The sequence below is a fragment of the Neomicrococcus aestuarii genome (genome assembly GCF_014201135.1).
In the GTDB taxonomy this organism is placed as follows: Bacteria; Actinomycetota; Actinomycetes; order Actinomycetales; family Micrococcaceae; genus Neomicrococcus; species Neomicrococcus aestuarii.
In genome coordinates this window covers 576715-634385 of the sequence record NZ_JACHDR010000001.1, presented here as the reverse complement: position 1 = coordinate 634385, position 57671 = coordinate 576715, and the positions used below count along the sequence as shown (strand labels likewise).

The window sequence follows — 57671 nt, the reverse complement described above, 5'->3', positions numbered from 1 at the left end:
AGCTCTTGCTGCTCTGGAAGCGTGCGAGCGTCAATGAGAGCTTCCGCCGTTCCAGGAATCACGTTGTGCTTGTAACCGGCCGTGAGAACCGTGGGATTAGACGTGTTTTGCAAGGTGGCCCCCACAAATCGCGCCACGGTTCCAATCTGGTCCAAGAGCTCTTGTGGATTCTCTTCATTGAAGGCAACGCCCGTGAGTTCAGAAACGCCCTCTAGGAAAGCGCGGGTGGTCTTGGTGTAGTCCAGTGGCCATTCGTGCGCACCGATGCGAGAAACCGCAGCGGCAAGTTTCGTGACCGCATTGTCATCATTGACTTGCGAACCGTGGCCTGCTCGCCCGCCTGCCGTGAGCTTGAGCCAAGCGATGCCCTTTTCGGCGGTTTGGAGCAAGTAAGCTCGCTGACCGTTGATGTCCGCGGAGAATCCGCCCACTTCGCTAATGGCTTCTGTGGCACCTTCAAAGAGATGCGCATGCTCGTTGACCATGAAGCTGGCACCATATTCACCGCCGGCTTCCTCATCCGCGAAGAACGCCAAGATGAGGTCACGCCGAGGCTTTTCACCGTTGCGGGCCATGTGACGGACCGAGGCAAGGATCATGGCGTCCATGTCCTTCATGTCCACGGCACCGCGGCCCCAGACCATGTTGTCCTTGACCTCAGCCGCGAAGGGGTCAACGCTCCAATCGTCAGCGATGGCCGGCACCACGTCTAGGTGACCGTGGACCACCAAGGCTGGAAGCGACGAATCCGTACCTTCAAAACGTGCCACCAAGGAGGCTCGTCCTGGAGCCGATTCTTCGATCACACACTCAAAGCCAACTTCGGACAACAGTTCGGCGACGTACTCTGCTGCTGCCCGCTCCCCCTTGGCGTTATTTCCACCAAAATTCGTGGTGTCATGGCGAATAAGCTGTCGACAAATATCAACTACTTCTTCATCAGCAATCGAATAGTCAGTGTGGTTCTCGGCCATGGGGCGCTCCTTCGACTAAGCAAGATGAAATCAACCCTAGCGAGCTTTTTTTTCCACGCGGCTCTATTCGCGAGTTGGACTCAAATCAGTGACCTTCGGCACAAGAATTTCCCGCCCGCGAAACCGCTCCGTATGCTCTGATATCCGAAAATGCGCAAAATTTAGGGATTTTTCTTCGTTGACGTGAGCGGGAAGCGGAACATTCGTGCAGCTCTGCAGCCCGAAACCATGGAATCGACATTCCCCCGAATTGGAAACGTGTTCAAAGCTGTGTTAGAGTTTTACTCGCTGCTTTCGAGCTGAGAGGTTCAGAAAACTGAGCTGAAAGTTCGGAAAATCATCACCTGCGCGGGTGGCGGAATAGGCAGACGCGCTAGCTTGAGGTGCTAGTCCACGTATAGTGGGTGGGGGTTCAAGTCCCCCCTCGCGCACAAAGTGAAAACCCTTGGTTCTGGAAAATAAATTCGGAACCAAGGGTTTTCTCGTATGTTCATCGAGAAATATTCTGATTTTCCGTAACTGCGAATAGCAGTCGAACCCCTTACTCAATGAGTCGCCCTGACTGTTACCTCAGTCGCTAGGCAGACCACCAACTTATGTTTGCTGAGTTGTTACATGAAGTTCACTAAAACGCTACTTTTTGACTAACTTCAGGCCTATGCTTATGAGGTCAATGTGAGTTCTGCCATCAGGCGGATCAAAACATTCGCATGACCGGGAATTCAGCCGAATTCATGGGGACCGGACCAGTAGGGACGCACAGCAAATGTTGGAGCACGTCGCCGTCGAAGAAGCGACCACCGCACCTAAATTTCAACGTACTCGCGGCATGATTGCAGCCGGCGTTATCGCCATTGGAGCTCTTGCTGTCCCGACCGTTGCACTAACCACTCAATCTTTACTTTTCGACGCGCGCGAACGTGAAGTAACGCAGAACCTGTCTGAGGTAAAGGTCGAACTCGCTCAGGTCAGCCCTGTAATTGCCCCTGTAGTCAAGAGCGGGGTGGATAACAGCACCCTGAATCCGTTGGTTAGCCAGGTTTCGCTCAAGAGCGCCGCTACCGAAGTCAATTCGGATGGTTCCGCAGCCGACGGTGAGAGCGTCAAAGAAGCCGCATCCGTTGCCGTGGATTTGACGGTCGAGGACGAAGACAATGTTGGCGAAGAGCGTTTTCAGCACCCCGTCGCGTCCATCAATCTGACGAGCGTCTTCGGCTGGCGCAACAACCCCACGGGCACCGGCGTTCAGCTTCACATTGGGCAGGATTATGGAGTCTCCTGCGGTTCACCTGTCACGGCAGCAGCTGACGGCACGGTGATCCAGTCCGCTTGGGCGGGACACTCCGGAAATCGCATCACACTCCAGCACCCTGACGATTTCCGCACCGCCTACAGTCACAACACCAAACTCTTGGTGGAAGTTGGCACCAAGGTGAAACGGGGCGACGTCATCGCGCTGGCTGGAACCACTGGTAACTCCACCGGTTGCCACGTGCATTTCGAAGTTCAACGTGCCGGCAAGTGGGTGAACCCTGCGTTGTTCTTGCCCAAGGTGCCCGGTCAGCCTGAGTCCCTTGAGACCCCCGAGAGTATTGCCATGGGCGCCGCCTACAACCGCTTGGGTGGTTACGGGCACGAAGCCATGGTGGTCACCACCCCACGCGATGACGTGCTTGCCGCCAGCTCAACCGTCGGAAAGACGGTCAAGAAGAGCGCCACCGCACCACAGAAAGAGACCCCGGTCCGCAAGACTGCGTCGTCGTCCTTGCCAGTTAAGTCACCGGAGCAGGACCCTCCTACGGAGCTTTCCCCCACGCCTGCACCAACGTCCCAAGCACCTGTAGTGCCCGAGCCGACGCCGCTCCCGACAACTGGACCGAAACCAACTGAGGAACCGAAGCCGGCGGCAGAGCCCACGCCAACAGTGGAGCCGAGCCCGACGGCAGAACCCAGCCCAACGGTAGAACCGAGCCCCACCCCCGAGCCGACGCCGGAACCTACTGTTGAACCCAGCCCGGAGCCAACGCCAGAGCCTTCTGCCACTCCAGTGCCTGAGCCTTCGCCCACACCGACGCCGGCACCAACTCCTGAACCGTCACCCTCGACTACCCCGATCCCGACTCCAAGCCCGACGCCAGGCCCAAGTGAAACGCCGGATCCTTCGGCGTCGCCCACCCCTGCTCCTAGCGAAGAGCCGGTGGTCTCCCCCGCTGACGTCCTTGATCCGGCCGTTTTCGCACAACAGTGTCTGGTTCTTGAGACCGCATCAGAGGCGGATCGAGTGCTCTTGCACGAACAATTCTCCGAAGAGTATGCACTCACTTTCAGCTTGGAAGCGTTCCTCCGGGCGTGCGGCCTCGCTTCATGATGACTTCGTGTAGGTCCGGAAAGTTCGGTAGCAGGAGCGCGTTCGTCTGTTCGCAAAGACGTCAACAGGCCTGCGCCTGCGATAGTGTCTTAGCGTGAATGATTCCGGTGAGTTGCAGAAGCTACGCATCGCGATGGTCTCGTTGCATACCTCGCCGCTGGATCAGCCTGGTCGTGGCGACGCTGGCGGGCTGAACGTGTATGTTCGCCAGTTGGCGTCAGCTTTGAGCCGAGCCGGTCATCATGTGGAGGTTTTTACTCGTGGCGAGGGTTCTTCGGATTTCTTGAGCCCGCTGATCCCGGTGCATTATTTGCCGGCCGGGCCGCCTGGTCCGCTGGTGAAAGAGCAATTGCCGCAGCACCTTGACGAGTTCGGGCACGCATTGTGCAAGGCCACAACGGATCAGTTCGACGTCATTCATACCCATTACTGGATGTCGGCGGAGGCCGCGCTGAGTTGTCGTGCTGATTTCCGAATCCCCATTGTCCACACCATGCACACCATGGGCCGGGTCAAGTTGCACGAGTACCCGGAAGCGCGCGAGCTGGCGGAACGGGTCGATGCTGAGGACAATATTGTGGGCTTGGCGGCCCGGCTGACCGCTAATACGCCTGCCGAACGCGATGAGCTGGTGCGATTCTATCAAGCGCCACTGTCAAAAATCGATGTCATTGCGCCGGGCGTGAATCTGGAGATCTTCCACCCTGATGGGAACCGTGCTACCTGGCCGTTGCCCAAGGTTCCTGGTGCGCTCAAAGTGCTTTTTGCGGGTCGAATTCAGGAGTTCAAGGGCCCTCAAGTGCTGTTCAACGCGCTGAGAATTGCGCGTACGGAGCACCCGGAGCTACCGATTCAGGCTGTTTTCATTGGGGATATTAGCGGCCAGGATCACTTAAACCTTCCGCATTTGGTGGAGCGGTATGGGATGCACGACGACGTAGCGCTGCTCCCAGCCCAACCACCTGAGCGCTTAGCGGATTGGTTCCGTGCCGCTGATGTGGTGGCGGTGCCGTCCTTCTCCGAATCCTTTGGCTTGGTTGCCATGGAAGCTCAAGCGTGCGGCACCCCCGTGCTGGCACACGCGTCTGGCGGCCTGGCGCACACTGTTTTGGACGCCCAGACCGGTGCGCTCCTTCAAGATTTGGATCCGCACCGGTGGGCAACCAAGTTAGTAGAGCTGGCTCGTGACGGTGTTCCCGAAGCTTGGTCTGCTCAAGCTGCTGCTCATGCACGCGACTTCAGCTGGGAACGAACCGCCACGAACGCGGTAGCTAGCTACCGGCGAGCAATCCAGCCAACAAAGTGACGTCGTTGCTTCTTTGAGTTCCAGCCGGAGAACTCCGACTTTCCTGGCTCATCACTTGCCGCGTGGGACTCGAAGGAAACCTTTGCGGGAAGGAACACTGGCTGCTCGAATGTGATCGACCACTGGTACGCCTCAAAATGAGGGGCAGTAGCCGCAAGCGCACGTCCGGCCGAGTACATTCCGTGGGCAATAGCCCCCTTCATTCCAGCCACCTTCGCTGATGCTGAGCTGAGGTGGATGGGGTTGAAGTCCCCCGAAACGGCGGCGTATTCACGGCCCGTTTCAGCGCCGAGCGACCACAGTGCTGTTGCTCGTTGAGAAGCGAGATCGATCTCTTCACGCTCGGGCCGCTCCGGGTTCCCCAACAAGAACTGACCCTTGACCAAATAAGTGGAGACTCCGCGCCACACAACGTCCTCCCCCACCGCAATCTCTGCGACAGCGTTGAACTGTATGCCCGCGAAGTGCGCACGTGGATTTTCCGTCCACGCAGTGACCGTGAGCTCCTCATCGGGGCGGACGGTCCGGCGGTGGTCAACCTCGTTGGCCAAGTGGACCAAGCCCATCAGCGGAAGGGGGAACTCTGGCTGACTCATGGCGTGAAGTGCCACCGGGAACGTCTGAGCATGCAAGAAGACGGAGGGAAGTTCGTCGCGAACCGTGTCTTTCATGACCCGCTGGTACTTGACCAACGCTTCACGATCCACGCGATGGTTCTGCACCGTGAACTTCTCTTCCGGAAGAACTACTCCGGCCGATTCAGCGCTCACCGGGGGCTTGACCACTGGTGTCCGGTTCAACGGGTTCTTAGGAACGAAGGCTTTAACCAGCGCACCTTTCAAAGATCCTCCGATTCCCTGCGCCGCCGCCTGGGCGTACAGCTTAGGAACGGACGGCATCGTGGAAAGAATCGCCATGGCCTAGGCTCCAATCAGGCTCTGGCCACACACGCGAAGCGTCTGGCCGTTGATTCCGTTGGCTGCTGGGGACGCCAAGAAGGAGACCGCCTCGGCGACGTCCAACGGCAGTCCGCCCTGCATGAGCGATGGCAAGAGCAATCGACCCACAGCACGGGTGGCCACCGGAATTTTGGCGGTCATTTCCGTCTCAATGAAGCCAGGAGCCACAGCGTTCATTCCGCCGCCTCGCGCTTCAAGCGCTGGAGACGTGGACGCAACTACGCCCATGACGCCAGCTTTGGAAGCCGCGTAGTTCGTCTGGCCACGGTTGCCCGCGATGCCGGAGGTCGAAGCAAGCGTCACGACGCGCAATCCCGGCAAATCTGCCGCCAAGAACGCCTCGTTCATACGCAGTTGTGATTCGAGATTGACCGCGATCACGGAGTCCCACTTGGCCTGGTCCATGTTGGCCAGCAGTTTGTCACGAGTAATACCGGCGTTGTGCACCACGATGTCCAAGGAACCGTGACGCCCGCGAGCATGATCAAGAATCACCTGACCAGCATCGGCACGAGTGATATCAAGCTGCAGCGCTGTTCCACCGAGCTCATTAGCGACCTTCGTCAAGGCATCGCCAGCGGCAGGAACATCGACAACCACCACGGTGGCACCGTCGCGCTTCAGCACGCGCGCAATGGCCGCGCCAATTCCGCGAGCCGCACCCGTGACCACCGCAACTTTGCCTGCGAGAGGCGAGGCTGCGCCGTCGTACTGGGCAGTGCGAACATCCGGCACCTCGCTGTCCGTGGTGCTCACGCTCAAGAACTGGCCGTCAACGTAAGCGCTCTTGCCGGAAAGGAAGAAGCGCAACGCGCCAAGCAGTGAAGCGTTGAAACCATCCACGCCGTCGCCCAAGAACAAACCGTTGGCGGTGGCGCCGCCACGCAGTTCCCGAGCTACCGAGCGCACCAAGCCCTCGATGCCTCGACGCACTGCGGCAACCGCTGGTGCATCCTGGCTGGCCGCCTGCTTCGACAGCGAGATGACGCGTGCGCCGCGAGCCAGCGACTTCACAGCGCGGCCCAATTCAAGGGCCGGCGCGCTCAGTTCTGACGGGGCCTCAAAGGAATCAGCGACCAGAAGAACCGCACCGAACCGAACACCGTCAGTGAAGTGACGACGAACATCCAGTCCCCAGCCGAGCAGAACATCTGCAAGCTGCTGAGCCGTAGCGCCTGCGCCGAGCAAGAGCACGGGTCCTGGCGCGATCGGCTCGCCCTCAACGTAGCGGCGAAGCGTGGGAGGCTGCGGCAAACCAAGCTGCTTAGCAAGCACCTTGCCGAAGCCGGACCCTACAAGATCCATATATGCATCTGCCATTTAGCGTGCCTCCAAAATTGCCACAACGCCCTGACCGCCGGCTGCGCATACAGAGATGAGTCCGCGGCCGCTGCCCTTTTCGTGAAGCATCTTTGCGAGGGTCGCCACCAGACGGCCGCCGGTTGCGGCGAACGGGTGACCGGCTGCGAGAGACGATCCGTTGACGTTGAGCTTGCTGCGATCGATCGAACCCAGCGCGCCGTCAAGGCCCAGCTTGTTGCGGCAGAAGTCTTCGTCTTCCCACGCGGCAAGCGTGGAGAGCACGGTGCCTGCGAACGCTTCGTGGATCTCGTAGTAGTCAAAGTCCTGCAGCGTCAGTCCCTGGCGGGCGAGCATGCGAGGAACGGCGTACGCCGGTGCCATCAGCAAGCCTTCTTCACCGCTGACGAAGTCAACGGCACCAGCTTCGAAGTCCACGAAGTCCGCAAGAATAGGCAAGCCCTTGGACTGAGCCCATTCTTCGGAACCCAACAACACCACGGATGCACCGTCAGTGAGTGGGGTGGAGTTACCGGCCGTCATGGTGGCCTGATCGCCGAGGCTCTTGCCGAACACTGGCTTGAGGGTGGCGAGCTTCTCGACGCTCGAGCCCGCACGCATGTTGTTGTCCTTGCTCAGTCCCGCATACGGGGTGATGAGGTCATCGAAGAAGTTGCGGTCATAGGCAGCGGCGAGGTTGTTGTGGCTCGCTGCAGCCAGTTGGTCCTGAGCTTCGCGGGTGATCTTCCATTGAGCAGTGGTCAGGGCCTGGTGCTCGCCCATGGAAAGTCCCGTGCGGGGCTCGTTGGTACCTGGTGCCACTGGGGCAAGGTCTTTCGGGCGGACCTTAGAGAAAGCGGCAAGCTTTTGTGGAATGCTCTTCGCACGGGTGACCTCAAGAAGGGCGTGACGCACTCCGTCAGAGAACACGATCGGCGCGTCAGAAATCGAATCAACACCGCCACCAATGGCGGAATCCAACTGGCCGAGCTTGATCTTGTTCGCGAGAGAGCCGATGGCTTCCATGCCGGTGGCGCAGGCCATCTGAACGTCTACAGCTGGGGTGCCCTTAGAAAGCGCGGTGCCCAAAGCGGCTTCGCGAGTGAGGTTGAAGTCTTTCGAGTGCTTGATCACGGCGCCGGCCGAAACCTGACCGATGCGCTCCCCCTGCAAGCCGAAGCGTGCAACGAGGCCGTCGAGGGCTGCGGTGAGGAGATCCTGATTGGAGGCGTTGGCGTAGGCACCGTGTGCACGGGCGAACGGAACACGGTTTCCACCGATGACGACGGCGCGGCGTGCGGTTTGGGCGGATGCTGGGGTCTGGTTCTGCTCGGTCATGAGTACCCTTTCGGCAATGAAGGCCTGAACGGCTGACAACGGGTGCGGGAGCGATTCCCCCGAATCCAACGTATCAAGTTCAGTATGATGTGAGTAACTGAAACCAAGCGTACCTGATACGCTAAGTATCGTGAACTCCGCCACAGTATCTTCGTCCCAGCCCCCGTCCTCCGTGGATGGTCGCGCTTCACGCTGGGACCAGCACCGCACGGTGCGCCGCCTTGAACTCATTGCCAGCGCGCGCAAAGCCGTCCACCGGCTGGGTCCCTCCGCTTCCATGGAAGAGATCGCAGCTGCGTCCCACACCAGTAAGTCGGTGTTCTACCGATACTTCGGTGACAAAGACGGTCTGCGTCACTCAATGGGCGAAGTGGTCATCAATCAACTTCGCGAAGCAGTCATCAGCGCCGGTGAGTCCAAAGCCAGCCCTGAGGAAGCGCTCTTCAGCATGGTGCATGCGTACCTGGCTCAAGCCGAACGCTCACCCAATACGTATGAGTTCGTGACCGCCCACCTCGAAACCTCGGACTCCCGCGCTCTAGCGCACTTCTTCTCCGAGCTCACCGTGATGATGCACGAGCGCATGGCCGATTACGTCCACGCGAACCGCGCCGATGGCGCCTCCGCCGATTCCCTCGCCTATTGGCCCGAAGGTGCGTTGGGAATGATTCGCTCTGTCGGCGAATCCTGGCTGCGCCAATCACCCCATGATCCTGCCCGCCCGTCGGCAGAACTTCTTGCACGCCGAGTCTCTGACTGGCTGCTCTACGGCATTTCCTCCATTACCAAAGCAACTCGAAAGGTCTCCCGATGACTGTGACGAACGAATCCACCATCCCCGTCCCAGACGTGGCCCACGGATCAATCAACAAAGAACTCCTCGGCGAACTCCAGCTCGGCAAGTGGGCAGACGTCCGCAAGACGGCTCGCGCACTCGCGGCTAAGCCTGAACTTCACAAGGCCGAGGGCGCCTCGATGAATGATCAGCGCTCCCGGGTCTTCGAACAGCTCGGCATTCTGGTGGATTCCAATGCTGTTCACCGTGCCTTCCCGGCACAGTTCGGTGGCGAGGACAACCACGGCGGCAACATCGCCGGCTTCGAAGAGCTCGTGATCGCGGACCCTTCCTTGCAGATCAAGGCCGGCGTCCAGTGGGGCCTCTTTGGTTCGGCCGTCTTGCACCTCGGAACCCAGAGCCACCACGAGCGCTGGCTCCCAGGCATCATGAGCTTGGAAATCCCGGGCGCTTTCGCCATGACGGAGACCGGCCATGGTTCTGACGTAGCGAGCATCGCTACCACCGCAACATATGACGAGGAAACCCAAGAGTTCGTCCTCCACACTCCACACCGCGCAGCGTGGAAGGACTACCTAGGCAATGCTGCCGTGCACGGTAAAGCAGCAACCCTCTTCGCTCAGCTCATCACTAAGGGCGTCAACCACGGCGTCCATGCATTTTACGTAGATATCCGCGACCAAGAAGGAAACTTCCTCCCCGGAATCGGGGGCGAGGATGACGGCCTCAAAGGTGGCCTGAACGGCATCGATAACGGCCGCCTCCACTTCACTCAGGTCCGCATCCCGCGCGATCACCTCTTGAACCGCTACGGAAATGTGGACGAGGACGGCACGTACTCCTCCCCCATTGAGTCTCCAGGACGCCGCTTCTTCACGATGCTCGGAACTCTTGTTCAGGGCCGCGTTTCCTTGGACGGCGCCGCTGTTACGGCCTCCAAGATGGGCTTGAAGATCGCCATCACGTACGCCAACCAGCGCCGCCAGTTCAACGCGAGCTCGGACACGCATGAGGAAGTCCTCATGGACTACCAGCGTCACCAACGCCGTTTGATCCCGCGCCTCGCCCAGACGGTCGCCGCGGGCTTTGCCCACGAAGTACTGCTTGAGAAGTTTGATGAAGTCTTCTCCGGCGCGCATGACACGGACGAGGATCGCCAAGACCTCGAAACCCTTGCCGCCGCGCTGAAGCCACTAAGCACGTGGGGCGCGCTGGACATTCTGCAGGAGTGCCGCGAGGCGTGCGGTGGTGCCGGATTCTTGGGAGAGAACCGCATCACTAGCCTGCGCCAAGACTTGGACATCTACGTCACTTTCGAAGGTGACAACAACGTCCTCCTCCAGTTGGTCGCCAAGCGATTGCTCAGCGATTACGCGGCCGAGTTCCGTCACCTCGATGCCGGCGTGCTCGCTCGCTTCATGGTGCGCCGCGCCGAAAGCCTGGTGTTCAACCGCTCTGGTCTTCGTCAGTTGGGTCAGACCGTGGTGGATTCGGGCTCGGAAAAGCGCTCCGCGAACTACCTCAAGGAAGAGCGCACGCAGCGTGAACTGCTGACGCTTCGAGTTCAGGACATGATCGCAGGCGTTGCCGATGACATGCGAGCTGCCGCGAAGCTGCCACAGGCAGAAGCCGCCGCGGTGTTCAACGCTCATCAGGACGAGCTCATTGCCGCGGCTCGCTCCCACGCCGAACTCTTGCAGTGGGAAGCCTTCACCAAGGCCATCGCGGGGATTGAGGATGACACCACTCGTCAGGTTATGACGTGGTTGCGCGACGTCTTCGGTCTCACCCTGATCGAGAAGAACCTTTCGTGGTACCTCATGAATGGCCGCCTCTCGATGCAGCGAGCACGTACCCTCTCGCCGTACATCAACCGCTTGCTGGGCCGACTGCGTCCACACGTGCAGGACATTGTGGACTCGTGGGGCTTCACGGATGATCACTTGCGTGCCTCGATCGCCACCGGTGCCGAAGAGACCCGCCAGGAGCAAGCCGCCGAATACGCACGAAAACTTCGCGCATCCGCGGACGCTCCCATTGAGGAAAAGGTCCTTTTGAACCGTCGCCGCGCTGAACGCAAGGCGTCGGAAAAGGGCGGGGTCAAGTCCTAATATCTAGGCCTTAAGAACTAAGAATTACGACGCCGCAGCGTGGGCTCTGTGCCTCGCTGCGGCATCGTATTTTCTTGCGTTAAGCAGTAAGTATCGCGCTTGCGCCTGCTTACTTGCTTTCTGAAGTGCGAGCCGCAAAGCGTTCTTGCGCGGCGCGGTAGACCTCGATGGTCTTATCCGAGATGGCATCCCAGCTGAAGGCTTCGATGGCGCGCTGTCGACCGGCCTGTCCCATCGCGGCGGCACGCTCTGGATCCTCGAGTGCCTTGTTGAGGGCAGCAGCGAACGTGGAGACGAACTCCTCTTCATTCAAAGGAGTGCCCGTACCGTCCTGAACCTGCTCGAGTGGCACCAAGTAGCCGGTCTCACCGTCCACCACGACCTCCGGAATGCCGCCCGTAGCCGAAGCGACCACGGCTGTTCCACAGGACATGGCTTCCAAGTTCACGATGCCCAGAGGCTCGTAAATGGACGGGCACGCAAAAACGGTGGCGTTGGTGAGGATCTGGATGAGCTCGTGGCGTGGCATCATCTTCTCGATGACCACCACACCCTCGCGCGTTTCCTTGAGCTCTGTAATGAGCGAGTTGACGTGCGCTGCGAGCTCTGGCGTGTCTGCCGCACCGGCACACAGAACCAACTGAACCTCTGGTGGCAAGTGGCGGGCTGCCTGCAAGAGATACGGCACGCCCTTTTGGCGGGTAATGCGACCGACGAAAACTACGGAGGGTTTCTGTGGATCAATGCCGTAGCTTTCCACGACATCCGTGGCGGTATCTGGCTGCCACGTGTCCGTATCTACGCCGTTGTGAACCACGTGAATCTTGGACGCATCCACGGTGGGGTACGCCCGTTCAATGTCACGGCGCATTCCGTCAGACACCGCAATGATGGCGTCCGCTGCGTGATACGCGGTGGACTCCACCCAGGAGGAGAGCGCGTATCCGCCACCGAGCTGTTCAGCCTTCCACGGGCGCAACGGCTCTAGCGAGTGCGCGGAAATGACGTGAGGGACGTGGTGCAAAAGGCTACCGAGGTGACCAGCAAAGTTCGCGTACCAGGTGTGCGAATGAATAACATCCGCTCCTGCGAAATCCTGGAGCATGAGCAAATCCGTGGCCATCGTCTGAACAGCAGCGTTCGCGGCATCAAACTCAGACGGGGCCGCATAGCTGGAAACGATGGCGCCGTGATAATCCTCGGGACGAGGTTCGCCGAAGGCGCGGACTCGAAGATCTAGCTTGGGGGCAAGGACTCGTGAAAGCTCCGCCACGTGGACACCCGCGCCGCCATAAATGGTGGGAGGGAATTCTTTGGTAACAATGTCAGTTCGCACGTTTCCAACGTAGTCGGTTGATGAAACATGTCATAGTGTAAAAGTACAAAGTTAACCCGCTGATTGTTGGCTTGAAACGGCGCATTGAAGCGCCGAATGCACTACGAGGGGATCAAAATGTCCGGCCGTAAAGTACTAGCAATCGTTCTCGCTGGCGGTGAAGGCAAGCGCCTCATGCCTCTCACTGCGGACCGCGCAAAGCCCGCGGTTCCCTTCGCAGGAAACTACCGTCTGATTGATTTTGCCCTTTCCAACGTCGTGAACTCGGGCTTCCTCAAAGTCGTTGTCCTCACCCAATACAAATCCCACTCTCTGGACCGCCACATCTCCGAGACCTGGCGCATGTCCACCCTGCTGGGCAACTACGTCGCCTCCGTGCCGGCCCAGCAGCGCCTCGGCAAGGACTGGTTCTTGGGCTCGGCTAACGCCATCTACCAGTCGCTCAACCTCATTCACGATGCCCGCCCGGACTACGTCGTGGTGGTGGGCGCCGATCACGTTTACCGCATGGACTTCTCTGACATGGTGCGTGAGCACATCGAGTCCGGATTCAGCGCCTCCGTCGCCGCTGTGCGCCAACCACTGCGGCTCGTGAATCAGTTCGGTGTGGTGGAGACGGATCCTGAAAACCCACGCCGGATCGCGCAGTTCGTGGAAAAGCCGGAGACCACCGCACCGCTCGCCGATGATCCTGAGTCTTTCTTGGCTTCCATGGGCAACTACGTCTTCAACGCTGACGCACTGGTAGCGGCACTTCACGAAGACAACCAGCGCGAAGACACGAAGCATGACATGGGCGGTGACATCATCCCGTTCTTCGTCGAGAAGGGCGATTGCGGTGTCTACGATTTCTCGGCGCACCCAGTTCCGGGTGAAGCTCCCACCAACCAGCGCTATTGGCGCGACGTAGGTACCCTGGACTCCTACTACGACGCCCACATGGACCTGATTGCGCCCATCCCGGAGTTCAACCTCTACAACAGCGAATGGCCGCTCTACACGCGTCAGCACAACTCGCCACCGGTCAAGCTCGTCCGTGGCGAAGATGGCAGCCAGGGTGAATCCCATAATTCGATCCTGTCTCAGGGTGTGGTGATTTCTGGTGGACACGTCGAGAACTCGGTGCTGTCCGTCGATGTCACCGTTCGCCAAGGAGCACACGTGGATGGATCCGTCCTTTTGGACAATGTGTACGTGGGCGAAGGCGCACGCATTCGCAAGTCCATCATCGACAAGAACGTAGTGGTTCCTCCGGGAGCGAGCATCGGTTTCGACGCCGACGCCGACCGCGCCCGTGGCTTCACGGTCACTGACTCCGGGCTCACCGTGCTGAGCAAAGACCAGCTCATCCTCCCCTAGCGGACCAGATCGCCCTCCCGACGGCATGAGTGCGGCATAGCACCATTGGCCGGTGGATAGTTTGCGGCTATCCACCGGTAAAATTGGTGCGCTATGCAATTCACCTTCACTGACGACGACTTCAACGACGTCCCCTTTAATCGCACCGAGCTCGAGGCGTGCCTCAAAGTTCTCTCGGAGATCCACACGCTAGAGAACGACGACGAACGCTTCATCGCGGTGCGCCGGGGAACCTCCAGCATGTTCAAGGACGTGAAGAAACACCGCCGTCGTGAGGCTCGGGAAGCGATTCTGGCCGCCGATCGCGAGACCATGGAACGCACGGCAACGGGTGCCGCTGACCGTCTAGATGACGAGACTCACGGCCGCGACCTGCACAGCTCCGTACCGGACGATGTCGCCGAAAAGGGCGCCACGGTGGGCCACTACATTCAGCCGCGCGGCTGCTACATCTGCAAGAAGGACTATGTGGAGGTTGATGCCTTCCATCACGCGCTCTGCCCCGAGTGTGCCGCCTCCAACCGATCACGCCGTAAAGACCACGCCGACCTCCGAGGCAAGAAAGCTGTCCTGACGGGTGGCCGAGCGAAAATCGGTATGCACATTGCCTTGCGCCTCTTACGCGACGGCGCACACCTAACCATCACCACGCGATTCCCTAAAGATGCCGCACGCCGATTCGCTTCTCTCGAAGACTCAAAGGAATGGCTGCACCGCTTACGGATCGTGGGCATCGACCTTCGCGATCCCGGCGCAGTAACCACCTTTGCTCAGCGCATCGCTGCCGAAGGTCCTCTGGACATCGTGATCAACAATGCCGCCCAAACGGTACGCCGGACCGCCGGTTCCTACTCCCAGTTGCTTGCTGGCGAAGAGACTCCGCTCTCCCCCGCACTCGATCCAGCCAACGGCGGCCCGGAAATCTGGGGTGCTGAAGCACCACCGCAAGAGCATCCTCGATCGCTCGCGGCCGCTTTCCACCTTGGTGCACCAGCGCTACCGCAGGCTAGCGGCGGGAGCCTCGCTGCGTCGTCGTACTCGCTAGAAAATCCTGAAGACCGGGCCAGCGCGGACCGTGCGCAGCGTGTCGCTGAACTGGCAATGACCGCGGGGGCCGCCTCAATGGACCGGATTGCCGCCGGAACCGCAATCGACGCCGGCGGCCTCATCCCGGATATCGTGACCCAAAATTCGTGGACGCAAGTGCTCGGCGAAGTGGATGCGCTCGAAATGCTCGAAGTGCAGCTGTGCAACGTCACGGCGCCCTTCTTGCTGAACTCCATCCTTCGCCCAGCGCTGGCCGCATCACCAGCCCGGCGCAAGTACATCGTGAACGTCTCCGCCATGGAAGGTCAGTTCTCCCGTCGTTACAAGGGCGCCGGGCATCCTCATACCAACATGGCCAAGGCAGCACTGAACATGATGACGCGAACAGCTGCCGAGGAGTTCTTCGAGACGGACCGAATCCTGATGACGGCCGTGGATACCGGATGGATCACTGACGAACGACCCCACGACGCCAAGCTTCGCAAAGCGGATGAAGGATGGCACGCGCCGCTGGATCTGATCGACGGTGCGGCACGCGTCTATCACCCGATTGTGGACGGCGAACGCGGCATTGACCTCTACGGTTGCTTCATCAAGGATTACGTTCCATCGCCGTGGTAAATCCGTGAACGGTTCACCCAACCGTCGCGACTCTGCACCGTCAGAAACGCAGAAAAGCCGAACCCGTTCTCTATTGAGAGGGTTCGGCTTTTCGCTTGCCAGATCCGATGAGGCTAGGCCACGCGTGTGACCATCACAGACACCGTCAGCGCCGAGTGACGACCGCCGGTCTGAATGCCCTTCAACGGCGTCACGTCGCGGTAGTCGCGACCGCGAGCCACAGAAACGTGCATGTCAGAAGCGGCCTTGTGGTTGGTTGGATCCCACGAACGCCACTCGCCATCAAACCATTCCAACCACGCGTGAGACTGGCCCACTACCTCTTCGCCAATCCCCGCATCCGGGCTGGGATGAATGTAGCCGGACACGTAACGTGCCGGGATGCCCAGAGAACGCAAGGCACCGATACCCACGTGCGCCAAGTCCTGACACACGCCACGACGCTCTTGCCAGGCACCCTCAGCGTTCGTGTGAACACCGGTGACGCCCGGGACGTACTCCATGTTTTCGCGCAAGAACTGCATGACAGCGTGCGCGGCCTCGTGAGGCGTGGGCAAGTCGCGGAAGCCCGAAACCATCTTCCGAACGTCCGGCCCAGGATCGCTCAAACGAGACTGCGGCAAGTAATCCGCTTGGGCGTCCACAATGTCTTCGGCCGCAAGCTCTTCCCAAGACAACGTCTCTTCAGGGACCACAGCACGTTCCACGCGGTGCACTTCAACCGTAGCCGTGGCATCGACCTCTAGGAAGTCGTGCGCACCGGAAAGATCGAACGCGGTGACGCGCGCTCCCCAATAATCCCGGTAGTTGCTCACTACTGCGATATGCGGGCTGACCTTGATGTTGCTCTCGAGCACCACTTGATGGTTATCCGTCAAAGGGCTCATGCGTGCCTCGTTGTAGGACAGCGAGACGCGGCCGTCATAGTCATAACGAGTACGGTGACGAATGCGTAAGCGGGTCATGCTTTCTCTCCAACCCAAGCGTTATCGGCAATGTGCGAGAAGTATCGGCGAGTCACAGCATCGCTGGCCTGCGCAACGGCACGCTGCACACGCTCCATGTGTTCTGGCAATTCATCCAGGATGTTCTCCGAGTGATGGAATTCCAAGAACGAACGAGCCTGGCCCACAATACGGCGGGCATCGTTATCAAAGCCCACACGCTGCACGCTTGGATCCAACTTGATCAGGCAGTCCTCCGCCAATGAGAAGGAGGAAACAATCGAGCGTGGGAACCAGCGGTCCAGCAACAAGAACTCCGCGGCACTCTTCTCACCAAAGGCCACGCCCTGCGTCCGCAAGAAGGACTCGTAGGCGCCAGCCGAACGCAGCATGGTGACCCAGGAGAGTCCACTGGACTGGGTATCCACTGCGGCAAGCATGCGCGCTGTCATGTCAGCTGTTTCTAGAGCACGGCCCAGCTGCAAGAACTGCCAGGAATCGTCCTTGCTCATGGTGGAATCGCTGAAGCCGCGCATCATGGCGGTACGTTCGAGGACCCAATGGCAGAAGCGGAATGCGCCCACCACGTCCTTGCGCTGCTGATTCAAACCGTAATACGTGGTGTTCAGCGTTTCCCAGAGGTTGGAAGATACGGTCTCGCGGGCACGGCGTGCGTTCTCTCGAGCCTGCACCAGAGCACCTGCGATGGACGCGCCGCTCTTGCGGTCGTACGCCATGTACTGGAGCAGGTCCTGCAAGCCGTACTCTTCATCGCTGGGCCATGATCCCATGATGGTCAGCATCTCTTGCGAGGCTTCACGCTGCTGCGACTGCGGCAACTGGTTGAGGCGTTCCAAATGTACGTCGAGGATACGAGCGGTTCCATCCGCTCGCTCGATGTATCGGCCAATCCAAAAGAGAGATTCGGCAATACGGCTCAGCATCCTGGGACCTCCTGAATCTCTTGTTGTTGCTGTTGTTCTTCTTGCAGCTGGTTACGGGCGCCACGGCCACCACTTTCAAGCGGCCACACCTTGGTTCGTTCGCGACGGTTGGCCGCACGGGTATCGGCGTCTTCAGTGGAAGCGGTCTTGACACCGTCAAGTACCCAGGTGTCCTTGGAACCGCCACCCTGAGAGGAGTTCACAATGAGTGATCCCTCTTGAAGAGCCACACGGGTCAGGCCGCCCGGGAGCACCCAGACGTCGTCGCCATCATTGACAGCGAACGGACGCAGGTCCACGTGGCGTGGTCCAAAACGTTCATCCGCCACGGTGGGCACCGTGGAGAGCTGGAGTACGGGCTGGGCAATCCATCCGCGCGGATCGTTGATCACGCGTTCACGCAGAGCATCGAGCTCTTCTTTGGACGCTTGAGGGCCAATCACAATGCCCTTACCGCCGGAGCCATCAACCGGTTTAACCACGAGCTCGTCGAGGCGGTCGAGGGCTTCCTCGCGCGCTTCCTTCTCTTCGAGGCGGAAGGTGTCCACGTTAGGGACAATCGGCTCTTCGTTCATGTAGTACCTGATGAGGTCTGGAACGTAAGAGTAGATGAGCTTGTCGTCGGCAACACCGTTGCCCACCGCGTTGGCGATGGTGACGTTGCCGGCGCGTGCCGCGTTCACAATGCCTGGGCAGCCCAGGACGGAATCGGCACGGAACTGTTGGGGGTCAACAAATTCGTCGTCGATGCGCTTGTAGATGACGTCCACGCGCTGCTCACCGGAGGTGGTGCGCATGTAGACGCGGTTACCGCGGCAAACCAAGTCGCGGCCTTCCACGAGCTCGACGCCCATGAAGCCGGCCAGGAGAGTGTGCTCAAAGTAAGCACTGTTGAAGACGCCTGGCGTCAACACCACTACGGTGGGATCCTCGATGCCACCCGGAGCGGTTTTGCGCAGCGCCTGGAGGAGCCGGCGCGGGTATTCCTCCACGGAGCGAATGTTCTGTTGCACGAAGGCCTCAGGGAGGCCCTTCTGCATTGCGCGGCGGTTTTCCAGCACGTAGGAAACGCCGGAGGGAACGCGGACGTTATCTTCAAGGACACGGAACGTGCCTTCTTGATCTCGCACTACGTCAATACCCGAGATGTGTACGCGCACGCCGCCGGCGGGACGGAATCCAGCGACTTCGCGGTGGAAGTGCGCGGAGGACGTGATGAGCTTGCGCGGCACCACACCGTCTGCCACTACTTTCATGCGGTCATAGACGTCGTCCAAGAAGAGCTCGAGCGCCTTCACACGCTGCGCGACGCCTCGTTCCAGAACATCCCAGTCGGTGGCGGGGATGATGCGGGGAACGAGATCCAGTGGGAAGGGCCGTTCTTCGCCTGCGAAGTCGAACGTGACACCGCGGTCCAAGAAGGTGCGCGCCATGGAGTCTGCGCGAGCGGCGACGTCATCTGGGCCGAGTTCACGAAGAGCTGCAGCCACGTGCGAATAGGCGGGGCGAACGGAATGATCGCGATCAAACATTTCGTCCCACGCCGCGGACCGCCCTTGAGCGGCCGGATATCCTTCGAAAAGATCTGCCATTCCCTTACCTTGTCATGAAGTCGCGCAGCAAGAAAAACTCAACCACTCCGTGGCAAGCTACTCACCATGCGTGAAATTTTGCCCGGGCTGATAGCCGCGGCCATTGGAGTGACGTGCGCATTCCTTGTTCATCAGGTGGTTCCTGTGATCCCAACGATGACGTGGTGCGTCCTCGTGGGAATGCTTGCCTCCAATGTTATTGCTTTCGTTCCTTATTTCGCTCGGTGGCGCGCTTCTTTGCGCCCGGGAATGTCTTTTGCCGGTAAGCGTTTGATGCGACTGGGTATTGCATTTCTTGGTTTTCAGCTTGTTTTCGCGGACGTTTTGGCCCTCGGAGTAGTCTCCGTCCTGTCAATTTTGGCTCTCGTCATTTTGGCTTTCGGGATGACATATGGAATCGCTAAGGCATTTCGATTGCCTGGTGATGAGCCATTCTTGCTGGCGAGCGGCTTTGCGGTCTGCGGCGCCAGCGCTATTGGGGCGGTTTCTCAAGCACGCGGAACGGAGAAGGATGCGCCGTTGCCCGTGGCGCTTGTGACGTTATGCGGGACCTTGGCGATCTTTGTGCTCCCGCTGCTGAACGGTTTCGTGGGATTGTCTGCTCAGGAGTTCGGTTGGTGGGTGGGTGCCTCCGTTCATGATGTGGGCCAGGTTGTGGCTGCGGGCGCTACCGCCGGGGCGGTTGCCTTGAGTATGGCGGTGCTTGTGAAGTTGGTTCGAGTGCTGACATTGGCTCCGATCGCCACGTTGGCTTCACTTCCAGGACGACGACGCAGCTCGGTTTCCGGAGGAGCCTCCGGTTCCAGCGCCACTGGTGATACTCGCAATGGCAAGCGTCCGCCGCTGGTGCCATTGTTCATCGTGGGATTCCTGTTGGCTTTCGCGCTGCGCTCCTTGGGCGTGGTTCCACCTGAGTTGTTGCCCGTGCTGCAGATGGCGCAGGAAGTCCTCTTAGGAAGCGCCCTGGTGGGTCTGGGTTTTGGGATTGATCTTCCTTCCCTTGCGCGCACTGGCGGTCGAAGTGCTCTCGCTGCGCTAATTTCTTGGGCCGCGTTGATGCTGGTGTCTTTAGGCGCTGTGCGGTTGGCCTTTCCGGCTTAGCCCAGAGGCGACTGTTACTATCGCCACGTGAATAATGAGAATCTGACCCGTGATGAAGCCGCCCTCAGAAGCCAACTAGTCAGCGTCGAAAGCTATGACGTTTCTCTGGACCTTTCTCAAGCGGCCGATCCAGCGGTAGAGACCTGCCCTTCCATCACTACGCTGGTTTTCTCATGCCATCAGCCAGGTGCAAGCACCTTCTTGGATTTCATTCACGGTGGCATTGACTCTGTCATCATCAATGGCCGCTCCTTTGCCGAAAAGGAGCTGGACGGAATTGTCGAGGGTTCCCGCATCCAGTTGACGGATTTGTTGGACCACAACAAAGTGACCGTCACAGGTCACGCTGTCTTCAGCACCTCCGGCGAGGGTCTACACCGCTTTGTGGACCCTACGGATCAGCAGACCTACCTGTACACGCAGTATGAACCAGCTGATGCACGCCGGGTGTTCGCCAATTTTGAACAGCCAGATCTCAAAGCATCCTTCACTTTTCACGTACGTGCCCCGCAAGAGTGGCACGTGGCTTCCAACGAGGCTCTGACGTCCGTCGATGAACACCAGGACGGGACGTCTACCCGTCACTTTGCCGCTACCAAGCGCATGTCCACTTACATCACCACCGTCTTGGCTGGCCCCTACTACGTGGTCACGGATGAATGGCGCGGAGTTACCCAGGACGGAACCGAGCTCACCGTCCCGTTGAACATCACGGCCCGTCAGTCCCTGGCGCAGCACGTAGATCACGAAGAGATTTTCACGATCACCAAGCAGGGCTTGGATTACTATCACCAGAAGTTCACGGTGGCTTATCCGTGGGGGAAGTACGATTCCGCGTTTGTTCCCGAGTACAACCTCGGCGCCATGGAAAACCCTGGTTTGGTGACTTTCACGGAGCAGTACATCTTTGAATCTCACGCCACTGAGGCTCAGCATGAAGGGCGCGCGGGGACCATCTTGCACGAGATGGCGCATATGTGGTTCGGCGACCTCGTGACTATGAAGTGGTGGGACGATCTGTGGCTCAAGGAGTCGTTCGCAGATTATTTGGGCACTCTGGCCACGGATAAAGCAACGGATTTCCGAACGGCGTGGGTTAGCTTTGCGAACCGCCGTAAGGGTTGGGCGTATGTGCAGGATCAGTTCCCCACCACGCACCCCATCGTCTCTGACATCACGGATCTTGAAGCCGCTGATCAGAACTTTGACGGAATCACCTACGCCAAGGGCGCGTCTGTGCTCAAGCAGCTTGCTGCCTACGTCGGTGAAGACGCCTTCTTTGACGCCGCAAATACCTACTTCGCCAAACATGCTTTCGGGAATGCCACGCTGCCGGACTTCCTCGAAGCTCTCGCCACGGCGTCCGGCCGGGATATGGATGGCTGGACCGAAGCTTGGTTGAAAACTAGCGGACCGTCGACTTTGAGCGTGGAACTGGACGAGGATGAAAACGGTCTAGTGACGCGAGCAGTCCTGCGTCAAAAGGCAACAGATCCCACCACTGGTCAGCAAGTTCTTCGCCCGCATGTGGTGAAGGTCGGTATTTTTGATGCTTCCACTGATGGTGCCGGTTGGCTCGAGCTCACGCGCTCTATCGATGCCCGTCTTGAAGGCGAGACTGTTGAGCTGCCGGACCTTGTGGGATCACCTCGCCCAGCGCTAGTGCTTCCTAACCATGAAGACCTGACCTACGCATTGATAGAGCTTGACGAACAATCACAAGATTCGTTTATCAGCAACGGCATCAACGATGGCCTGGCGCGCGCCACGTTGTGGGCGAGCCTGTGGAACCAAGTGCGTAGCGGACGCCTGGATCCGGTCACGTTCATCCGTTCCGTCGCCCGTCACGGGGCGATGGTTCCAGAAGCCGGCATCCTGAGCGGAATCACCCTCAACGCCGTCTACGCGCTCGAGAATTATGTCTCGGCCGATCGCGCCCCCGAAGTGGCCGCGTTGTTCGTTGACGCGGCCTGGGAAATCACTCAACGCACCACCGGGGACCTTCGTCGCATCTGGGCACGAACCTTCGCACGAGCCGCGAAGTCAGCCTCGGAAGCATCTGAGAACGTGATCTACCGCCTCGAGCTTATGGCTGGGGCGGAGAAGGACTTTGCCCCTGGCGAACGTTCGGATGCCGAGCTTCGGTGGCTCGCCCTCATAGCCCTCAGCGTGTTGGGCGCAGCAGACATCACCGACTTTGAGCAAGAGATTGCCAGGGAAGACTCTGCCAAGGCCCGCGTGAGCCGCACGCACGCTCTGGCGGCTGTTCCGGATCCCACCTCCAAGACCACTGCGTGGACTCAAGCCCTCTCCGTCATGGACGGCGCGGGCGTGAAGCTGTCCAACGATCATCTCAGTGCAGTCGCAGCCGGCTTCGCGGAAGGGTCCTGGCAACTTCGTCAGCCGTTCTATCAGTCCTTCTGGCCCCGCCTTGAAGAGGTCTGGCAGAGCATGACCCAGTCCAACGCCACACGAGTCATTGAGGGGCTCTTCCCCCACGGTGTGGAGGGCGATCAGCAGCCTGCCATCGATGCCACCGCGTGGCTGTCAGAACATCCGGACGCACCAGCGGCGCTTCGCCGCGTGGTGATTGAGGAACTGGATATGTTGCAACGCGAGCTCACCGGACAAAGCTTCACTGGCTAGAGCATTCGTCTGCCCTACGGCAAGCGGTAGGTCCACTCCGTGGTTCCAAACTTCGTTGCCACGAGCTCCTCGGCGGCAGCGAGTGAGGACTCCCCCACCTCCGCAGGCGTTGCGTCGTAGCGCTCGGTGAAGGTCTGCATCATGACGTCGATGATCGCCGCGCGGGACAAACCGGTCTGCCGTTTCAAAGGATCTACGCGCTTTTTGGCGCTCTTAATTCCCTTGTCGGAGATCTTTTCTTTCGAGACTGTAAGGACCTCGGACATCTTGTCCGCGTCGATGTCATAGCTCATCGTGACGTGGTGCAATAGCGCACCTGTAGCCAAGCGCTTCTGAGCGGCTCCACCGATCTTGCCTTGTGGCGTCGCAATGTCATTGAGAGGCTTATAGAAGGCTTCGATACCTACTCGTTCGAGGGCTTCCATGACCCACGCGTCCAGGTACGGATAGGAGTCGGCGAAGGACTTGCCATCTACCAGAGACGGCGGGACATAGAGCGAGTAGGTGATGCAGTTTCCGGCCTCCATGAACATGGCACCGCCGCCGGATATGCGGCGAATAATGTGGATGCCGTGTTCCTGGGCAGCGTTCGGATCGACTTCGTTATGGACGGCCTGGAAAGAGCCAATCACCACGGCTGGGGCGTCCCAGTCCCAAAATCGCAGTGTCGGCGGACGGGTTCCCGCTGCGACTTCGCGCGTCAGCACTTCATCGAGTGCAACATTGAGTTCCGGTGAAAGGACGGTGGGCGGGATGACCTGCCACTCGTGGTCGCTCCATTGCGTCGCGTGTCCAGTGGCGCGACGTACGCTCATCGCCACGGAATGTGCGTCGAATCCAATCATGTGCGCCTCCGCGGGGAGTGCGGATTGGATTGCGTCACGGATGGTCGAGTGATCTGCGTTGATGCTCAACCCTACGAGGGAGCGGTTCAGATCTTCGAGCGCAGAATCTGGCTCAAGAAAAAAGTCGCCGTTGATGCTCGCAGTCGAAATCACACCGGATATCGACTCGAGATCAACGACGACTAATTTGCCTCCTGGAACCTTGAATCCACCGTGGTGTTTTTGAGGTTCTTGCGAAGAGGCGTTTGAAGTCATTACCTCAGTATATTTACTTCTTGCCGAAGCCCTTGAAGCGCTGGTTGAAGCGCTCCACTCGACCTGCGGTGTCCATGATGCGCTGCTTACCGGTGTAGAACGGGTGCGATGCAGCGGAGATTTCCACGTCAACGAGTGGGTAGGTGTTTCCGTCTTCCCATTCGATGGTGCGGTCAGTCGAAACCGTCGAGCGGGTGAGGAACTTTTCGCCAGAGGCAAGGTCGTGGAAAACAACCGGGCCGTACTGCGGGTGAATGTCAGCCTTCATTTATAAACCTTTGCGTCAAGGACACTGGATTTTGCCAGTGACCGTTGGGGACGTGCTGGCTTTGCGAGTGCAGAGCCAGCTAATAATCTTACACGAAAACAGCCCGTATCGCGCATCCAGTGGCTAGGCGGTTCCCCGGTATCTCAGTTCCCACATTGCGACGGACGACGCCGCAGCTACATTGAGCGAATCAACGCCGGCTCGCATGGGGATTTGGAGGGCAACGTCCGCCAGTTTCAGGGTGGATTCTGACACGCCCGCGCCTTCGGTTCCGAGGACGAGCGCGAGTTTGTCGAGCGAGCCAGCGTTGAACGAATCAATGTCGATTGAATCCGCGGTCAGTTCCATCGCGGCGACTGTGAACCCGGAGGTTTTGAGCTGGGTCAGCGCCTTATCCAGAGGGCCAGTTCTGGCCCACGGAATTTGGAAGACCCCTCCCATGCTCACGCGGATGGAGCGCCGGTACAGTGGATCGGCGCAAGGCTCACTGAAGAGGATTCCATCCACGCCGAACCTTGCGGCGGGCCGGAAGATTGCACCTAAATTATGTAGTGTCACATAGTGTTCAAGGCTGCGAAACGCGTAGGATCCCATCGTTTCGACGGTCCCGACCAGGTGCTGGCTAGCTTGAAAAAACCCTGCAACCCCAATGTATTTACGCAAATTGCCAGCCCGATCATTGCTTCTGAAGTGTTCAATTGACACTCTTCATGCGAAGGTCTAGAAGTGCGGGAAAGTATCCACCGTCAGTTTCCATCTGGGTACAGCGATGGGAGGGTTTGTCGAACGGAGAAACGATCATGGCGCTCATTGGCTTTCTGCGTCGGACGGATGATCCGGCGACTATCGCTCGCCTGTGAGAGGCGTTACAGTCGATCTGGGATCGGCTGTTCGAAGTGCCTACCAATCGACAACTAGTAATCGAAAATCGCCCAGCTCTGCAGGCTGCACGACAAGCCATGAGTCCAGGTGACTCACTAGTCGTCGCAAGAGTCCGCGACCTAGCCTGGGACACTATTGACGGGCTCTTGGTTCTTATCGACATTCTAGATTGCGGCATTCCATTCATCGTGCCTATGGAATGGTTGCAGGTGGAAACGCGGATCCACCTGCAACCTTCGCTCTCGCTAGAGTAATCGCCGCTACCAGAACTCAGCTGACGCCCCTACGACTTCAGCATGGAATCAAGGCGTCGCACCCAACCGGGATAGCTGGTCGCCGACGATCCACGTTGACCGACAACTACGTGCAGAGATCCTAGCCGGCAGGACGCGTGGGCTGTCGCTCCGCACCGTTGCCACCACAGTCGGTGTCTATTTGGAGACGGTGCATTCCGTCTTATCTGCATCATTCAGACGTATTGGGCCATCTGACATTCACTACTTAGTCGCCCCAGAATGGAAGGTTCGGTCACAATCCCCAACGAATGGTTATCGACTGCAATTTAACGATATCTATGTTTATCGGTAGTTGCACGGATGCAATTTCCTAAGTCTATTGACTTGAGGCTTGTCGCTTCGGTCGACAGAGCAAAGAAGGGTTCTCAATTCATGCTTATTGAACGCAAAATCGACTTCAACTATAATTATTGGTTCAAATGCGAAAAATGCCGGAAGCGCAATTGCCTTTTAGCCGCGGAATATCATAACCAGACCACGACTGACAGCCCCAAGTGCAAGTACTGCCAGAACGATCTCAATGCAAACCGTTCGGACATTCGGCTTCGAGATGAAGATGATCCAGCTCTAACGGACAGTCAAGTGCTGGATTCAATTTGGTATCACACGTCGACGGAGTCCGAATGGCCCAAATCTGAGTACTCCCTTCCGCCTGAAGAGGGGGCGCACATTAGAGAAAGGGCATTCAAGAACGAGCCTGAGAAAACTTCGAAATACATTGATTTCCATGAAAATCAGGCACTTCATATCGGAACGTACGAGGCAGCCCTGGAGTCAATGCTACGTAGAATGCGAGAAAAGGACGATCGCGACAAGGAATTCTTTCTTTACCGGGTGAAGCTCCGAAAAGAAATCAATATCGCCCCTGAATTGCTACACGATCATCGTGACAAGGTTGGACAGGTGCTGGTCGAAACTCTAAGGGACGGGGGTTATCAAGTATCTCGATACATTAACGTCCACGAATCTCCGGGAAGCATCTCATTAGCCCTAATGCGGGAAGCGATCGAGTCTACTCAAAGAATATCCATAAGGGCACTTGAGAGTATGGTTGAAGTGGATGATTCAATTTTGCAATGTGTGTTGGATGAACGCCATAAAGCTCAGGAATTCAGCCCCAGCCGCAAGTCGGCTTCAGCACTACTGGATGAAATGTTGTGGAGACGTTCCGCTCGTGACGGTAACCAATTTGCCGAAATCCCATCAGTCGTTCATGTCCAGTTAATCAAGATGGCGAAGGAGCTCGCCACGGTCTATCTCCAAGACGTTTCAATTACTGTCTCGGAGAATTTCCTTTCCGCGCTTGGGACACCAGACGCCGCTGGAGACAAGAAATCATATGAGTGTTGGCTTATTCGCTACGTTAATCTCGCTAAACTATTCACGAATCCAGAAAGAACACTTGAATCCTTTAGCTCCGAACAATGGAAATCGGTTCTTCCTCAATAGTTCCGACTCGAATACCCGCAACACTTAATTAGTCACCAGATACTCTCCGGAACTGAAAGAAGTTCCCAAAGTAGGCTGCGGACGTTCCTGCGCTTGAGTGGAGAGTCCGATCCGATCCCAGTACTTCACAGTCGCTTCGCTCTCCACGAACTCTTCGATAGCCAGGATATCGAGATGGTGGAAATGATCTGACTGACCGTATCGAGAGAAAGTTTCAAAAATCAAGGGCAAGAGGCTGCTTTCACTGAGCCAGGTAGCAAGGCTCGTCCATAGCCGATACTTGTTGCTTTCGGCAGTCCCTCCTGAATGCCTGTTGCCAAGCTCTTTTGGAGTCCGCTCAAATCACATGTCCCAGACTTTTAAGCTTCTTCTGGGGATGGCAGCTGCCATTAAGGCGAGCGAGTGACTAACGGAAGTGTTGCACCCAAGCGTCTACGAGACCAATGAGCTAAAAGATTAGCTATATGCGTTTGAGGGTGTGCTGATCTGAACACTCACCCGTTCAACGGAAACTTCTTCCACGCTAATTGGTGTTGCCAGCTCGGGGTCAAAAAGTGCGATATTAACACCCTTGTCGCTACTGACAGAGCTCCGATACATGACGCCGTGGAAGCCACACGTCTTCACGTATTCGCATAGGTACTGTGTAGGAATGTACTCATAAGGTGCCCCTCGGGGGTGAACTGGGCGGGTGAGTTCGTCACCGAGCCTTTCTAGGAGTGGCAGATCCGCTCGAAGTTTGATCATTTGACTTTCATCGCCGAACAAGGGCGAAATCAGACTTCGCGGATCCCTAAGATCGGCCAGTTTCAGATCGGGCTTCCCTAACTGAAACTCTGCCACACATGCTAGCTCTCCAGTGTGCGGCCTTAGCTCGGCCACCGCAGTTGCTCGAGTAGAACCAAGGTAGAGGTATGGAATACCGGCAGGGTTCGCGCGACCATGTCCTGCAAGGTGAGGTGGTGGTGCACCCATTTCGTCGACCTGGTAGGGCGCGTCGCCCCCCAGTAGGCGAGCCCTAAACCATTTCAGATCGCTGAGAGTGGAAGGTGACGCAATCAGTTGGCTTAGAAGCTCCTTGATTCGGTCCATGTCCATGGGTTCGGCCAGGAACCACCGGTTCACGTGCATCATCTCATCGCGCAAGTCTTCCCAGCGTTTGAGGTTGCCCCCACCAACGTGCTCAATTGGAACGAACAGCCTGCGGACAAGCTCCCCATCGTCGAGCACGTCAGCGAGCAAGTCTTTGGCTTCTGCCGGACGAAGTCCTGAGTCCCGAAAAAATCCCCATTCCTCGTCTAGGAGTTGCACGATTGGTTTGCCCTCGTCGACTTCCTCATATGTCGCCATGAGGGTCGAGAACCACTGGCCGAGTCGCTCCGGCTCCACACATTGGACATTCAATGCGCCACAATAGTCGCAGGTTTGGTCAATAGGGTCACATTGAGCGACGAGTTCTTCACGAATCAGGCGGTCGCTAAAGCAATTTGCGCAACATCGCCGGCTAGCCATTTGCCTGAAAGTCCGCGAGTGTCTCGAGATGATGCTTAATTGACAATTTCTTTACGAAACCAAGGCCTGGGAAGTGCCCTCGGTCATGAAGATCGCGGAACTCTTTCACCGCCGATGTGTTGAGAACTTTGGACCCCTCACGGTCTACTTCCCTGATCAGCTTGTCGAGCGCCTGTGCAAACTTACCCGCTGGGTCGACCGGGGTGTCGTTCGAGTCGGAAACAAAGTGGTAGACGAACATCGCGTCGTCTTGCTCAGAGTCAATAAAAGTCAGATGGATCGCCACGGCATAAGCTGGGCCACCGCCCTCGGTGTAATGGTCCCCAATGGTCAGAAAATCTCCATAACCATCACCGCCCAGTTCCTCAAAGGTGACGTGAAGGTCCGAAAAGCGGTCGATGGGACCATAATCAGCGTTCTTCTTGCGCTCGAATCCGTCTTCCACCAAAATTCGTCGTCCGCCCCTGAATGGCCGCCGGTAAAGGATGTTGCGAGCATCAAGGAAAACGTGAGTGAAGTCCCCGGAGGGTAGCTTGGCAGCCAGACCCTTCCCGTCCGTAAAGCCTGCATGAACAAAGGTTAGGGACCGGCCTTCGTAAGGAGCGATTTTCGCTAGCGCCTCCTCCAGGCCCATTTCGCTGGTCAATAGTATGGCGGGGGCAATCGCATCATTGTCGGCATATTTCTCTCGAAGGTCGGCTGCGAGATGATCACCTCCGTTCCTGTGGTCGCCGTGTCGCGGATTAATTATGACCGCAGCCGTGGCCCCTTCCTCAACGAGTTCCTTGAGCGCTCGTTGGAGGCCGCTTAGCGTCTGACGCACAGGTTCAATGATCGGAGTAAAGCCTGCGTCTGCGATCACCTTCGCTGACTCGCGGATCGCTAAGAGCTCAAACTGCTTGCCCCGAAAGAAAGGGTAATACATCGGATCCTAACTCCAAGCTAATACGGACGCGAGCGGTTGCCACGTCGCCGTGCTCAGGTTCCGAGTCGCGGCAGGGGATGGGTCTGTCGACAGGACTGCTACAGCAAGATGAACGGGAAGCCGCTTTACTACCGGCTCGAGTCCGGCGCATGAGCGCGTGGATTTGAGGACGCGCACCACACTCGAATGGACGCTTGTTGCTTCCAGGCCAGCGAAGATTTCACGTAGCATGCCCCATCGCAAGGTGTTAGGGACGTCTGGGTACGAGATGTCAAGAAGCGAGAGTACTTGTGCTGCCTCGTCAATTCGAAGAGTCTCGAGCAGCGACACTGGTGATGTGCGTTCAGGTCGGTCAACAGCTTTACGTACGGTTTGAAGCCGATAACGCGACGAGAGTGTAAGAACACCAACATCTTCGGGAGCTAACTGCAGGACTGCTTCCACCTGATTTGGACTCGTTACGACGTTGACTGACGCAAAAACAGAACAATAGTCCGCGAGCTGTTGCGGCAATCGTCGAAAAGAGTCGCGTTCGGACTTGATCTCGTAAGCCGTGGAGGTGCCGTTGAGCACTACGACATCAGCCTTTGAACGTCCGGCCCTAACCTCATTTAAGACCGTAGCCGTTCGCAGACTATGCCTGCCGAGAACTATTTTCTGTGTGACTGCTGTCCGATAAACGTAATCATCACGGTTACCCATCCTGCTCAGCGTCGCGAATGCCAGTTCAAAGGCGTCCGCGAGCGTCGCATCCAGAGGGAGGGACTCTGGCAGACTTGTTTCCCGCAGCAATCGCGCAAGAAGGGGGGAGGTTCCGGATTTTCCGAGCTCCCGCATAACGGCGGGCGAAAACATCCGAGATAACGTCGCTAGCTCCTGCTTAGTGGAGGTTCTCATAGTTTCCTCCGTGCAAGTTGGTCCCCCGTCGAATCAATCATAGCCAGGAGAACTCTTGACTCGCACATTGACGGACGGCGGTTCGCAAAAGGCAATAGGTAATGGGCTTCATTGTTCGATTGGACTCAGCCCAGAATTCAGCGTTAGCCGCCAGTGACGCTACCGCGTCATGTAGAACGCCACGGCTGATGAGGCTGCAACGTTGAGTGAATCTACGCCATTCATCATGGGAATGGTCACGCGCGCATCAAGCAAGCGATCAGTCTCAGTCGTTAGTCCGTCACCTTCTGTTCCAAAGATCAATGCAAGCTTCGAGGAGCGCTTAGCGATGAGCTGATCCAGCGTGATGGAGTCTTCACCCAAGGACATGCCGGCTAGGAAAAATCCCGCCTCTTTGAGCTTCTCCAGCCCTTCCGGCCATTCCTGGACTCGTGCCCATGGGATCTGAAACACCGTTCCCATCGAGACACGAATAGAGCGTCGATAAAGCGGGTCGGCGCATTGTGGTGAAATCAGCACCGCACCAACACCAATAGCCGCCGCGTTCCGGAAGATCGCACCGACATTCGTGTGATCGGTCAGCCCCTCCAAAATCGCAACTCGCTTAGCCCCGGTCAGGATGTCAGCAACATCGGCAATTGCCGGCCGGTTCATAGCGGCGAGTGCGCCTCGGTGCAAGTGGAATCCGGCGATCTCTGCCAGGATCTCCGGTGAGCCCATCAGGACGGGAACCTCTGGGAAACGAGCGATTTCCTCCGATAGTTTGGGGAGCCATTTCTCGGTGAGGAAAAAACTTCGCGGGGTGTGCCCGGCCGCAATAGCGCGCTTGACGACGTTGGTGGACTCCGCGATGTAGATCCCCTGCTCGGGGTCGCGTTTTTGGCGAAGCGCGGCATCGGAAAGCGCCACATAGTCGGCAACGCGCGGATCGTCGGCATTTTCAAGATGGACCACATTGGGTGGCAAGAACGAAGTAGTCAAGGTGCGGGTCTAGCCGTTGATGAGCTTGAAGATCATGTTGATAAAGGCCACGGTGCCCAGAATGACGATCACGAGTCGCAAGATATTTGGCGAAAGCTTCCTGCCGATCTTGGCTCCCACAAAACCGCCGATCAGACTGCCGACCGCGATCAGCAGGACGGCCTCCCAGTGGATTCGCTCCCAGGCGAACAGCAAATAGGAGATAGCGGCGACTAGATTCACCACGAGGGACAGGATCACCTTGATGGCATTGGACTGCTGCAGGCTGGCGTGCAGGAAGACTCCGAAGATTCCCATCAGGATGACGCCCTGAGCGGCGGTGAAGTATCCGCCGTAGATTCCCGTCAAGAACACCAAGACATACAACAGGACGGGTAGTTTTTGCTTGTCCGCGTCAGCGGGATCTGAGTTGCGCTCCCCCGCACGCTGGCGCGCCCAGGCGGACAATGCCGGCTGGAAGATCACCAAAAGCACGGCGAGCAAGATCAGAACGGGCGCCACGTAACCAAACACGGTTTCGGGCAAATGCAACAGCAGGTAGGCGCCCAAGAGGCCGCCCACGAGGGACACAGGCAACAGCTTCAGCAGGACCGTCTTCACGGAGGCCGCTTCGCGGCGATATCCCCACGCACCGGAGAAGCCACCGGCAACAAGGCCCATGGCGTTGGAAACTACGGCGTTGACCGGCGCGTAGCCAAGCGCCACGAGAATGGGGAAGGTCACGAGGGAGCCGGAGCCCACGATCGTGTTGATGGTTCCCGCCCAGAGGCCTCCGAGCAGGATGATGAGTTCGCGCCAAAAATCCATTACTGGGCGGCGACCGCCATGAATCGTCCCTCAGTCTGCATGAGGCGGAGCTTCGCGTCGAAGGTGGTGGACAGGTTCTCTTCCGTCATCACCTCGGCAAGCGGTCCGGCGGCTACCTTTTCGCCATCGCGAATCAGGAGGGCGTGCGTGAATCCGGGTGGGATTTCTTCGAGGTGGTGCGTCACGAGCACCAAAGTAGGCGCGGCACCATCTTGGGCCAGCGTGGTCAGTCGCTTAACGAGGTCTTCACGGCCTGCGAGGTCCAACCCGGCACCCGGCTCATCCAACAGCAACAGTTCAGGATCCGTCATGAGCGCGCGAGCGATCTGTACGCGCTTACGCTCGCCTTCGGACAGCGAGGCGAACTTGCGGTTGATCATGGTGGACATGCCCCACTCGTGCAAGAGCTGGAACGCGCGACGCTCATCGAGCTTCTCGTATTCTTCACGCCAGCGTCCGGTCATGCCGTAGGCAGCCGTCAGCACCACGTCGAGTACCTTCTCATCGCCACGGATGTGGTTGAGCAGAGCCGCCGAGCTCAAGCCGATCAGCGGGCGAAGCTCGAAGACATCCACCTTGCCCAGCTGCTCTTCAAACACGGAAACCGTGCCCCGGGTGGGGTGCATGCGCGTGGAAGCCAGCTGAAGGAGCGTGGTCTTTCCGGCGCCGTTAGGGCCTAGAACTACCCAACGTTCACCTTCGTCTACTTCCCACGAAAACTTCTTCAAAATCTCTTTGTGGCCACGGACCACATCAACGTCTACGAACTCAAGCACTTGCACCATGTTCAAAACAGTAGGCTAGAGAGCACCGTTACCGCGAAATTTTGTGGAGCGGGTCATAAATCTTTCTTGCCTGTTGCGCGCACTGGAGAATACTTTCATGAGCCAAAATCACTTGTCCGAGTCCTCAGCCCTCCCCCAGTCCGTGGTTGCCTGGAAGATTTCCGAGTCTGGTGAAATTTCCGGATCCCGCTGGGATTACGACGCCGCCGCTCACGACGAGCAGATCGCTGCGGCTCTCGCTCCGTTCGGGGTTGGCGAAGATTCCGTGGGCGCCGGCTCAGGCTCGCATTACGACGGCTTCGCTAAGGTTCCCACGAGCCTTCTGGCTGCAGAGAAGGTGCTGGTAGTCACGGACGTTGACTCCACGCTGATTGAACAAGAAGTGATTGAAATGCTGGCCTCCCACGCTGGCAAAGAAGCAGAGGTTGCGGCTGTCACGGAAGCCGCAATGCGCGGTGAACTTGATTTTGCGCAAAGCTTGCGTGAACGCGTCGCAACGCTCGCCGGACTTCCGGAAAGCATCATCGCTGAGGTGGTGGAACGCGTGGAGTTCACACCCGGCGCCTTCCAACTGGCGCAAGCGCTGCACTTGCAGAACAACAAGCTGGTGGCGGTGTCCGGTGGATTCAACCAGGTGTTGGCACCGTTGGCCGAAAAGATTGGTTTGGACGCCTTTGCCGCGAACGAGCTCGAGATCGTGGACGGTCACCTCACTGGTCGTGTGGTCGGCGAAATCGTGGACCGTGCCGCTAAAGCCCGCTACGTGAAGCAATGGGCCGAAGAGTTCGGCGTACCGCTTTCCGCAACCATCGCCGTCGGCGACGGGGCCAACGATATTGACATGCTCGAAACTGCCGGCATTGGTGTGGCCTTCTGCGCTAAGCCCGCACTCGAAGCGGTAGCCAGCGTCGTCGTACGCCAGCGCCGCCTCGACATCTTGCCGTTGTTGTGGGGAATCTAGCCAAGCCGCCACCATCTGTGAGCCTCACAGAAAATAACAGTGCGGTCTCGATTTCGCGACGCTCCGGCGTGCAACGTTTCTAGGGCGCAGAAAGTCCTATTCTTGGAGCAACAGGGCTCAGAGCCGTTTCCTCTACATGGATTGTTAACACCAGCATGACTGCAAAGAACACGTCAGATTCCACTTCGTCCGCGAGCAAGGGCTCCGCGAAGTCGAAGAAGAAGGCCTGGATCATCTCGAGCGCCGCCGTGGTGCTCGTAGCCTGTGGTTATGGTGGCGCGGCGTATGCGCTCCAAGATCAAGTTCCACGCGATGCCCAGGTTGAAGGCGTCGAAGTTGGCGGATTGTCCTATGCGGCTGCGCTCTCGGCGCTCAAGGAGTCGTTTGGGGACGAGCTCCAAGAAAAGGTCATGGTGGTTTCCGGAGACGATCGCGTCGCTCTGACACCTGAAAAAGCGGGACTGGGCTTGGACTACGAAGGAACCCTCGACGGATTAACCGGATTCACTTTGGACCCAGTGGCTCTGTACCAACGGGTGTTCGGCGGCACCAACATACCGCTGAAGACCTCCGCAGATACTGCGGTCCTGGGCAACGCGCTTGAAACCGCTGCGGAAACCTTGAATCGTGATCCGAAAGAGGGCAAGCTCTCCTTCTCCAACGGAAAAGTTGTCTTCGACGAGCCAACCGACGGCGTCTCCGTAGATCTCGAGAAAACCGAAGAGGCAGTGGCGAGCGAGTGGCGCAACGAATCACGCGAAGTTGAGGCCGTCACTGAGACTGTGGATCCCAAGATGCCAGCATCCGCTTTCACTGATGCTCGCGAACAAGCCGAAGCCTTGGTCAGCGGAAATATCACCGTGAAGGCTGGTGCTTACAACGCTGTTCTGACTCCTAACGCATTGGCCAACGCCTCAGCCTTCACCACCGAGGATTCCAAGGTCAGCTTGGTGGTCGGCAACAACAAACTGACCAACGCGGTGATCGCAGCAAATTCCAGCTTAAAGTCGACGGCGCGGGACGCCAGTGTGGTCTTCAAAAACCAAGTGCCTGTAGTCGTGGCTAGTCGGACTGGACGCGCGATCGACAACACTGGCTTGAACAGCAAAGTGCTCGAAGCCAGCACCACTGAGGCCCGAACCGCCAGCGTCGCCTTCACGGAGGTACAGCCCGAAGTCACCACAGCTGAAGTGAAGAGCTGGGGTCTGACCAAGAAGATCGTGGAGTTCGCAACGCCGTACCCCACGTACGATTCCACTCGCACCAAGAACCTTGTTGCTGGCGCTAAGAAGGTCACCGGCGTAATTGTTCAGCCCGGCGAAGTATTCTCCCTCGAAAACGCTTTGGGCCCTATCACCACCGCTAACGGATTTTTTGAGTCCGGCGTTGTCGAGGACGGCTTCTCCACTACCGCCGTGGGCGGCGGCCTGTCCCAAATCTCCACGCAGTTGTTCAACGTGGGATTCTTGGGCGGCATGGATGACGTGGAGCACCGTCCACACTCCCGATGGTTTGATCGATACCCCGCCGGACGTGAAGCCACCTTGTGGTCAGGCCAGATCGATATGAAATGGCGCAACACCACTGACAAACCGGTCCTGATCCAAACTTACGTCACGGATTCCGAGGTTGTTTCCGTGCTGTGGGGTACCAAGAAGTGGAACGTCACTGTTTCATCGACTGATCCCTACAACAAAACTGAGCCCGAGACCGTTTACAACGAAGCGGAGAAGTGCGTGCCTGAAACTGGTGGCCAGGAAGGCTTCACCATCACCACCACCCGAACGCGCACCAACGGTTCTGCCTCCTTGCCCACGGACAAACTGACATGGACGTACCGGCCGTGGAACGAAGTGATCTGCGGCGAGGATCCCGACAAAAAAGACTAGGTAAAAGGCATACGCCGCAATCACTGACGGCAGTTATAGTGAACCGTCCCGGGTTTGATGCCGCTATCTTCTGTGAGAAAGATAGTGACTATGCCCAAGCAGTTCCCGCCCGAAGTTCGTGACCGTGCAGTGCGCATGACCATGGATCGGTTGTCCGAATACCCGTCTGTCTATGCTGCCTGCAAGGCACTGGCCCCGAAGCTCGGGGTGGGCCCTGAATCGCTCCGGCGCTGGGTTGTCCAGGCTCAGATCGATGCCGGTGAGAAGACCGGACCAAGCACTGATGAGTTGGAGGAAATCAAGCGGCTCCGGGCTGAGGTGCGGGACTTGAAAGAGTCTAACGAGATCCTGAAACAGGCCTCGATTTTCTTCGCGAGGGAGCTCGACCCTCGCCGCCGTTGATCTGTCGATTCATCGACGAAATGCGCGCTGAAGGTTACGCGGTCGAGTCGATCTGTGCCGTCCTGCGGGAGCAGGGCGTGCGGGTCGCCGCACGAACCTACCGGGCGTGGAAGAAACGCCTTCCAGCCCTGCGCACCATCGAAGACGCCCGCCTCACCGATGCACTTCGTGCTGTGAAAGTCCCCGACGCGAAGGGACGCCCCCGTCCCGAGATCATCTACGGACGGCGGAAAATGACACAGTGGCTGCGCCGTAACGGCTTCCCGGAAGCCTCCAAACACACCGTGGACCGGCTCATGCGCGAAGAAGGCATGAACGGGCTCGTCAGAGGCCGCAAGACCCGCACCACCATCCCCGGCAAGGACGGCCGCCGTGCCGGGGACCTGGTGAACCGGGACTTCACCGCCGCGGCTCCGAACCAGATCTGGGTCACTGATTTTACGTACGTCCCGGTCTACTCCGGATTCGTCTACGTTGCCCTGGTCATCGACCTGTATTCCCGGGCGATCCTCGGCTGGGAAACTTCAACCGTCAAGGACACCGCGTTTGTCGAACACTGCCTGCGGATGGCCTTGTGGCGGCGCGAACACACCAGCCGCCCGGCACCGACGGGACTAATTCACCACAGCGATGCCGGAAGCCAGTACACCTCGATCCGGTACACCGACACCCTGGCCTTGGAGGGCCTACAACCGTCCATTGGCAGCGTTGGTGACGCCTATGACAACGCAGCAGCCGAGACCGTGATGGGGTTGTTCAAGAACGAGGCCGTTGCGAAGGATTCACCGTTCCGCAGCGGGGCGTTGAAGACCGAAACCGACGTCATGGAAATCGTCTTCGAGTGGGTCCACTGGTACAACAACGAACGCCTGCATTCCGCCCTGGACCACCAAACGCCAGAGGAATACGAGCAGACATATTATGATCTACAAACCAGCTCGTTACCCGACGACGCCGCCAACAAACAAGCGGCATGATTCCCGGGACGGTTCATAGTCCTTAAAAAGCGAGTGCCGCACCGGTTCCCTTTGGGTTCCGATGCGGCACTTGCTGTGATTGTGCGATTTTATTAGTTCCCGTGCTGCTTCAAGAAGTCTTCTGCGCCGCCCACGTATTCGGTGTGGCCGGATTCGACGTCAGCAGTGACCATCGCAGCCACCTCGGCCGCGAACTCTTCTACCGAGTAGAGCTTGCCAGCGGCCTCGCGTCGGGCTTCGATGGCGCCCGGCTCTGCGCGGTCCAGCAACGTTGCGGTGATGGTGCCTTCGATCATGTCTCCGGATACCACCACAAGACTTACGCCGGATTCTTGAAGGGAAGGAACCATGTCACGGAGCGCAACTTCGCCAGCGCGCTTGGAGCGCGCAACGGGCTCGTAAGCGTCCATGGTGGATACCTTGTCAATGAAGTGAGCCTGGTGGCTGGTCACAAACACAATGCGGCCGCCGTTCTTCATGGCAGGAAGCGCGGCTTGAACCATTCCCACCTGAGCGTCACGGTTCAAACGCAACGCGTAGTCATCGCCCATGCCAGATTCCATGCCGCCGGAAGCGTTAAGAACTAGAATGTCGAGTCCGCCGAAATTCTCCACGGCTGCGTCGACGAGCGCCTGAGCGCCCTCTGCCGTGGTGAGGTCAGCGCCCACGGCTACGGCGCGGCCGCCAGCCTCGGTAATCTCCTTGACGACCTTGTTGGCGCGAGGTGCCTTCTGACGGTAGTTGATGACCACGCCCGCGCCGTCTGCGGCGAGGAGCTTAGCGGTGTCGGCGCCGATGCCACGGGAGGAACCGGTGACAATGGCGGACTTTCCTTCGAGTGAACCCACGGAGGACCTTCTTTCCAAAGTTGTTGGTGGCCGCTCACACAGCCGATGTTCTCAAACTAAAACCACAATGTGGGGCGGGGGTTCGCTTAGTGCCCCATGCCCAAACCGCCATCCACGGGGATGACAGCGCCGGAAATGTAGGCTGCTTCGTCGCTGGAGAGCCAGCGCACCACGTTGGCGACCTCGGAGGGGTCTGCAAAGCGGCCAGCTGGAATGGACTGCATGTACTGCTTCTTCATGTCCTCCGGCAGAGCGGCGGTCATATCCGTATCGATGTAACCGGGAGCCACCACGTTGGCGGTGATTCCACGAGAGCCCAGTTCACGCGTCAGCGAACGAGCGATGCCAATCAGGCCAGATTTAGAAGCTGCGTAGTTGATCTGTCCAGCGGAACCCAAAAGGCCAACCACCGAAGAGATGAGCACAACGCGGCCCTTCTTGAGGCGGATCATGCCCTTGGAGGCACGCTTGACCACGCGGAAAGCACCGGTGAGATTCGTATCAATCACTGAGGTGAAGTCCTCTTCGCTCATGCGAAGCAGCAACGTGTCCTTAGTGACACCGGCATTGGCCACCAAAACTTCTACTGGCCCGTGCTGCGCTTCTACCTCCGTGAACGCTGCGTCAATTGATTCGGCATCCGTGACATCGGCCTTGACGCCCAACATCCCTTCAGGGACTTCTCCCGAGCGGTACGTCACTGCCACCTTGTCACCGTTGGCAAGGAATGCTTGGGCAATGGCGAGACCAATCCCGCGGGTACCACCAGTGACGAGGACGCTACGTCCGGTTTGCTCTTGCTCGTTAGCCACAATTTCCTCCTCTTGCCACCGCACCGACGCGGCGATTCACTGAGCCATCCTACAAGTTGAGGACTTCCACCGTGGTGAAAGTGCACCGGGGTTAAGAGAGTGAGACAATGGATACCCAACATTGGAAGGGCCATGAACAGAATTTTGAGAGCGAGACGTGCGCGCTCAGCCGATCAAGAACCGGCTTTTCTCATTACTGATGCGCGCCCCGGGGCCTCAATCGACGAGCACTCACGCATCGTCAAGTACAGTGTTTCAATGGGCGTCCGCGTGCTCTGCTTTATTCTGGCGTTCTTCGTTCAGGGTTGGCTCCAGATCCTTTGCCTCGTTGCGGCCGTCGTGCTCCCCTATTTTGCGGTGATCATTGCCAATGGCCGTCCCAGCGTGATGCCGGAGGGCCGCACAGCTCAGTTCATGGATGACATTCCTTCACAGGACGACGACGCAGCTCGGGACATACTCGAAGGCGAGTTAATTGGGTCACCGGATAGCGGCGACGAGCAGCAAGCGAAAGAATCGAACGCTAAGGAAAGGTACGCGGCATGAGTTCATTCGATATCCTCGGAAGCCTTGGCGCGCCCTCTGCAGCCCCCGAAAAGTGTAGCCGCAAGGGTTGCCGAGCTGCGGCGTCGTACCAAATTCTGTGGAACAACCCCAAAATTCACACGCCCGAACGCCGCAAGGTGTGGCTAGCGTGCGCGGAACACCAAGAATGGTTAGCCGAGTACTTGCGCCAGCGCGGCATGCTGAAGGAAGTGGTGCCATTTGACGCACCGCACGTGACGGAAGGAAACCAGTCCTAGGTGTACCGGTTCTTAATATCGACCCGATGGTTTGGCTGGCTCATTCTGGTGTGCATTCTCACCGCCATTTTCGTGAGCTTGGGAAACTGGCAACTAGACCGCCGCAACTCCGTGGTTGCCGAAATTCAGAAGATCGAGAATAACTACAACGCCGAGCCCATAGCGCTCAGCGCGGTACCCACGATCTTCGAGACGCTGCCTGCGGACAAGAAGTGGACTCCCGTGCAATTGCGGGGAACGTATCTCACCGATCAAACGACCCTGGTGCGGAACCGTCCTCTGGACGGTAGCCCGGGCTACGAAGTTCTAGTTCCTTTCCAAACCACCGACGGCACCATCATTGCGGTGGACCGCGGCTGGTTGCCCATCGGTAATCAAACGGCTGGCCAGCCTGACACCGTACCTGCACCGCCAAGCGGAACCGTGACCGTGGTGGTGCGTGCCAAGGAGGGCGAACCTTCCGTACCGCGCGATGCACCGGAAGGCCAGATCGCCTCCATTGAACTCCCCAAGCTCGCGGAGCTCACCGGTCTGGACCTTGAGACCGGCGCCTACGGAGTCTTGGTCTCGGAGGATCCCGCTGTGGCCACCATGCCCGAATCCTTGCCGAAGCCTGAGACCAGTGAGGGTACGCACTTGTCCTACGCCGCGCAGTGGTTTGCCTTTGGCGTCCTAGCGTTTATTGCCTTGGGTTATGCAGCGCGCCAGCAAGCGCGCATCAACCGCGAGGACAAAGAAGCGCAGGAAGAAGCCGAGGCTCGCGGCGAAGAAGCACCTGTGGTCCACTCGGCCTACCGGGCGCGGCGCAAACCCACTAAGGCGCGACGCGACGGCAAACTCACCGATGAAGAAGCTGAAGATCGTTGGATTGAGGAGAATCTCTCGTAGGGATTTCCCCTACGCGAGCGTCACCAGATCAAGGTAATCGTCGTTCCACAGGTCCTCCGCGCCATCCGGCAAGAGCACCACGCGCTCGGGGTTCAAGGCCTGAACGGCGCCTTCATCGTGGCTGACCATCACTACGGCACCTGTGTAGGTTCGCAGTGCGCCAAGGATCTCGTGACGCGAAGCCGGGTCAAGGTTGTTCGTTGGCTCATCGAGGAGCAAAACGTTAGCGCTCGAAGCCACGATGGTCGCCAAGGCGAGACGGGTCTTTTCACCACCGGAGAGGACTCCAGCTGGCTTGTCCACGTCATCACCGGTGAACATGAACGAACCCAGAATGCCGCGGACGTCCGCGTCGCCAAGGTGGGCAGGTGCAGCCGAGCGCATGTTTTCCAGAACCGTGCGGTCGTGGTCTAGGGTTTCGTGTTCCTGAGCGTAGTAGCCGATCTTGAGGCCGTGACCTGCGATCAGCTGACCGGTATCCGGCTTATCAACGCCTGCCAACATGCGCAGCAAGGTGGTCTTGCCGGCGCCATTGAGGCCCAGGATGACCACACGGGAACCGCGGTCGATTGCGAGATCAACGTCCGTGAAGATCTCCAGCGAGCCGTAGGACCGGGAAAGGCCCTCCGCCATGAGCGGGGTCTTTCCACACGGCGCTGGATCGGGGAAGCGCAACGCTGCCACGCGATCCGTTTGACGCTCTTCTTGAAGTCCAGCGAGCATCTTTTCGGCGCGCTTGATCATGCTCTGAGCAGCCACAGCCTTGGTAGCCTTTGCGCGCATCTTGTTGGCCTGATCCATGAGAACCTGAGCCTTCTTTTCCGTGTTCGCGCGTTCGCGCTTACGGGCACGCTCATCGGTTTCGCGCTGCATCAAGTAGCGCTTCCAGTCCATGTTGTACACGTCGATTTCGCCGCGGTTGGCGTCAAGGTGCAGCACCTTGTTGACGGTGGCTTCCAGCAGGTCGGTGTCGTGGGAAATCACGATCAGCCCGCCCTGGTGATTCTTCAAGAATTCACGCAACCAGGCGATGGAATCTGCGTCCAAGTGGTTGGTGGGTTCGTCCAACAGAAGCGTGTCGGCGTTCGCGTACAAGATGCGCGCGAGTTCAACACGGCGACGCTGTCCGCCGGAGAGAGTCTTGAGCGGCTGTTCCAGAATGCGGTCATCCAAGGCAAGGTTCGCACAAATGGTGGCAGCTTCAGACTCAGCGGCGTATCCGCCACCAGCCAAGAACTCTGCTTCCAAGCGATCGTAACGGCGCATCGCCTTGTTTTGAACGTCCGGATCTTCGCTGGCCATGTCCGTTTGCGCTTGCTTGAGATCGCGCACCACGCGGTCTAGGCCACGCGCTGAAAGGATGCGGTCGCGACCCAGCTGCTCCATGTCAGGGGTGCGAGGATCCTGCGGCAAGTAGCCCAAAGTGCCGCTGCGGGTCACGGTGCCGTTAGCGGCTTGGCCCTCCCCCGCGAGCACGCGAGTAAGAGTGGTCTTACCGGCGCCATTGCGGCCCACGAGACCGATTTTGTCGCCCTTGTCGATGCGGAAGGACACATCCTCCATCAACAATCGCGCGCCTGCGCGTAGCTCCAAGCCGGAAACGGAAATCACAATGAGCCTTTCGAAAGGAAGTCAACCTGTCTATTCTACCGGCGATGAGTCCCGCTAGGGTCCGCGAGTGGTGGATCACACGTCCGCGCGCTCATTTATCGTTCCCGTAGTCGCGCGAAACCACCCACAATGCCGTTTGCGGCACTCGACGTAGGCCGAATTTTAGAAAGAGACGCTACTTAAGCGCATTCACAGTTACTCTTTTCACATGAGCTTCAATGACAACGCACAACTTGACCCGGGACGTGTCCGCGATTCGCGTGGTCGTTCTGGCGGAAAAATCGCAGCCGGTGGCGGCGGAATTCTGGTAGTTCTGCTTGCCGCCCTTTTTGGAATCAACCCCCAGATCCTCACGGATCTTGGTCTGGGTGGCTCCACCTCTTCCACGACCCAGCAATCCCAAGGCACCGAGGGCGCTCAGAGCGCGGACTGCCAAACCGGTGCAGATGCGGACCAGCGTTCTGACTGCCGCATTATCGGCACGGTTCAGAGCCTCGACGCGTTCTGGGGTCCCTACCTCGATAAGTACAGCGTCGAGCACGCTGATCCCGAGGTAGAGATTTTCGCTGACGCCGTGAACACCGGATGTGGCCAAGCTTCCTCAGACGTGGGACCGTTCTACTGCCCAGCAGACCAGACCGGATACTTCGATGTGGGATTCTTTGATTTGCTCCGCGATCGCTTCGGCGCAGACGGTGGGGCTTTGGCCGAGGAGTACGTCGTGGCACACGAGTACGGTCACCACATTCAGAATGAAATCGGCACGTTGCAGTACTCACAGCAGGGTGGCACTGGCCCAACCTCCGGCGCCGTCCGCGTTGAGTTGCAGGCCGACTGCTTTGCAGGCCTCTGGGCTTCTTACGCTTCCGAGACCAAGGATGAGAGCGGCAATACTTTCTTGGAGCCCTTCACCAAGGCAGACTTGCAGTCCGCTCTCTCAGCCGCGCAGGCTGTTGGCGATGACCGCATTCAGGAAGCCTCCACCGGTCGCGTGATGCCAGAGGCATGGACCCACGGTTCTGCCGCCCAGCGTCAAGCGTGGTTCCTCCAGGGCTACCAGACGGGCGACATCAACAAGTGCAACACCCTCGAAGCTAGCGATTTGAACAACCCCGCCTAGAGCTTCGAAAACCTGCATTACAGTCAGAACACAACTGAGGGTCGTACTGAATCGAAAAGATTCGGTACGACCCTCAGTAGTTTTAAGAGCTATTTACTCGGTGAAACTTAGATGTTGAAACCGAGCGCGCGCATCTGGTCACGGCCATCGTCGGTGATGCGCTCTGGACCCCATGGTGGCATCCATACCCAGTTCAGACGCCAGTCGTCCACGAGCGAGTCAATGGACTGGCCCACTTGCTCTTCGATGACATCGGTGAGCGGGCACGCTGCGGTGGTCAACGTCATGTCGATCAGCAGTGCACCGTCTTCGCCGTACTTGAGCCCGTAAAGCAGGCCCAAGTCCACTACGTTGACTCCGAGTTCGGGGTCAATAACATCCTTGAGCGCCTCTTCGAGGTCCTCCAAGGGAGTCTGTGTCTGTGCGGTCTCGCTCATTGTTAGGCCTTTGCCAAGTAGCGGTCGTAGCCCTCTTCTTCCAAGCGGTCGGCCAGCTCTGGGCCGCCCTGCTCTGCGATGTGTCCGTCAACGAAGACGTGCACAAAGTCAGGCTTGATGTAGCGAAGAATGCGGGTGTAGTGGGTGATGAGCAAGGTGCCCATGTCGTTAGCCTCGTGTGCACGGTTGACACCCTCGGAAACGATGCGCAGTGCGTCAACGTCAAGGCCGGAGTCGGTCTCGTCGAGGACTGCAAACTTAGGCTTGAAGAGTTCGAGCTGGAGGATCTCCACTCGCTTCTTCTCGCCACCGGAGAAGCCTTCGTTGACGTTACGGTTTGCAAAGTCAGCGTCGATCTTCAGGTATTCCATGGCACCCTTGACGTCCTTCGTCCAGTGGCGCAATGAAGGCGCTTCACCGTCGATGGCGGTCTTAGCGGTACGCAGGAAGTTGGTCATGGTGACACCAGGAACCTCAACCGGGTACTGCATGGCCAAGAAGAGGCCGGCGCGGGCACGCTCGTCAACGGACATCTCAAGGACGTTTTCGCCGTCGAGCAGGATTTCGCCGCTCGTGACGTTGTAACGAGGGTGGCCAGCGATCGAGGAAGCCAGGGTGGACTTGCCGGAACCGTTCGGTCCCATGATGGCGTGCGTCTCGCCGGACTTGATCGTCAAGGTTACGCCCTTGAGGATTTCCTTGGCGCCTTGCTCGGTGTCGATCGATACGTGGAGGTCTTTGATTTCAAGTACAGACATTGTGTTCTTTCCTCAGGTCTGAAAGTTGGTGAAGTGAGCTTCTAGGCCTTGGCTGCTGCGGCAGCGGCGGCGGCGTCAGTGGCTTCCAATTCCTTATCGAGGGATGCAATGATCTCTTCCTCGACTGAATCGACACCAATCTGCTGAACAATTTCGTTCAAGAAGCCGCGGACTACCAAGAGGCGTGCGGTCTTCTCGTCGATGCCACGAGCCATGAAGTAGAACAAGTGCTCGTCATCAAAGCGGCCGGTGGTGGAGGCGTGTCCCGCACCTTCAATGAGACCGGTTTCGATCTCGAGGTTCGGAACGGAGTCCGCCCGAGCGCCGTCCGTCAACACGAGGTTGCGGTTGGCTTCGTAGGAGCTGGTGCCTTCAGCTTCCTTCTGAATGAGCACGTCGCCCACCCATACCGTGCGTGCGCCAGCACCCTGCAGTGCGCCCTTGTAGAGCACGTTGGAGGTGTTGCGCGGAGTGTTGTGGTCCACGAAGCTGCGGTGTTCGAGGTGCTGTCCAGCGTCAGCGAAGTACAGTCCGAACAGCTCGGCTTCGGCGCCTTCGGCGGCAAAGCGAACGTTGGAGTTCAAGCGAACTACCTCGCCACCCAGGGAAACGGCAACGTGACGGTAGGTGGCATTGCGGCCCACAATTGCGTCCGTCTGTCCTGCGTGCTTGGCGGTGTCATCCCACTGCTGCAGGGTGACGACGCGCAAGTCGGCGCCTTCTCCCACCACAATTTCCACATTTTCAGTGAGATTTGCGGAGCCGCGGTGATCCAGTACGACGACGGCACGTGCGTGGGTGCCAACCTCGAGGACATAGTGCGCATTTGCGCGACGACCAGCGCCCTGACCCGTGGCGGTGATGATGACAGGCTCGGTGAGCTCGGCATCCGCTGCGATCTTGACGTGGAGAGCGTTTTCAACGTTCTTGGAAGCAACAACAGCCGGGCGGTCCGCAGGAACCAAGACGGTTCCGCGCGGTGCTTCGCCGACTGCGAGCGTGCCAACGGTGACGCCAGCGATGTTTTCGGAAACAGAGTAATCAACTGCTTCCTGGCCATCCTGAACATCCGTAGCGGCGTCTTCGAACAACGGAGCAAGCTTCTTGAGAGGGCTGAAGCGCCACTCTTCTTCGCGGCCCTTCGGCAACGGGAAGTCTGCAACGTCGAAGCTCTGCACGCGCTCAGCACGCGAGTTCATGAGCTTGACGGCTTCCTTGGAGTTGCCGATCAGACGCGCTGCCGGATTGTCTTTTGCGGCATGCTCGATATCAACATTCGCCGAGTTGAGCTTCTCGCCCTCTTCGGTCATGCCATCAATCATGGGCTTTGCGTGAGTAGTCATGTTCTTCTCTGCAATAACATCGGTCATGGTTAGCCCACCGACCCTTCCATCTGAAGTTCAATGAGTCGGTTGAGTTCAAGCGCGTATTCCATAGGAAGCTCGCGAGCAATCGGCTCAATGAAGCCGCGCACGATCATCGCCATGGCCTCGTCTTCGGCCAAACCACGGGACATCAGGTAGAACAGCTGCTCTTCCGAAACGCGTGAAACGGTTGCCTCGTGGCCCATGGTGACATCGTCTTCACGAACGTCGATGTATGGGTAGGTATCGGAGCGTGAAATGGTGTCCACCAACAAGGCGTCACACACTACCGAGTTCTTGACACCCTTGGCGCCTTCGCGAACCTGAACCAGGCCGCGGTACGCAGAACGACCACCGTTACGGGCAACGGACTTCGCCACGATCGACGATGAGGTGTTCGGGGCGATGTGAACCATCTTGGAACCGGTGTCCTGGTGCTGATCCTTGCCAGCGAAGGCGATGGACAGCGTTTCACCCTTGGCGTGCTCGCCAACCAGGTAAACAGCCGGGTACTTCATGGTGACCTTGGAGCCGATGTTTCCGTCGATCCATTCCATGGTGGCGCCTTCTTCACAGATGGCGCGCTTGGTCACGAGGTTATACACGTTCGTGGACCAGTTCTGGATGGTCGTGTAGCGGACGCGAGCACCCTTCTTCACGATGATTTCCACCACGGCAGAGTGCAAGGAGTCAGACTGGTAGATCGGAGCCGTGCAGCCTTCGATGTAGTGCACGTAAGAGTCTTCGTCAGCAATGATCAGGGTGCGTTCGAACTGACCCATGTTTTCCGTGTTAATACGGAAGTACGCCTGCAGTGGGATTTCTACGTGGACGCCCTTAGGGACGTACACGAAAGAGCCACCGGACCAAACGGCCGTGTTCAGCGAAGCGAACTTGTTATCACCAGCAGGGATCACAGAGCCGAAGTACTCCTGGAAGATCTCTGGGTGCTCGCGCAAACCAGTGTCCGTGTCCAGGAAGATGACGCCCTGAGCTTCAAGGTCTTCACGAATCTGGTGGTAAACCACTTCAGATTCGTACTGTGCGGCAACGCCGGAAACCAAGCGGGAGCGCTCAGCTTCGGGGATACCAAGCTTTTCGTACGTATTACGGATATCGTCCGGGAGGTCTTCCCACGACTGTGCTTGCTTCTCCGTGGAGCGCACAAAGTACTTGATGTTGTCGAAGTCAATACCGGAGAGGTCTGCACCCCACGTTGGCATTGGCTTCTTCTCGAAGTACTTCAAGCCCTTCAGACGCAGATCAAGCATCCAGTCAGCTTCGCTCTTCTTGCCGGAGATGTCGCGGACGACTTCTTCGCTCAGACCACGGCGTGCGTTTGCACCGGCGTCGTTCTTGTCAGCCCAACCGTATTCATAGTTTCCCAAGCCTTCAAGCTCTGGGTTCTTCTCAAGGATTTCGGCGATAACGCCAGGATCCTGAGTGTCCTGTGCCAACTGATCAGTCATCTCAGTTTCTCCTGCCTGGTGGACTTCACTCTGACTCTCTTCTCCCCTGGATTCGCTTGTTCAAAGCGCCCCAACGGGATATGCGTAGTGCACACGTGTCCCCCGGTAGCCAACGTGGAGAGTCTTCTCACGTCAACGCCAAGAAGGCGGGAAAACATTCCTGTTTCGTGTTCACAAAACTGTGGGAACTCTTTTGCGAGTCCCAAGACGGGGCAATGCCCCTGACACAACTGAACCGCTGCCATCGCCGCTCTCATCGATGGAGTGATGGCTTGGTTCATTGCTAACTGACCGGTGAGTCCGGCTTCGCGGGTGTATCCCACAAATCCATCTGCGGACAGCAACTCTGCAATTTTCTCTGCGCGATCCTCTAGGGACTCAATACCTTCGAGTTCCTGTGAGTAACGCTTTTCCATGGGCTCAAATCGGCGAGCCACAAAAGCGTCAACCGCTTCTTTTCCAGCATAAGTTTCGAGGTCCCGGAGAGCCTCCACTGCGATAGGGAGATAATCGTCACCTAATCGCTCTTGGCCACCCTGGGAAACTACGTACCGTCGAGCCGGACGGCCTGCCCCCGTTGCTTGTCGGGCCATGGATTTGACTTCAATCAGGCCGCGTTCAGTCAAGGCGTCGAGGTGGCGGCGGACTGCCGCGGGCGTCAACTGGAGAGACTTGCCGAGCTCGGCGGCGGAAATGGGTCCATCTTCCAAGACTGTCGCTAGCACGCGATCGCGAGTGCGATCCTCCCCCACAGGGACGTCAGCGGAACCCTGCGGGCGCTCTGATGTCGAAGAATTAGAGGAATACACAACACAAGTATGCGCTATTTGTTCAAGAGGCCGCTAGTAAGGCGTTGCTAACCTCACTACTACTCCCAGTAGAACGATGAGAACGGTCCATTGCGACACACGGCTTCTCTACCTCACGTAGAATCGACGGGTGCTTCAACCGTCTGTGCTCGTTCGAGACCTCCGCAAAGACTTCGGGCCAGTCCCTTCCCTTGATGGCCGCATGGTCAAGGTTCTTCGCGGCGTCAATTTTCAGGCCGCGCCTGGTGAGGTGACAACACTGTTGGGCTCCAACGGCGCGGGCAAGTCAACAACCCTCAGTTGCGCGCAAGGACTGCTTAAGCCTGACGGTGGCGACGTCACTGTCCTCGGGCAGCAGCCTTATCGCGCCGGGAGCGCCTTGCGCTCGCGAGTGGGAGTTATGCTTCAGGACGGCGGCTTGCCGCCTTCTGCTCGACCTCTTGCGCTGCTGAATCTGGTGGCCCGAATGTATCAGCATCCCGCGTCAGTGGATGAGCTAGCAGACCGCTTGGGCATCCACGCGTTTGCTCACACCAATATTCGCCGACTCTCGGGCGGCCAGAAGCAACGCGTTGCCTTTGCGGCCGCACTTCTTGGCAAGCCAGAGGTCCTCTTCTTGGACGAACCTTCTGCCGGTTTAGACCCGCAGTCACGTCAGATCGTCTTTGACATGATTCAAGAGCAGCGCGCGCTTGGTACCTGTATTGTCCTCACCACTCACCTGATGGATGACGCTGAAAAGCTTTCTGACCGTGTCTTCATCATCGATCGCGGTCAAACCGTTGCCGAAGGAACCGTCGCTCAATTGACCTCGTGGAGCGCTGATGCTTCAGAATCAGGCGAGCTCAGTTTTGAAGCACGACCAGGCTTGCCCGTGGAAGAACTGACGACTCCGTCTGGCGGTGTCCTGAATGAGACCACTCCTGGAAATTACCGGCTTTCGAAGTTCGCCTCGCCGGCGGACATGGTGGCCTTGAGTCAATGGCTGGATGCAGCTCAGGCGATGCCTACCGCGATGGCAATGCGTAAACGCACCCTCGAAGACGTCTTCCTTGAAATTGCAGAAAAGAGCCGAGATGAGTGAGCGCAACATAGACGCCCGCCAAGACTCCATGCCTGAGCAGTCATCGAAAAGAGACTCCGACTCCTCGCTCGAGTCATCTAACGCTGCTTCCCTGAGCACCCGGGTTCTGAATCAAGGCCGATACGAAGCTCTCATGATGCTTCGCAATGGCGAACAGCTTTTGCTGGCCATCATCTTGCCGCTTTTAGCGATGATCGGACTTGTCATCACACCTCTGATCGACGGCATTGCGGATACCCGCATCAACGCCGTGGCTCCCGGCGTTCTGGCGCTATGCGTAGTGTCCACGGCTTTCACCGGTCAGGGAATCACCACCGGCTTTGACCGCCGGTACGGCGTTCTACGCTTCTTGGCCACCACTCCCCTCGGCAAAGCCGGGTTGATTTCCGGCAAGGCCATCGCTGTGCTGTTGGTCGTGGCCATTCAGGTCATCATTTTGGGGTCAGCAGCCCTTCTCATGGGGTGGCAGCCTTTCGCCCACGGTCAGCCACTGGCCGTCACAGCTTCGGCGATAGTTTTCGTCCTCCTGGGCGTAGCCGCTTTCACTGCCCTCGGTCTTCTGATCGCCGGAACGGTCCGGCCAGAAGCCACGCTCGCCATCACCAACCTCGCGTGGGTCTTGCTCGCTTCCGTGGGCGGATTGTTGCTTCCCGCGCACCACGTAGGCGGGATCTGGGGTCCGTTGCTGAGCTTCTTGCCTTCAGCTGCTTTGGGCGACGGTCTGCGCTCGGCTTTCCTCGATGGACAGTTCAATGTCATGGCCGCCGTCTCACTGCTTATCTGGGCCGCACTTGCCACTTTCGGCGCCTCCCGGTGGTTCAAATGGGACTAATGACGCATTCATTCCACCAACCCGCACATAGAAGACTGCTAGGAGTCACTCGATGAGCTCGGTGTCCACTCAACTCTCCGCTTGGACGGAGCGTCTGCCGCTCGAAATCACGAAGGTCAATCACCGTCTCGCGATTGCCTCCCTGATTTCTCAGATCGGCATCATCGTGACCGGCGGCGCGGTCCGCCTCACCAATTCGGGGTTGGGGTGTTCAAACTGGCCCAACTGTGTGCCTGGTTCCATGACGCCGACCCCAGAAATGGGTATCCACGGGCTGATCGAGTTCGGTAACCGACTCCTCACGTTTGTGCTGGTGGTCATCGCCGTGGCGATGATCGTCTCAGTCTGGCGGATGCGCCGCACTCACCGCACCATCTACTTGCTCTCGCTGTCCCTGTTGTCCGTCATTCCGGTGCAGGCGATCATCGGCGGCATTACCGTGTGGACCAAGCTGAACCCGTGGGTCGTGTCCCTCCACTTCTTGGCTTCCACCGCCTTGGTGGCCGTAGCCACGCTGCTGGTGAACCGCACCGCGCTCAAGCTGGACGGTCATCGAGAAATCCTCGCAATCCCCTCGTCTCCCACTCAGCGAACGCTGGGCTGGACGATCGCACTGGCCGCAAGTGCCGCCGTCGTACTGGGAACCATCGTCACCGGAACGGGACCGCACGCTGGCGACGCCCTAGCGCCGCGCCACAACTTCAGTGCTGATCTCGTAACCCGCATTCACGTGGTGCCGGTCTACATTCTGGTAGCCGCGACCATTATTGCTCTGGTTTTGGCGTACCGAATCCAGACTGCGCAAGCGCTCAAGACGGCGCTGTGGTGGCTCGTTGTGGTCATTGGACTTCAAGCCGCGATCGGTTACATCCAGCATTTCAATGGACTTCCAGTCCTCTTGGTGCTCTTCCACATGCTGGGCTCCGCGCTCCTCGTCAGCGCAGCGACCAATGTGTGGGATCGCGCAACGGGACGCTTCCCCGTCTAGGCGATCAGTTCACGCATGTAGGGAGCAATGACGTCCTTTGAGACGCGGCAATCCAGCACGAAGACCCCGTCTTCTTCGAGAGTTATCCATCGTTCAAACGCCGCCAGATCCTGGTGACGGCGCACCACCGTCGCCTGCGCACCCAGGGCCTCGAGCATCCCCGCGAAATTGATATCCGGGATCAGCACAGGGCGCTCGGCCAGTCCCTTAGAAACGTACTGATGAACTTCGGCCCCGTACGCAGCGTCATTCATGACCACCACGACGCCACGTCCCGCGATGCGCATGAACGTCTCCGCGTCCGCTATGCCCATGAGACCGCCGCCGTCACCACAGAACAGCACTGGCAACGAATCGGGGCGACCCACCGCAGCTCCCGCAGCCGACGGAAAGCCCAGACCGATCGACTGGTAAGCAGTCCCCACCATCACCATATGATCAGCGCCGGGCAGATCCATGAACATATTCGGCCACCCGATGAAGTGCCCGCCGTCCACAATGACGGTTCGGTTTTTCGGGATCAACCGGTTCAGTTCGCCGAGGAGTGCGCGCGGGTCCAGCCGCCCATCCGGGGCAAGTTCTGAGCCCATTTCGCGGCGGGTGAGGTCAGATTCTTCTGAGTACGACGACGCCTGCTTGCGGCGCGCTTGAATGCGAGCGATGGTTTCTGGTTGCGCAATTTTCTGCGCTTCTTGGTCCAGAAGCGCCTGAAGCAGTTGTGGTGCGGCACCTTCGATGGCGCACTGGTAGAAGTTGTCAACGCTCTGGTGCGTCTTCTCGGGCGCAAGATCAATCTGGATGATGGTTGCTTCGGGCGAGAATGCCTCACCGAAGGCTCTGGTGAACTGGTTCAGCCCGGCACCCATCACCAGCACTAGATCGGCGCCTCGTATTTCTTCGGCCGCGCCCGTTGCGGCGAAGCCGCCGCACACACCCAGGTCGACGAAAGAGTCTTCCGTCGAACGACGGTTGAAGAGCCCGCGGGCCGGCGCAGTAGTCGCTACTTTTGCGCCCAGAAACGAGGCAAGGGAACGGACCGCAGTCGCCGCGTTTTTCGCGCCTCGACCGGCAAGAATGAGCGGGTTTCGCGAGGCCAATATAGCTTGAACAATGTGCTCGATGTGCTCTTGGTCGAGTCTTTTGACGGCCCGAACTGGCGGTAACGAATCCTCGGTAAGGACGCCCTCGAACGGCGTTGCCGAAATGTCGTAAGGAATCGCAAGCACCACGGGAACCCGTTCATCGCGTGCCGTCACGAAGGCACGCAACGCAACCGCTGCGGCGTCGTGCTGGTTAACGCCCATGTACCGGGCACCCACCGCGGTTGTCAGCGCTTCTTGATTCACGTCCCACGGACGGCGCCCCGAGCTGGGTTCGTCTCCGACCACGAGAATCAGCGGGATGCGAGCCTGCGCGGCCTCCGCAAGGGCAGTCAGCGTATTGGTGAAGCCAGCGCCGTACGTCGTGGTGGCCGCCGCAATTTTGCCGGAGACACGGTGGTAAGCATCCGCTGAAGCCACCGTCGCGACTTCGTGACGGACTTCGAAAATAGGAGTGTTGATGCGCTCTAGCGCGTCTACAAAGTAAGCGTTTCCGTTGCCCATGAGGCCAAAGAAGGCGTCTATATGTTGGGCCAGCGTGCGTGCGATTGCGTCTGAGACGGAAATAACCTGCGAATCGGTAGATTCAGAAAGCACCACCGGGTGTCACCTCGAGTTCACATATGAGATCAATTCATTCCATATATGACTCGCCGCTCCTCTGAGAGCGGTTCAGGATTCCTTTTGAGAACCCCGGCGTACTGTGTTGCCGGACACACTCAAGGTAAGTGCTGGCTGGCGTTTTTGCAAACCCTTACTGACCGAAGAGCGGCTGACCCACAAACGGATCAATCGCTAGCGCCACAAAGAGGATGGTCAGGTAAGTGATGGAGATGTGGAAGACCTTCATGGCCTTCTTGTTGATGACCTTAGGTTCGTGATCGCGCTGAGCTTCGCGGTACAGCACGTGGGACTCGTAAATGAACCAAGCGCCTGCAATGGCCGCAAGAACGGTGTAGACGATGCCCGCGTAACCCATGGGCGTCAGCAACAGCGAGCAGACAACGGTAGCCCACGCGTAAAGAACTACCTGAACCGACACCGTGCGAGCGGTGGCGATAGCTCCGAGCATGGGAACGTCAGCGTGCTGGTAGTCATCCTGGTACTTCATGGACAGTGGCCAGTAGTGCGGCGGGGTCCACAAGAAAATAATGAGGAACAGGATGATTGCAGGCCACTCAAGCGTGTTGGTGACTGCCGACCAAGCGATCAGCACCGGCATACAACCGGCTATTCCGCCCCACACAATGTTCTGCGAGGTGCGGCGCTTGAGGATCAGAGTGTAGAGAACCACGTACAAAAGGATGGCGACGAGGCCAAGAACAGCCGTCAGGAAGTTCGTTCCAGCCCACAAAATGGCGATGGACAGGATGGACAGCGCCCACGAGAACGCCAGCGCCTCTCGTGGAGTGACATCCCCAGTGACCAGCGGACGCTTTTTGGTGCGATTCATGAGCTTGTCAATGTCGCGGTCAAAGTAGCAGTTGAAAGCGCCGGAGGCTGCTGCTGCAAGTGCGCCGCCCACGAGGGTCGCCAGAATGGTGATGATGTCTGGGAATCCGCGTTGCGCAAAGATCATGGTGGGCAACGTCGTAACCAGCAAGAGCTCGATCACGCGAGGCTTCGTCAGCGAAATGAAGGCGTTGATTCGACGCTTTGTATATTTCCCGCGGGACTCACCTGGCAGGCGCAAGTGACGCGCAGGCTCCGCTAGGGAGTGCGTTTCCTCTTGATGGGAGGCAGGGGAATTAACAGACATTAAACTCACGGCTTCGCTTGATATAAGTCAGACCTATCCATCATACCTAGTCAAAACAAAGCAAACTCAGTACTGTGAACACGGATTCTTGTGATAAATGGCAAGTTTCAGTCCAAGTTTTTGCCCACGCGGGTGAAGTTTCCCCCACAGATGCGCCCTTGACGAAAAAATTCTTGTCTTTATCCGCCAACAACTCGACTCGCGCTAGTGTTGGAGTTGATCACTAATAAGGTGAATGTCATGTGCCCGAACTCTGGGCAACGTCACCCCCATTGGCAGGGACACCCTGCAAAGAAAAGTAGGAGCCTCAGTGCAGCAAGCCGCAAGCGAATCGCCTTTTGAATGGACGGAACTCGACGAGCGCGCCGTAGACACAGTCCGCGTTCTCGCCGCTGATGCCGTTGAAAAAGTAGGTTCGGGACACCCGGGAACCGCGATGAGCCTCGCTCCCGTTGCGTACCTCTTGTTCCAGCGCCACTTGCGTCAAGATCCCACGGATCCCGAGTGGCTCGGTCGCGACCGCTTCATCCTCTCCCCCGGCCACACCTCATTGACGCTGTACCTACAGTTGTTCTTGTCCGGTTACGGCCTGGAGATGAAGGACATTGAAGCGCTACGCACGTGGGGCGCGTTGACCCCAGGTCACCCGGAATACAAGCACACCCCGGGCGTCGAAATCACCACCGGCCCGTTGGGTCAGGGTCTGGCCTCTGCCGTCGGTTTCGCCTATGCTCAGCGCCGTTACCGCGGCATGTTCGATCCGAACGCTGCGCCGGGCACCAGCCCGTTCGACCACACCGTGTACGTCATTGCTTCCGATGGTGACCTTCAAGAAGGCGTCACCAGCGAAGCATCCTCGCTCGCCGGCCACCAAGAACTCGGCAACATGGTGGTGATTTACGATTCCAACCACATCTCCATCGAAGATGACACCGACGTCGCGTTCACCGAAGACGTCCTGAAGCGCTACGAGTCCTACGGTTGGCACGTCCAGGAAGTCGACTGGACCAAGACCGGCACGTACGTTGAGGATGTTGCCGAGTTGGACGCCGCAATTCGTGCCGCAAAGGCCGAGACCGGCAAGCCTTCGCTGATCTCGCTGCGCACCATCATTGGTTACCCTGCCCCGAACAAGCAGAACACTGGCGGCATTCACGGCTCCAAGCTGGGCGGCGACGAAGTCAAGGCTCTCAAGGAGCTCTTGAACTTTGATCCCGAGCAGCACTTCGCTATTGAGGACAACGTCTTGGCGCATGCTCGTTCGGTGATTGATCGTTCGAAGAGCGCTCGCGAAGATTGGGAGCACGCTTTCTCGGCATGGAAGACCGCGAATAACGACGCCGCAGCTCTCCTTGAGCGCGTAAAGTCTCGGACACTTCCCGAAGGTTGGGAAGCATCGCTTCCTGTCTTCGAGGCAGGTAAGGCTGTAGCTACCCGTTCCGCTTCGGGCAAGGTCATCAACGCTATTGCGGACCAGCTTCCAGAGCTGTGGGGCGGATCTGCTGACCTTGCGGGCTCCAACAACACCACCATCGAATCTGCGAAGTCCTTCATTCCGGCTTCCCGCAGCACCGCGACCTGGTCAGGTGATCCTTACGGTCGTGTCCTTCACTTCGGTATCCGCGAACACGCTGCCGCTGCCATCGTCAACGGCATCACCTTGGGTTCTAAGACCCGTGCGTTCTCCGGTACCTTCCTGATCTTCTCCGACTACCAGCGTCCGGCCATTCGTTTGTCCGCTCTCATGGGTATCCCGAGCATCTACGTGTGGACCCACGACTCGATCGGACTTGGCGAAGACGGCCCAACCCACCAGCCTGTAGAGCAGCTTGCTAGCTTGCGTGCTATCCCGAACCTCGACGTGGTCCGCCCAGCGGATGCCAACGAGGTCTCCATTGCTTGGAAGACCATCTTGGAGAACACGGAAAACCCTGCTGGCATCGTCTTGACGCGCCAGAATATTCCAACATTCGATCGCTCTGAAGAAGGCGGCTTCGCCAGCGCCGATCTGGTGGCTCGCGGTGGATACGTTTTGATCGACGCCGAGCGTGACGGCCAAACCGTCACTCCTGATGTGATCTTGATGGGTACCGGTTCGGAAGTTCAGTTGGCCGTCGAAGCGCGCACCAAGCTCGCTGAAGAAGGCATCGCCGCCCGCGTGGTTTCCATGCCATGCGTTGAGTGGTTCCACAAGCAGGACGAGCAGTACCGCAATGAAGTGTTCCCGGCAGACGTCGCGGCCCGAGTTTCCGTTGAAGCGGGAATTTCTATGCCTTGGCGCGAGTTCTTGGGAACAGCGGGACGCGCCGTCGCCCTCGAGCACTACGGTGCTTCCGCAGACTACGAAACGCTGTACCGCGAATTCGGAATCACTTCGGACGCTGTAGTAGCTTCCGCGAAGGAATCCATCGCAGCCAGCACGAGCTCGAAGTAATTCGAGTCAAGGAGAATAAAGTGAGCAATAAGAACACTCAAGCCCTGTCAGCCGCAGGCGTTTCCATCTGGATCGATGACCTTTCTCGAGGACAGCTCAACGACGGTTCGTTGCAGAAGCTCGTTGACGAATTCAACGTCACCGGCGTGACCACGAACCCGACGATCTTCGCCAACGCTCTCAAGAACGGTGACGATTACGCCGAGCAGGTGGCTGAACTAGCTGCTTCTGACCTCACGTTGGATGAGTCCGTCATGGAAATCACCACGCGCGACGTCGCCAACGCTTGCGATCTTTTCGCCGGTTTGTACCAGTCCACCAAGGGTGTGGATGGACGCGTTTCGATCGAGGTTGATCCTCGTTTGGCTCGCAAGACCGCTGAGACCATTGAAGAGGCCAAGAAGCTCTTCGAAAAGGTCTCCAAGGAAAACGTCCTCATCAAGATCCCTGCAACGCAAGAGGGACTCGAAGCCATCACCGCTGTTACGGCTGCCGGAATTAGCGTCAACGTCACGTTGATCTTTGACCTCGAACGCTACCGCGCCGTGATCAACGCTTACCTCTTGGGTCTAGAGCAGGCTCGCGAAGCCGGCCACGATCTTTCCAAGATTCACTCAGTTGCTTCCTTCTTCGTCTCCCGCGTGGACTCGGAAATCGACAAGCGCCTGAACGAGCTTGGAACGGATGAGGCACTTGCCCTTCGCGGCAAGGCCGGCGTTGCCAATGCACGTCTTGCGTTCCAGGTCTTTGAGCAGGCCTTGGAAACCGAGCGCTGGAAGACTCTTGCCGCACAGGGAGCCAACCCACAGCGTCCGCTCTGGGCTTCCACGGGTGTCAAGGATCCTTCCTACTCTGACACTTTGTACGTGGATTCCTTGGTGACCGCCGGAACTGTGAACACCATGCCGCACAAGACGCTCATGGCCGTTGCAGATCACGGTGGCGACGGTGCTGATGGCATCGCAGGTACCTACGAAGCTTCGAACGAGATCCTCGACTCCCTCGCTCGCGTTGGCATTGACTATGACGACGTTGTCGAGTTGCTCGAAGCAGAGGGCCTCGAAAAGTTCGACGCCTCGTGGGAAGAACTTCTGGACGGTCTTCAGCAGTCCCTGGACGCCGCTCGCAAGAGCTAGTTGACCCGCTCTCCACGTCCGTCAGCTCAGTAGTTACCTCAGTTTTCTTGAGGTAACTACTGAGATCATCACTAATTAGTTCGAAATCAGTCGGTCGGTCAACACGAAGGGACCTGTCATGGCATCACTCGGATTCAAAGCTTCCGGCGCCGCACAAGTAGCTGTAGAGAACAATGTTCCACACTTGGTGGCTGATCAAGTCGCCAGCAAGATTGCAGCAAAGGACGCGACTCTTTGGGGCGCCGAAGCTGAGTCTGAAGCATCGATTCGTCTGGGATGGGTAGACCTCTTTGAGGCCTCCCGCGCCTTGGTCCCCTTGATTGAACAGACCCGCGCGGAGCTCGCTTCGCGCGGGGTGGACCGCATTGTGCTTGCTGGCATGGGCGGTTCGTCGTTGGCACCAGAAGTGATTACTAAGACGGCGGGCGTGGAGCTCCACGTTCTGGATTCGACTGATCCAGGCATGGTTGCTTCGGTGCTTGAGGCCGGTGTCGAGCGAACCGCTCTGGTGGTTTCCTCGAAGTCCGGTTCGACGGTAGAGACTGAC

Annotated in this window: 49 protein-coding genes and 1 tRNA gene (2 of these 50 only partly in view); 23 read left to right on the top strand and 27 right to left on the bottom strand. The window is 58.3% G+C overall.

Features of this window, described 5'->3' with window-relative positions; translation table 11 throughout:
- Positions 1–974, bottom strand: the 5' portion of a protein-coding gene (locus HD598_RS02775; protein WP_183663651.1) for a M20/M25/M40 family metallo-hydrolase. It extends 346 nt beyond the left edge of the window; only the first 974 of its 1320 coding nucleotides appear in the window; the start codon lies at positions 972–974; the stop codon falls past the left edge of the window.
- 346 nt (positions 975–1320) lie between these two features.
- Here HD598_RS02775 and HD598_RS02770 point away from each other — a divergent pair.
- The 3 genes from HD598_RS02770 (at position 1321) to HD598_RS02760 (ending at position 4648) form a co-directional block, all read left to right on the top strand.
- Positions 1321–1405 (top strand) — tRNA-Leu (locus tag HD598_RS02770).
- Positions 1406–1740: 335 nt separating this feature from the next.
- Positions 1741–3342: a peptidoglycan DD-metalloendopeptidase family protein gene (locus HD598_RS02765; protein ID WP_183663649.1), complete on the top strand. Its 1602-nt coding sequence runs from the start codon at positions 1741–1743 to the stop codon at positions 3340–3342.
- A gap of 94 nt (positions 3343–3436) precedes the next feature.
- Positions 3437–4648, top strand: coding sequence for a glycosyltransferase (locus tag HD598_RS02760; protein WP_183663647.1), 1212 nt, complete (start codon positions 3437–3439; stop codon positions 4646–4648).
- Here the strand turns inward: HD598_RS02760 and HD598_RS02755 are convergent.
- The 3 genes from HD598_RS02755 to HD598_RS02745 are packed head-to-tail and all read right to left on the bottom strand — an operon-like array spanning position 4618 to position 8244.
- Positions 4618–5565: a MaoC family dehydratase gene (locus HD598_RS02755; protein WP_183663645.1), complete on the bottom strand. Its 948-nt coding sequence runs from the start codon at positions 5563–5565 to the stop codon at positions 4618–4620. The genes HD598_RS02760 and HD598_RS02755 overlap by 31 nt on opposite strands.
- Positions 5566–5568: 3 nt before the next feature.
- Positions 5569–6927, bottom strand: coding sequence for a 3-oxoacyl-ACP reductase (locus tag HD598_RS02750; RefSeq protein ID WP_183663643.1), 1359 nt, complete (start codon positions 6925–6927; stop codon positions 5569–5571).
- On the bottom strand, positions 6928–8244 hold the full coding sequence (locus HD598_RS02745; RefSeq protein WP_183663641.1) for an acetyl-CoA C-acetyltransferase: 1317 nt from the start codon (positions 8242–8244) through the stop codon (positions 6928–6930). It lies immediately after the preceding gene.
- 130 nt (positions 8245–8374) lie between these two features.
- On the opposite strand from HD598_RS02745, the gene HD598_RS02740 reads away from it, so the two are divergent.
- Entirely contained in the window at positions 8375–9058 is a 684-nt protein-coding gene (locus HD598_RS02740) for a TetR/AcrR family transcriptional regulator (RefSeq protein WP_232318059.1), read from the top strand.
- Positions 9055–11151 carry an acyl-CoA dehydrogenase family protein gene (locus tag HD598_RS02735; protein WP_183663639.1) on the top strand — a complete coding sequence of 699 codons (2097 nt, stop codon included), beginning with the start codon at positions 9055–9057 and terminating at the stop codon, positions 11149–11151. The genes HD598_RS02740 and HD598_RS02735 overlap by 4 nt, the downstream gene beginning before the upstream one ends.
- A gap of 109 nt (positions 11152–11260) precedes the next feature.
- Here HD598_RS02735 and glgA read toward each other — a convergent pair whose 3' ends face one another.
- On the bottom strand, positions 11261–12487 hold the full coding sequence (gene glgA / locus HD598_RS02730; RefSeq protein WP_183663637.1) for a glycogen synthase: 1227 nt from the start codon (positions 12485–12487) through the stop codon (positions 11261–11263).
- 111 nt (positions 12488–12598) lie between these two features.
- On the opposite strand from glgA, the gene glgC reads away from it, so the two are divergent.
- Together glgC and HD598_RS02720 are read left to right on the top strand one after the other, a co-directional pair.
- Positions 12599–13846: a glucose-1-phosphate adenylyltransferase gene (gene glgC / locus HD598_RS02725; RefSeq protein WP_183666522.1), complete on the top strand. Its 1248-nt coding sequence runs from the start codon at positions 12599–12601 to the stop codon at positions 13844–13846.
- Between the two features lie 93 nt (positions 13847–13939).
- Complete coding sequence (locus HD598_RS02720; protein ID WP_071893632.1) at positions 13940–15514, top strand: SDR family NAD(P)-dependent oxidoreductase; 1575 nt, start codon at positions 13940–13942, stop codon at positions 15512–15514.
- A 113-nt stretch (positions 15515–15627) separates the two neighbouring features.
- On the opposite strand, the gene HD598_RS02715 is transcribed toward HD598_RS02720, so the two are convergent.
- The 3 genes from HD598_RS02715 to HD598_RS02705 are packed head-to-tail and all read right to left on the bottom strand — an operon-like array spanning position 15628 to position 18994.
- Positions 15628–16479 carry a transglutaminase family protein gene (locus tag HD598_RS02715; RefSeq protein WP_183663636.1) on the bottom strand — a complete coding sequence of 284 codons (852 nt, stop codon included), beginning with the start codon at positions 16477–16479 and terminating at the stop codon, positions 15628–15630.
- A complete protein-coding gene (locus HD598_RS02710; protein WP_183663634.1) occupies positions 16476–17402 on the bottom strand; it encodes an alpha-E domain-containing protein in 927 nt (308 codons plus the stop codon). Before HD598_RS02710 ends, HD598_RS02715 begins: the two co-directional genes overlap by 4 nt.
- Positions 17396–18994 carry a circularly permuted type 2 ATP-grasp protein gene (locus tag HD598_RS02705; protein WP_183663632.1) on the bottom strand — a complete coding sequence of 533 codons (1599 nt, stop codon included), beginning with the start codon at positions 18992–18994 and terminating at the stop codon, positions 17396–17398. The genes HD598_RS02710 and HD598_RS02705 overlap by 7 nt, the downstream gene beginning before the upstream one ends.
- 66 nt (positions 18995–19060) lie before the next feature.
- Here HD598_RS02705 and HD598_RS02700 point away from each other — a divergent pair, with 66 nt between their 5' ends.
- Together HD598_RS02700 and pepN are read left to right on the top strand one after the other, a co-directional pair.
- Positions 19061–20095, top strand: a complete 1035-nt coding sequence (locus HD598_RS02700; protein WP_183663630.1) for a YeiH family protein — start codon at positions 19061–19063, stop codon at positions 20093–20095.
- Positions 20096–20122: 27 nt separating this feature from the next.
- On the top strand, positions 20123–22741 hold the full coding sequence (gene pepN, locus HD598_RS02695; RefSeq protein WP_183663628.1) for an aminopeptidase N: 2619 nt from the start codon (positions 20123–20125) through the stop codon (positions 22739–22741).
- A 14-nt stretch (positions 22742–22755) separates the two neighbouring features.
- Here the strand turns inward: pepN and HD598_RS02690 are convergent, their stop codons facing one another.
- From HD598_RS02690 to HD598_RS02680, 3 genes are all read right to left on the bottom strand, one after another.
- The gene (locus HD598_RS02690) at positions 22756–23841 is read right to left on the bottom strand and encodes a lipoate--protein ligase family protein (RefSeq protein ID WP_183663626.1); all 1086 of its coding nucleotides are present in this window, start codon (positions 23839–23841) and stop codon (positions 22756–22758) included.
- Between the two features lie 13 nt (positions 23842–23854).
- Positions 23855–24109: a type B 50S ribosomal protein L31 gene (locus HD598_RS02685; protein ID WP_071893639.1), complete on the bottom strand. Its 255-nt coding sequence runs from the start codon at positions 24107–24109 to the stop codon at positions 23855–23857.
- A gap of 123 nt (positions 24110–24232) precedes the next feature.
- A complete protein-coding gene (locus tag HD598_RS02680) occupies positions 24233–24814 on the bottom strand; it encodes a TrmH family RNA methyltransferase (RefSeq protein WP_409366168.1) in 582 nt (193 codons plus the stop codon).
- Between the two features lie 845 nt (positions 24815–25659).
- On the opposite strand from HD598_RS02680, the gene HD598_RS02675 reads away from it, so the two are divergent.
- Positions 25660–26736, top strand: a complete 1077-nt coding sequence (locus HD598_RS02675) for a hypothetical protein (RefSeq protein WP_183663624.1) — start codon at positions 25660–25662, stop codon at positions 26734–26736.
- A 456-nt stretch (positions 26737–27192) separates the two neighbouring features.
- On the opposite strand, the gene HD598_RS02670 is transcribed toward HD598_RS02675, so the two are convergent.
- From HD598_RS02670 to HD598_RS02645, 6 genes are all read right to left on the bottom strand, one after another.
- The gene (locus HD598_RS02670; RefSeq protein WP_260170473.1) at positions 27193–28086 is read right to left on the bottom strand and encodes an RES family NAD+ phosphorylase; all 894 of its coding nucleotides are present in this window, start codon (positions 28084–28086) and stop codon (positions 27193–27195) included.
- Positions 28087–28240: 154 nt separating this feature from the next.
- Entirely contained in the window at positions 28241–29173 is a 933-nt protein-coding gene (locus HD598_RS02665) for a sce7725 family protein (RefSeq protein WP_183663620.1), read from the bottom strand.
- A 6-nt stretch (positions 29174–29179) separates the two neighbouring features.
- Positions 29180–29875 carry a sce7726 family protein gene (locus HD598_RS13830; protein WP_409366195.1) on the bottom strand — a complete coding sequence of 232 codons (696 nt, stop codon included), beginning with the start codon at positions 29873–29875 and terminating at the stop codon, positions 29180–29182.
- Between the two features lie 354 nt (positions 29876–30229).
- On the bottom strand, positions 30230–31051 hold the full coding sequence (locus tag HD598_RS02655; RefSeq protein ID WP_183663615.1) for a TrmH family RNA methyltransferase: 822 nt from the start codon (positions 31049–31051) through the stop codon (positions 30230–30232).
- Between the two features lie 9 nt (positions 31052–31060).
- Positions 31061–31858: a sulfite exporter TauE/SafE family protein gene (locus HD598_RS02650; RefSeq protein ID WP_183663613.1), complete on the bottom strand. Its 798-nt coding sequence runs from the start codon at positions 31856–31858 to the stop codon at positions 31061–31063.
- A complete protein-coding gene (locus HD598_RS02645) occupies positions 31858–32643 on the bottom strand; it encodes an ABC transporter ATP-binding protein (protein ID WP_183663611.1) in 786 nt (261 codons plus the stop codon). The genes HD598_RS02650 and HD598_RS02645 overlap by 1 nt, the downstream gene beginning before the upstream one ends.
- Before the next feature lie 97 nt (positions 32644–32740).
- Between HD598_RS02645 and serB the strand changes: the two genes are divergently transcribed.
- The 3 genes from serB (at position 32741) to HD598_RS02630 (ending at position 36872) form a co-directional block, all read left to right on the top strand.
- Positions 32741–33604 (top strand): phosphoserine phosphatase SerB, encoded by an 864-nt coding sequence (gene serB / locus HD598_RS02640; RefSeq protein ID WP_183663609.1) that lies wholly within the window; start codon positions 32741–32743, stop codon positions 33602–33604.
- Between the two features lie 155 nt (positions 33605–33759).
- Positions 33760–35493 carry a VanW family protein gene (locus HD598_RS02635; RefSeq protein ID WP_183663607.1) on the top strand — a complete coding sequence of 578 codons (1734 nt, stop codon included), beginning with the start codon at positions 33760–33762 and terminating at the stop codon, positions 35491–35493.
- A gap of 90 nt (positions 35494–35583) precedes the next feature.
- A protein-coding gene (locus HD598_RS02630; protein WP_183663605.1) for an IS3 family transposase occupies positions 35584–36872 on the top strand; the annotation gives its coding sequence in 2 pieces (ribosomal slippage) (positions 35584–35857 and positions 35857–36872; 1290 coding nt in all).
- Positions 36873–36964: 92 nt separating this feature from the next.
- Here HD598_RS02630 and HD598_RS02625 read toward each other — a convergent pair.
- Positions 36965–37720: an SDR family oxidoreductase gene (locus tag HD598_RS02625; RefSeq protein ID WP_183663603.1), complete on the bottom strand. Its 756-nt coding sequence runs from the start codon at positions 37718–37720 to the stop codon at positions 36965–36967.
- A gap of 86 nt (positions 37721–37806) precedes the next feature.
- Positions 37807–38532 carry a beta-ketoacyl-ACP reductase gene (locus HD598_RS02620; RefSeq protein WP_084637297.1) on the bottom strand — a complete coding sequence of 242 codons (726 nt, stop codon included), beginning with the start codon at positions 38530–38532 and terminating at the stop codon, positions 37807–37809.
- Between the two features lie 132 nt (positions 38533–38664).
- Here HD598_RS02620 and HD598_RS02615 point away from each other — a divergent pair, with 132 nt between their 5' ends.
- Genes HD598_RS02615 through HD598_RS02605 form a run of 3 tightly spaced genes read left to right on the top strand, consistent with a single transcriptional unit; the run spans position 38665 to position 40223 of the window.
- Positions 38665–39078, top strand: a complete 414-nt coding sequence (locus HD598_RS02615) for a DUF3099 domain-containing protein (RefSeq protein WP_071893647.1) — start codon at positions 38665–38667, stop codon at positions 39076–39078.
- Positions 39075–39335, top strand: coding sequence for a hypothetical protein (locus HD598_RS02610; protein ID WP_071893648.1), 261 nt, complete (start codon positions 39075–39077; stop codon positions 39333–39335). The genes HD598_RS02615 and HD598_RS02610 overlap by 4 nt, the downstream gene beginning before the upstream one ends.
- A complete protein-coding gene (locus tag HD598_RS02605) occupies positions 39336–40223 on the top strand; it encodes an SURF1 family cytochrome oxidase biogenesis protein (RefSeq protein ID WP_071893649.1) in 888 nt (295 codons plus the stop codon).
- A 9-nt stretch (positions 40224–40232) separates the two neighbouring features.
- Here the strand turns inward: HD598_RS02605 and HD598_RS02600 are convergent, their stop codons facing one another.
- Entirely contained in the window at positions 40233–41834 is a 1602-nt protein-coding gene (locus HD598_RS02600; RefSeq protein WP_183663601.1) for an ABC-F family ATP-binding cassette domain-containing protein, read from the bottom strand.
- Positions 41835–42042: 208 nt separating this feature from the next.
- On the opposite strand from HD598_RS02600, the gene ypfJ reads away from it, so the two are divergent.
- On the top strand, positions 42043–42954 hold the full coding sequence (gene ypfJ, locus HD598_RS02595) for a KPN_02809 family neutral zinc metallopeptidase (protein WP_071893651.1): 912 nt from the start codon (positions 42043–42045) through the stop codon (positions 42952–42954).
- Between the two features lie 107 nt (positions 42955–43061).
- Here the strand turns inward: ypfJ and HD598_RS02590 are convergent, their stop codons facing one another.
- From HD598_RS02590 to HD598_RS02570, 5 genes are read right to left on the bottom strand one after another with little or no spacing between them, the layout of a single operon-like run.
- Positions 43062–43391 carry a metal-sulfur cluster assembly factor gene (locus HD598_RS02590; protein WP_071893652.1) on the bottom strand — a complete coding sequence of 110 codons (330 nt, stop codon included), beginning with the start codon at positions 43389–43391 and terminating at the stop codon, positions 43062–43064.
- Positions 43392–43393: 2 nt separating this feature from the next.
- Positions 43394–44149, bottom strand: a complete 756-nt coding sequence (gene sufC, locus HD598_RS02585; protein ID WP_183663599.1) for a Fe-S cluster assembly ATPase SufC — start codon at positions 44147–44149, stop codon at positions 43394–43396.
- Positions 44150–44190: 41 nt separating this feature from the next.
- Entirely contained in the window at positions 44191–45492 is a 1302-nt protein-coding gene (sufD, locus tag HD598_RS02580; RefSeq protein ID WP_260170472.1) for a Fe-S cluster assembly protein SufD, read from the bottom strand.
- 29 nt (positions 45493–45521) lie between these two features.
- On the bottom strand, positions 45522–46982 hold the full coding sequence (gene sufB, locus HD598_RS02575; RefSeq protein ID WP_071893654.1) for a Fe-S cluster assembly protein SufB: 1461 nt from the start codon (positions 46980–46982) through the stop codon (positions 45522–45524).
- On the bottom strand, positions 46979–47791 hold the full coding sequence (locus HD598_RS02570; RefSeq protein ID WP_183663595.1) for a helix-turn-helix transcriptional regulator: 813 nt from the start codon (positions 47789–47791) through the stop codon (positions 46979–46981). The genes sufB and HD598_RS02570 overlap by 4 nt, the downstream gene beginning before the upstream one ends.
- Positions 47792–47921: 130 nt before the next feature.
- On the opposite strand from HD598_RS02570, the gene HD598_RS02565 reads away from it, so the two are divergent.
- Genes HD598_RS02565 through HD598_RS02555 form a run of 3 tightly spaced genes read left to right on the top strand, consistent with a single transcriptional unit; the run spans position 47922 to position 50695 of the window.
- The gene (locus HD598_RS02565) at positions 47922–48875 is read left to right on the top strand and encodes an ABC transporter ATP-binding protein (protein ID WP_409366167.1); all 954 of its coding nucleotides are present in this window, start codon (positions 47922–47924) and stop codon (positions 48873–48875) included.
- Between the two features lie 28 nt (positions 48876–48903).
- Positions 48904–49707, top strand: a complete 804-nt coding sequence (locus tag HD598_RS02560; protein ID WP_183666514.1) for an ABC transporter permease — start codon at positions 48904–48906, stop codon at positions 49705–49707.
- Positions 49708–49759: 52 nt separating this feature from the next.
- On the top strand, positions 49760–50695 hold the full coding sequence (locus tag HD598_RS02555) for a COX15/CtaA family protein (protein ID WP_183663593.1): 936 nt from the start codon (positions 49760–49762) through the stop codon (positions 50693–50695).
- Here the strand turns inward: HD598_RS02555 and HD598_RS02550 are convergent.
- Entirely contained in the window at positions 50692–52395 is a 1704-nt protein-coding gene (locus HD598_RS02550; RefSeq protein WP_311538925.1) for a thiamine pyrophosphate-binding protein, read from the bottom strand. The two genes, HD598_RS02555 and HD598_RS02550, sit on opposite strands and share 4 nt — an antisense overlap.
- Before the next feature lie 154 nt (positions 52396–52549).
- Positions 52550–53554 (bottom strand): heme o synthase, encoded by a 1005-nt coding sequence (locus HD598_RS02545; RefSeq protein WP_183663591.1) that lies wholly within the window; start codon positions 53552–53554, stop codon positions 52550–52552.
- A gap of 310 nt (positions 53555–53864) precedes the next feature.
- On the opposite strand from HD598_RS02545, the gene tkt reads away from it, so the two are divergent.
- From tkt to HD598_RS02530, 3 genes are all read left to right on the top strand, one after another.
- On the top strand, positions 53865–55988 hold the full coding sequence (gene tkt, locus HD598_RS02540; protein WP_311538924.1) for a transketolase: 2124 nt from the start codon (positions 53865–53867) through the stop codon (positions 55986–55988).
- Between the two features lie 20 nt (positions 55989–56008).
- Positions 56009–57124: a transaldolase gene (gene tal, locus HD598_RS02535; protein WP_071893660.1), complete on the top strand. Its 1116-nt coding sequence runs from the start codon at positions 56009–56011 to the stop codon at positions 57122–57124.
- Between the two features lie 118 nt (positions 57125–57242).
- Positions 57243–57671, top strand: the beginning of a protein-coding gene (locus HD598_RS02530) for a glucose-6-phosphate isomerase (RefSeq protein WP_183663587.1). It continues 1209 nt past the right edge of the window; 429 of the gene's 1638 nt are visible here — the first part of the coding sequence; the start codon lies at positions 57243–57245; the stop codon falls past the right edge of the window.

What these genes read in the sequence shown, in the direction of transcription:
- HD598_RS02765 (WP_183663649.1), top strand. Translation starts at nt 1,741, where the DNA reads ATGTTGGAGCACGTCGCCGTCGAAGAAGCGACCACCGCACCTAAATTT.
- HD598_RS02755 (WP_183663645.1), bottom strand. Translation starts at nt 5,565, where the DNA reads ATGGCGATTCTTTCCACGATGCCGTCCGTTCCTAAGCTGTACGCCCAG.
- HD598_RS02750 (WP_183663643.1), bottom strand. Translation starts at nt 6,927, where the DNA reads ATGGCAGATGCATATATGGATCTTGTAGGGTCCGGCTTCGGCAAGGTG.
- HD598_RS02745 (WP_183663641.1), bottom strand. Translation starts at nt 8,244, where the DNA reads ATGACCGAGCAGAACCAGACCCCAGCATCCGCCCAAACCGCACGCCGC.
- HD598_RS02735 (WP_183663639.1), top strand. Translation starts at nt 9,055, where the DNA reads ATGACTGTGACGAACGAATCCACCATCCCCGTCCCAGACGTGGCCCAC.
- HD598_RS02720 (WP_071893632.1), top strand. Translation starts at nt 13,940, where the DNA reads ATGCAATTCACCTTCACTGACGACGACTTCAACGACGTCCCCTTTAAT.
- HD598_RS02715 (WP_183663636.1), bottom strand. Translation starts at nt 16,479, where the DNA reads ATGACCCGCTTACGCATTCGTCACCGTACTCGTTATGACTATGACGGC.
- HD598_RS02710 (WP_183663634.1), bottom strand. Translation starts at nt 17,402, where the DNA reads ATGCTGAGCCGTATTGCCGAATCTCTCTTTTGGATTGGCCGATACATC.
- HD598_RS02705 (WP_183663632.1), bottom strand. Translation starts at nt 18,994, where the DNA reads ATGGCAGATCTTTTCGAAGGATATCCGGCCGCTCAAGGGCGGTCCGCG.
- HD598_RS02700 (WP_183663630.1), top strand. Translation starts at nt 19,061, where the DNA reads ATGCGTGAAATTTTGCCCGGGCTGATAGCCGCGGCCATTGGAGTGACG.
- HD598_RS02690 (WP_183663626.1), bottom strand. Translation starts at nt 23,841, where the DNA reads ATGACTTCAAACGCCTCTTCGCAAGAACCTCAAAAACACCACGGTGGA.
- HD598_RS02685 (WP_071893639.1), bottom strand. Translation starts at nt 24,109, where the DNA reads ATGAAGGCTGACATTCACCCGCAGTACGGCCCGGTTGTTTTCCACGAC.
- HD598_RS02675 (WP_183663624.1), top strand. Translation starts at nt 25,660, where the DNA reads ATGCTTATTGAACGCAAAATCGACTTCAACTATAATTATTGGTTCAAA.
- HD598_RS02670 (WP_260170473.1), bottom strand. Translation starts at nt 28,086, where the DNA reads ATGGCGACATATGAGGAAGTCGACGAGGGCAAACCAATCGTGCAACTC.
- HD598_RS02665 (WP_183663620.1), bottom strand. Translation starts at nt 29,173, where the DNA reads ATGTATTACCCTTTCTTTCGGGGCAAGCAGTTTGAGCTCTTAGCGATC.
- HD598_RS13830 (WP_409366195.1), bottom strand. Translation starts at nt 29,875, where the DNA reads ATGGGTAACCGTGATGATTACGTTTATCGGACAGCAGTCACACAGAAA.
- HD598_RS02650 (WP_183663613.1), bottom strand. Translation starts at nt 31,858, where the DNA reads ATGGATTTTTGGCGCGAACTCATCATCCTGCTCGGAGGCCTCTGGGCG.
- HD598_RS02645 (WP_183663611.1), bottom strand. Translation starts at nt 32,643, where the DNA reads ATGGTGCAAGTGCTTGAGTTCGTAGACGTTGATGTGGTCCGTGGCCAC.
- serB (WP_183663609.1), top strand. Translation starts at nt 32,741, where the DNA reads ATGAGCCAAAATCACTTGTCCGAGTCCTCAGCCCTCCCCCAGTCCGTG.
- HD598_RS02635 (WP_183663607.1), top strand. Translation starts at nt 33,760, where the DNA reads ATGACTGCAAAGAACACGTCAGATTCCACTTCGTCCGCGAGCAAGGGC.
- HD598_RS02615 (WP_071893647.1), top strand. Translation starts at nt 38,665, where the DNA reads ATGAACAGAATTTTGAGAGCGAGACGTGCGCGCTCAGCCGATCAAGAA.
- HD598_RS02610 (WP_071893648.1), top strand. Translation starts at nt 39,075, where the DNA reads ATGAGTTCATTCGATATCCTCGGAAGCCTTGGCGCGCCCTCTGCAGCC.
- ypfJ (WP_071893651.1), top strand. Translation starts at nt 42,043, where the DNA reads ATGAGCTTCAATGACAACGCACAACTTGACCCGGGACGTGTCCGCGAT.
- HD598_RS02590 (WP_071893652.1), bottom strand. Translation starts at nt 43,391, where the DNA reads ATGAGCGAGACCGCACAGACACAGACTCCCTTGGAGGACCTCGAAGAG.
- sufC (WP_183663599.1), bottom strand. Translation starts at nt 44,149, where the DNA reads ATGTCTGTACTTGAAATCAAAGACCTCCACGTATCGATCGACACCGAG.
- sufD (WP_260170472.1), bottom strand. Translation starts at nt 45,492, where the DNA reads ATGACTACTCACGCAAAGCCCATGATTGATGGCATGACCGAAGAGGGC.
- sufB (WP_071893654.1), bottom strand. Translation starts at nt 46,982, where the DNA reads ATGACTGATCAGTTGGCACAGGACACTCAGGATCCTGGCGTTATCGCC.
- HD598_RS02560 (WP_183666514.1), top strand. Translation starts at nt 48,904, where the DNA reads ATGCCTGAGCAGTCATCGAAAAGAGACTCCGACTCCTCGCTCGAGTCA.
- HD598_RS02555 (WP_183663593.1), top strand. Translation starts at nt 49,760, where the DNA reads ATGAGCTCGGTGTCCACTCAACTCTCCGCTTGGACGGAGCGTCTGCCG.
- HD598_RS02545 (WP_183663591.1), bottom strand. Translation starts at nt 53,554, where the DNA reads ATGTCTGTTAATTCCCCTGCCTCCCATCAAGAGGAAACGCACTCCCTA.